This window comes from Paenibacillus sp. CFBP 13594, assembly GCF_014842675.1.
Lineage (GTDB): Bacteria > Bacillota > Bacilli > Paenibacillales > Paenibacillaceae > Paenibacillus > Paenibacillus amylolyticus_B.
Map to the genome: position 1 here is coordinate 288,358 of NZ_JACYVQ010000003.1, position 57,671 is coordinate 346,028.

Consider the following 57,671-nt stretch of genomic DNA (forward strand, 5'->3'; position numbering starts at 1 on the left):
ATGTTCGAATTAGATGTACGCAGCCGTAAGGCGATCTACGAGCAACTGGTGGACAAAGTCAAAGAAATGATCGTATACGGTATTCTAAAGCCCGACGAGCAGCTTCCTTCCGTTCGTGCGTTATCCACGCAGCTGACCGTGAATCCAAATACGATTCAGAAAGCGTATCGTGAGCTTGAACGTGAAGGTTACATTTATTCTTTGCAGGGAAAAGGGAGCTTCGTATCATCGTCAGTGGAACATCCGAATGAAGCCATGAGAGATGAGATCAGAGAGTCTCTGGTGAAGTTGATTGCAGAAGCTTCGTATTCCGGTTTGACAAAAGCGGATATGACGCTTTTGTTTGAGGAAGCGATGGCCCGTATAGAGAAGGAGGAGCCTCATGATTGAGCTGAATCAAGTCGTCAAAGCATTTGAACAGGAAAAGGCAGTGGATGGCGTAACGATGCACATACATAAGGGGTCGATCTATGGTTTGCTCGGTTCCAACGGGGCAGGCAAGACATCGCTGCTCAAAATGATGGCTGGCATTTACCGTCAGGACAGCGGAACAGTTCGTATCGAAGATAATGAGATTTATGAAAATATGGATCTCAAAGGCCGCACCATTTTTATGGCAGATTCGCCCTACTTTTTCCCGCAATCTTCAATAACTCAGATGGCTGCATTTTATCGTTCGGTATATCCGCGCTGGAATGAGGACCGGTTCAAGCAACTGGCTACCGTGTTCAAACTGGATGTAAAACGCAAGTTACATCGCATGTCCAAAGGCATGCGCCGTCAGGCAGCCGTATGGCTGGGACTTAGCTGTATGCCTGAAGTACTGCTGATGGATGAGCCGATTGATGGCCTTGACCCAGTCATGCGTCAGCAGATCAAAAACTTGCTGTTCCAGGAAGCAGCTGAGCGTCAGGTAACCATTGTCATCTCGTCCCACAACTTGCGTGAGATCGAAGATCTGTGTGACCATGTGGCGATTATGCACAAAGGCCGAATTATTGTAGAGAAGGATCTTGATGATCTGAAGGCCGATACGCATAAAATCCAGGTTGCTTTCCGCCACCCGGACCATGCCAAAGCCATGGATGAGCAGATTGATATCTTGCATGAAGAGAAACGGGGAAGCGTATCCCTGTACATTGTCAAAGGCAACCGACAACAGGTAACCGATCAATTCCGTATACATGATCCGTACCTGCTGGATGTACTGCCTCTGACGCTTGAAGAAATCTTTATCTACGAAATGGAGGACGCAGGGTATGATATTCAACCGATTGTTCTGTAACCGGGGCATCCTGATCCAAAATTTCAGACAGCATGGATGGATAGGCATTTTATTTCTCATCACATTGTTGTTCTCACTTCCGTTATATATCGCTACCGAGTACAGGGACGTGCCACAGCAGATTACAAGTTTGTTTCAGGCCAATGGTGAAGTGCAGATTTTGTTCGCTATTACACTGCCCGTAGCGGCTGGAATCTTTCTTTTTCGGTACATTCAATCTGGTGCACCTTCGGATCTGTTCCATAGTTTGCCGTTACGTCGTAAACATCTATTAACGATTAATCTGTTGACCGGATATGCCATGATCCTGATTCCAATCTGGATTACAACTGCGATTACCGGCTGGGTATGGGCGGTACTGGATCAACCTGCGTTTCTGTTCGATGGCAGTACAATCTGGATGTGGGGCTTGAGCATGAGTATCTACTCGCTGTTTATGTTCATGCTAACTGTGGCGGTCGGCATGTGTATAGGTCAATCTGTATTGCAGGGACTCACCGTGTACGCACTCGTCTTGTTACCTGTTGTCGTATGGTTCATTATGTCACTTCATCTCCAGCATTATTTGCTCGGATATGCTTTTGAAGAAGTGGGCTTTAATGCGGAGAAACTCTCACTTGTCCTGCGTGTGGGTTCGATCAGTATCCTCCCTGTAATCCGTCAGGAGTTAATTATCTATGCGATATTTGCAATCCTATTTATTCCTCTAACCTATGTACTTTATGCGAAGAGACAGGTTGAATCTGCTACTCAAGCAGTTACGTTTAAGCTTATAAAACCTATATTCCGCTTTGGATTGATGTTTACATTGGTTCTGATTGGCGGAGGTTACTTTACAATGATTGCTCCAAGAGGATCAGCTGGATGGGGAATATTCGGATATATCCTCGGCGGAATTGTAGGTTATATCGTTGCGGAGATGATTATTCGCAAAACATGGCTGATCTGGAGCAGCAGGCTGTTACCCAAGCTGATTCTATATGGTATCATCGCTGGTCTGATACTGTACGTACCTATTGCCGACTGGAATGGATACGCCGCTCGAGTGCCTGAAATGAGCAAGGTGAACAGCATCAAGCTTGGCGGGGAGAGTTATACCTACAGTAACGGTGTCAGTCAGAAAAAGGACGATGCTCACCTCTATTCTAATGATCCGGAATACATGGGGGCAGTTATCGCTCTTCATCAAAAAATTGTGGATTCCGATCTTCCTTTACTGGATGATCCAATTAATACAGGTATGCGTAATGATGAGTCTATATTAATTAACTACAAGCTGGATAACGGCAAGGTGATGAAACGTAAATACTACATCCCAGAAACGGAATTCCATCAGGAATTAATGGCTCTGAAACAGTCCCAGGATTACAAAAGAGTTGCCTTTGAAACGTATAAGCTGGAAGAAGAGGCATTAAGTTTTGGCATTCGCTCTGCCACTAGTTCATACCGAAAGGTGTATATTAGCAATCCGGAGCAAGTCCGTGAATTCAAGGAACTCTTGAGACAGGACATTTTGGATCAGACCTATGAAGAACAGCGCTCCCCGTGGCAGTCGTTTGCTTACGCAGAGATGAATCAGGATTCGTCTTCAAAAGATCCGTTTCAACCGAGGGAGATGTGGAATTTTGAGATCAAACCTAGCTATGATCGGGTATTGGCTTGGCTGAAGGAGAACAAATTATATGACCAGTTGCTTGTCCAGGCAGATGAGATTGTCTCCGCTCAGTTTGCGAAGCAGGAGATTAACAGTCCGGGTTCGCTTCAGTGGACTACTCCGGAGCCAGAATATATCGATGGAAATCTAAGTGGTAACAAACAGATAGCGACTAAAAACAAAGAAATCATTAGTGATTTGCTCAAACGTCAACGGTCTGGTTATCTAACAGAGAAAGATACCATTTATCAGATCAAGTTGAATGTAACTCGTGGCGAGAACATCTATATGATGCTGAAAGAAGAGGATCTGACCGAGGAAATGAAAGCTATTCTGGTCAATCAATAAGCTAAGCTATATCAGTTGTTATCGATAAGCGGGAAGGGTTCTCCCGTTGATTAAAGGGTTGATATTAGACCAGTCAAACTAGCACGACTTGACCAGATACAACGAATGGAATATATTAGAAAAAGGAAAGGTTCGAGCGACTCGTTCAATCGAATCTCATATGGAACGGCTTATGAGGGAAGCACCCGTAAGAGCAGGCTAATGCCTGACTTGCGGGTGCTTTTTTGTCGTTCGCTGATTTCGTTGGCTATTTTGCTACATATTTTAGAAGAAAGGGTGTAGAGACGCATGCAAACAGAAGCATGGAAGGAAACGATGAGTGAACAGGAGGCCATGTTAGCCATGGTATGTGGTCGTTCCCCATTGGAACGATCAAGCTCACATCACTTCATGGAACATCATGGCTTGGTAGAAGGAAAGAAGGGTCGACAGCATATCGAAGGTTTAGCTTTAGAAGATTTATCTCCAATGGAGACGAGTGAAAACCCTTGCTTTTCTCTAACAGAAGGAAGCCATAATCACATGATGAATCACAGTAAAGTCCAACGCTCTCAATGGTCATCATTCGCTCATCTTATTTTCGGATCACGCCTACTTATAGGGCTTGTGATTCTGTTCAGCGCAGGCACGATCTATTTTGCTTCTTCAGTGGAGGCTGCGGGCATAGATCTTGGCGTAACAGCGCAGAAAGCCTGGGATTCCGTTTTGAACAAAGCCGATGCACAAACCAAGTTAACGTTGAAGCAAGCGTACGAGAAAGTGGGGAACTGGAAGGCTCAAGAGCAGGCTTGGGAACAAAAGATAAAGACACTTCATGCCGCCAATACCGCAGAGTTGGAGCGATTACGTGTAGAAATAAGACAAACCGATGACGCGAAGGTCGCAGCTCTAGCTGAAAAGGTAAAGCAAACCCAAGCCCGATATGAGCCGCTATTCGCCCTCTATAGTTCAGTCAATAGACAGTTGAATGCAGCCAAAGCCATCAAAAATAAGGAATGGAGTGCAGCGATCCGTACTCAGGCAGAGACGTTGAAACCCGTTGTGAAACTTGCCAGAGAAGACATCCGGATCAAGAAAAAGGAACTTGCTGAAGCACGTAAACGGAAGAGCGCTGAAATAAAACGTTTACGAGCTATGCTAGCAGGGGCCGACTCGGCGAAAAAACAGATTCAAACGGCTAAAAAACAGGCAACTCTGGCAAAAGAACGATATTCCAATGCTCTACAACAGTTCAAACAGAATACAAAGCAAGGCCAAACGTCACGTGTACTCAGCTCATTGAACACATTGGCTTCTGCAGCAGAGAAGTGGACAGGCACAAAACAAAACATTCATACACTGGAGCAAAAAGTATCTACTACGTATGTGAAAGTCAGACAGGAAATCGCAAAGAGACTCAAATAAGAGGAAACCTGGTTCTCCCTGCTACGTACACCACTTTAGATGTAAAGACGTTTCGATGATGATGGAACGAGGTGGAACTATTGCAGTCCAAATTGGAAACGAAACGTACGGGGGCAAAAGGTTTTAAACGTAAACGGTACTGGATTCCCAGCGTTGTACTCATTTTGATCATAGGTTTTATTGGGATTGGTACACAATGGACACCAAAAATAACGGTATTTTTATTAAAATCATTAATTGAAACTGCTAATCCAGACATGAATAACAAGGACACTATGCTCTCGGATGGGATAACTCGTGTTGCGGATGTACTCTATGCAGACGAAGGGCGTAATGACAGTACGCTGGATATCTATTATCCTTCCGTAACTTCGGAACCTTTGCCTGTCGTGCTGTGGGTTCATGGCGGTGGATGGGTCTTAGGAGACAAAGCGGACATCGCAGAGTATGCCGTACAATTAGCCAAGCAGGGTTACGTTGTCGTCAGTATGAATTATGCGCTCGCACCAGATACGACATATCCCACTCCCGTGATCCAGACGAATCAGGCTTTGATGTATGTGAAGAACCATGTCAGCGAGTATCAGGGTGACCCGGATAACATATTTCTCGCAGGCAACTCGGCAGGTGCCCAGATTGCAAGTCAGACTGCGGCCGTGGTGACGAATCCATCCCTAGCCAAGCTGATGAATATAACACGAGTAGCCCAACCGGATGATTTGCGCGGGGTTCTTCTATTCTGTGGTCCTTACAATCTAAGTACAGTAGCGGAAACAGGGTTTCCACTCATACGTACATTTCTCTGGTCATATACCGGAGTCAAAACATTCGAAGACTACCCGAGACTGAATGAAATGTCGACTGTGCTTCAGGTTACTGCGGCGTACCCGCCTGCATTTATTACCTCAGGCAATGTTGACCCGTTGACCAGTCAATCGATTGAGCTGGCACAAGTCTTGAAGCGACTTGATGTTGATACGGAAACGTTATTTTTCTCGAACTCCTCAGAGAAGCTGGGACATGATTATCAATTTGATCTGGAGAGTGATGCTGGTCAACAGGCGATACATTCGGCAGTACGATTTATGCAACAGTATAGTCGATGAGCAGACAAGTCTGTGGTACACTCGAAGCAAATGAGGGCGCAGGAGGAGAAGTATGGCAGACAAAGAAGATTTGACCCGGTTCGGGGTGGCGTTTCCTACACCTCTGATTGAGCAGTTTGACCAGTATATTGAGGAACAGGGATACAAAAACCGATCTGAGGCTTTCCGTGATCTTGTTCGCAAAACATTACTGCAACCTTCTGCATTACAATCCGACCAGGATGTGGCAGGCACCATTGTGATGGTCTACGATCACCATATCAGCGATCTTCCCATTCGTTTGATGGAGCTGCAACATGAGGCGCATCATGACATCATTTCCAATATGCACGTGCACCTGAACCATGACCAATGCCTGGAGGTTATTGCCGTACGAGGGAATTTGGGGCGATTGCGTCATCTGCATCAGCAGATCCAGGTGCAAAAAGGTGTTTTGTATGCGGAGCTGTCTGTGACTTATGTAGATGAACTCAACAAACTGGCTCATGCTCAGAGTAGCGGTCAGGATGGCAATCCAATTCAAAGTCTGGATCATAATCACAGTGCGGGGCAGCATGGTCACAGCCATCATCATCATCATCGCTCTACGGAGTAAGACAAATACGAGTGTAATTTCTATGAAAATATAGCAAATCTTAAAAACAGACTATTGGTTAGATGCCAACCGTCTGTTTTTTTTTGTTTGTTATAATACCTGACTTTATGGAGCGCTACAAATGCTCGGTTATATAAGTTTTTATTTATTGATTCTGAAAAATGAAAAAATATGGATTGTGAAGTGAACTTTGTTGACATACGATTTATGTTTTGTGCTACAATTTCTCTAAAAAGTAACACGAAAAAAGGGAGTGCAGCACATATTTAGAGGGGGAACGACCAGAATGGGCAGATTTTCATGGAGATGGGGAAAACGAAAAGGTAGAACAGGATTAGGCATTTTGCTTGTATGTTCCATTGGTTTATCTGGTTGTGCACAGGGCACAGCGCCAACAGCTTCGTCATTAGAGAATGGACAGTCAGGAACAAACTCAACCAAAGACGAATTGGTGCTGGCCGTTGGCACCGAGCCGGAAGGCGGGTTTGATCCGACAACCGGATGGGGGCAGTATGGTTCACCACTTTTCCAGAGTACTTTGCTAAAGAGAGATGCCAAACTTCAACTGGTTAACGATCTGGCTACTGAATACTCCGTTAGTGAAGATGGGTTAACCTGGACAGTTACGCTTCGAGATGATGTGAAGTTCTCTGATGGAGAGTTTCTAACGGCTGAGGATGTAAAATTTACGTTTGAAACAGCTGCCAAGAGTGGGTCCGTGATTGATCTGACCAATATGGCTGATGTACAGGCACCTGATGATAGCACGGTCTCATTTACACTGAAGTCGCCGCAATCTACATTCATCAGCCTGCTGACGACACTTGGCATTGTGCCTGAACACGCCTATGGCGCTGATTATGCAGAGCATCCGGTTGGATCAGGACCGTACAAGCTGGTTCAGTGGGACAAAGGACAACAGGCCATCGTTGAAGCCAATGAAGAGTATTACGGTAACAAGTCTGCATTCCACAAACTCACCTTTCTCTATCTGGATGAAGATGCGGCCTATGCCGCTGCACAGGCAGGTACAGTGGATATCGCTGCGATCCCGGCAGCATTTAGCAAACAACAGGTGAATGGCATGACATTAGAGGTCGTAAAAACCGTAGATAACCGGGGCATCATGTTCCCCATGCAGCCTGCTGGTGCCAAGTCGGGCGATGGTCTTCCCGCAGGGAATGATGTGACATCCGATCTGGCAATTCGCCAAGCGGTGAATGTTGTGATTGATCGTAAGGCTTTGGTTGAGGGTGTACTGGAAGGGTATGGTCGTCCCGCTTATTCCGTCAGTGATGATCTGCCTTGGAGTAATGTGGAAGCTGTATTTACGGATGCCAATCTCGAAGAAGCGAAGCACATTCTGGCGGCTGGTGGCTGGGTGGATGTAGATAGTGATGGTATCGTCGAGAAAAACGGTGTTAAGGCCGAGTTCAATCTGCTTTATTTTGCAGGTGATTTAACAAGACAATCTCTGGCACTGGCTGCTGCGGATATGGTTGCCCAGGCTGGAATTAAAATCAATGTTGAAGGCAAAAGCCGTGAAGAGACGAAGAAGATGGCTTACTCCAACGCTGTATTATTTGGTTGGGGCAGTCATGATCCACTGGAAACCTATAACCTCTATAGCAGTACCCACAAGGGAGAAGGATATTACAATGTAGGACTGTACAGTAATCCTGTTGTGGATTCATGGATGGAGAAGGCCCTTCAGGCAACCAGTGAGGAAGAGGCATTGCCCTTCTGGCGAAAAGCGGAATGGGATGGCACAACAGGTTTCAGTTATCAGGGGGATGCACCTTGGGCGTGGCTTGTGAACATAGATCATCTGTATCTGGTTACGAATGGACTAGACATTGGCGAGCAGCAGATTCACCCCCATGGTCACGGCTGGCCAGTGACATCCAATCTGGAGGAATGGTCCTGGGATAACAGCGCGAAATAAGAAGCATAGCGGTAGCTTTAGCCTGAATTGGGGAGAGATTGGATGACGGGCAGGAATGGATGGGCCAGATTTGTTGGTAATAAAGTGTTGCGACTCGTATCTCTATTGATTGGAGTCAGTGTGGTGTCTTTTATATTAATGCAATTCTCTCCTGTGGACCCGATCGAAGCTTACATTGGTGGAGATATGATCAGGGTAAGTGCCGAACAGCGCAGTTTAATCGAAGAGCGTTGGGGGTTGAATGAATCTCCAATGGAACGATTGCTGACCTGGGGACAAGCACTTATTCAGGGAGATTTGGGAACATCAATGATCTACAGACAGCCTGTAGCGGATATTATCCAGGAACGATTCATGAATTCTGTCGCGCTTATGGCAGTAGCCTGGCTACTGTCTGGTATCTTCGGGTTCACTCTTGGTGTAGTTGCTGCCATGAGAAGGGATTCAAGGCTGGATCGCCTGATCTGCTGGTATTGTTACACGCTGGCCTCCACGCCGGTATTCTGGATTGCGCTGTTGCTGCTAATGGTATTTGGGGTGTGGCTCGGATGGCTTCCAGTTGGCCTTGGGGTACCCGCAGGGATGTCGGCTGATCAGGTGACCTGGGGAGATCGGGCTATTCATATGATTCTGCCAGCGTTGACTCTCAGTCTGACCGGAGTAGCTTCCATCGCTTTGCATACCCGGCAGAAGCTTACGGATGTGCTGGAGTCGGATTATATTCTGTTTGCGAGAGCGCGGGGTGAGCGTGGATTTCAGCTGTTCCGTCGACATGGGTTCAGACATGTTGTTTTGCCAGCCATCACGCTGCAGTTTGCTTCGTTCAGTGAACTGTTCGGTGGGGCTGTGCTTGCAGAACAGGTATTTTCATACCCAGGCCTTGGTCAGGCAACGGTTCAGGCGGGGTTGCGTGGAGATGTTCCACTGCTGCTTGGACTTGTGATGTGCAGTGCGATTTTTGTTTTCACAGGTAATATGGTTGCCGACATTCTGTATCGTATGATTGATCCACGGATGAAGGAGGAGCTGATGTCATGAAGCAGACGCTAGAACGCTCCTCCGAGCAGACGGCAGAAACAGCCGAAGTACAGAAAGTGAAAACTGCGAATCAAGAGGTACGGTACATGGCCGCCAGCAACCAACATTCCCGCAATCCTCGCCAAAGAGCGGTGATCTGGGGAAGCCTTGCGGTGATCTGGATTGCCGTTGTGTGGTTGACGGGCAGGCTGCTTCCGGCTGGTTCTACGCTGACTTCATTAATGGATCGGAATTTGGCTCCAACCTGGGCGCATCCATTTGGCACGGATTGGCTCGGAAGAGATATGTTCATGCGTACATTAAAAGGTTTGGCAACCAGCATTCAAGTGGGATTGCTTGCTGCTTGCGGTGGCGGATTGATCGCACTAGTGCTGGGTCTGGGGGCGGCTTCCAGCCGAGCTGCTGACCGGGTCATCTCCTGGATTATCGACCTGTTTCTCAGTGTGCCTCATCTGGTATCACTCGTTATGTTGGCCTTTGTATTTGGTGGAGGTTTGGCAGGAGTGGCGGCAGCAATTGCCCTGACGCACTGGCCAAATCTGGCCCGGATTGTACGAGCAGAGATGATTCAACTGAAATCCGCAGAATACATTCAGATCTCACACAAGTTGGGTCAATCGCGGTTACAGATTGCGGTGCAGCATATGCTGCCACATCTGGTCCCACAACTGTTTGTGGGCGTACTGTTAATTTTTCCCCATGCGATTCTGCATGAGGCAGCCATTACGTTTCTGGGGCTGGGGTTGTCCCCGCAGCAACCGGCAATTGGCATTATTTTGTCAGAGTCGATGAGATATTTATCTGCTGGCATGTGGTGGCTCGCCTTTTTCCCGGGACTGGCATTATTGCTGGTTGTTCGTGCGTTTGATGTGTTGGGCAACAGTCTGAAGACGTTGACGGGTACAGGTAGTTCAAGGGAGGTGAGGTAAATATGGCTCTTCTTGATATTGAGGGGGTATCGGTGTCATTTCGGCGCGCTCGTGGTTGGTTTGGACACGAACAGATTGATGTCATTCAGAATCTGGATCTTTCCATAAACGAGGGTGAGATCGTGGCTGTAGTAGGCGCAAGCGGATCAGGTAAAAGTGTACTTGCGCAGGCCATTATGGGCATTCTGCCTGCCAATGCCAAGTTGGAAGGTAGAATGAGCTATAATGGTGAGCCTTTGACTCCAGAGCGGCAGCTTCATCTGCGTGGTGATGAACTGATGTTAATCCCGCAATCCGTCAGTTATTTGGACCCGCTGATGAAGGTGGGGAGGCAAGTTCAGCCGATAACTCGAGATTTGGGAAGGAAGCGTAGATTCATGAATCAAACCCACTTGAAAAAGACGGAGCAGGAGCTGACGGATCGTTATCATCTTCCTCAAGGAACAGCCGGGAAATACCCGTTTGAGTTGTCCGGAGGTATGGCAAGACGGGTGTTGATGGCTACAGCGACATCAGGCCAGCCGAAGCTGATCATTGCCGATGAGCCCACACCGGGTATCCATCCCGAAGTGCTGGTCGAGACGATGAGGCAATTTCGTGAGCTTGCGAATCAAGGCGTAGGCATTCTATGGATTACCCATGATGTCACGACTGCCCTGACGGCTGCTGATCGCATAGCTGTATTTTATGCGGGTGCCAATGTAGAGACAGCGCAGGTGGATGATTTTACGGGGGATGGAGAACGACTGCGCCATCCGTATACGAAAGCCCTCTGGAATGCGTTGCCGCAAAATGGATTTCAGCCACTCCCAGGCTCCCAGCCGTTAGCGGGTCAAGAGATCATCACAGGATGTTCATTTGTTCCCCGATGTAGCTCAGCAACCGTTGCATGTACCCGCGAACGTCCTCCGCTTCGTCAGATACGAGGCGGAGAAGTGAGGTGTCTCCATGTCACTTGAAGCACAGGAAGTAAGTTATCGTCACGATCAGAAATCGTGGGTGTTTCAGCAGATGAACATGCAGGTGCAACAAGGCGAAGTCGTTGGGTTGTGGGGACCGAGTGGCTGTGGGAAAACAAGCCTTGGGCGCATCCTTGCAGGATATGCCGAACCCGTGGCAGGACAAGTATTACTGGATGGTGAACCACTCCCTCGTACAGGAGTATGTCCAGTTCAGCTGGTATTCCAGCACCCGGAGAAAGCTGTGAATCCACGCTGGCGGATGCGGCGTGTACTTCAGGAGGCGGCTGTGCAGGATGAGCAGTTGCTCGAAGATTTGGGGATTCAGCAAGCTTGGCTGGACCGCAGACCGGGTGAATTATCCGGTGGGGAACTGCAACGATTCTGTGTGGCGCGAGCACTCGGTACATCGACACGTTATGTGATTGCAGATGAAATGACCACGATGCTGGATGCGATCACTCAGGCACAGATCTGGCATACCGTGATGGGGGTGGCTCGCCAGCGTAATTTGGGGCTATTGATCATAAGCCATGATCGGGATTTGCTGAACAGGTTGTGCGACAGAATTACACCGATGCCGATGTCGCTGTTACTGTAATTTTAATTATGTTCGAATAAATAAAATCATTGAATACAAAAAGGGGTGCCCCCTGTGCAGTCATTAACCATGAATGTGAGTCATGGACTTGACTACGGGGCACCCCTTTTTCCATTTTACAGATATTCATCATTTATCGAACAGCATATGTTCTGTTCACAACGTGCATAGATGTAACTGTCAGCTTATTTGCCCGACACATTGCTTAACAACACAGATAATCTGCGCATCGCCTCTTCAACCGTAGAACGTGGACAGGCTACATTAATACGCATGAACCCTGTACCCTCCGTTCCAAAGAAGCTCCCGTCATTGAAAGCAAGCCCTGCTTCATGAAGAAGCATGTTGCATAGTTGTGCATGTGGGATATTCAGCTCCCGGAAATCCATCCATAACAGATAGGTCGCTTCGGGCAGATGCATTTTAATCTGAGGCATGTGTTCCGCGACATATTGCTGTACATACTCCATATTTCCACGGATATAGGCAAGGCACTCATCCAGCCATTCCTCAGCTCCGTTGTAAGCAGCTTCAGTTGCAACAGCACCCAGTGTGCTGATACTGGCAAGTCCCATCGTTTTTACACCCTGCGCGAACGATTCCCGTAACTTGGCATTGGGGATAATGATGTTGGATGTGCAGAGGCCAGGAATATTGAACGTTTTGCTTGGAGCCGTACAGATGATACTTAGATCAGAGACGGCGTCCGAGATCAGGGTCAATGGTGTATGAGTTCCCCGCTGATGAACAAGATCGGCATGAATTTCATCTGAAACCATCAGTACGTTGTATTGCAGACACAGTGACGTAAGCCCTTCAAGCTCCTCACGAGTCCATACCCGTCCAACCGGGTTATGAGGACTGCACAGAATCAGCATTTTGACCCGACCGGTCTGCAAGTTGGATTCCAGTTGTTCCAGATCCATCGTGTAATGACCGTTATTCTCTACCAGAGGATTGGTGATCAGTTCACGACCTTGACCACGTACTACTTCATAGAAGGGCGCATACACCGGAGTTTGGATGACTACAGCATCTCCCGGATCAGTGAATCGTTGTACAGCGATGCTGAGTGCGGGCACAATTCCTGGAGTGAACACAATCCAGTCATCGTTAATTTTCCAGTTATGGCGCCGTTCCATCCACCCTGCAACAGCGGCATGATACGCCTCAGTACGCACCGTATAACCAAAAATTCCATGCTCGATCCGTGTTTGCAGGGCCTGAATGACGGAAGGTGGAGCAGCAAAATCCATATCGGCCACCCACATCGGAAGCGCATCAGCAGCACCGAAGATATCCTCAAGCGCATCCCATTTTTCTGATCCGGTAGAGATCCGGTTAATAGACTGGTCAAATGTACTGTTATTGTTATTCATCGTATTTAATCCCCCTTGAGTTCCGTTCCTTCGACCACAAATCGACAAATAATTATCTAATACATTGGTTAATTTCGCAACTGTTGTGCATAAATGATTAGCTTCATATGTATGATCCGGATTTCGGGACTTTATTCATATAAGAACAAATTAACGAGCGAGAGAACAGCAGGCATACAACAAAGACTATTTTTGTACGCCCTTGGTCCTGTTTTATCCATTTATCGTTTACAACCTCTTGTCAGATGCTATTATATTGCTAACATTTGGTGGAACAACGGGCTGTTATCCGAATAAGCTCGTACCCATACATGATGAGATAACTACATGAGCCTTTTGCATAAATCGAGCGATCGTCTTGAATCGTATTTTGCATAAGGCTGACATTGGAACTCAGGAGGCGTTTAGGGATGAAAAGCAAAAAGTGGTTGATTGCTGCGGGTGTGTTTGGCATGGTGTTAACCGGATCGGCAGGTGTATTTGCAGGTACACAACTGGAGACGATCAAAGTTTATCTGAACCATGGGCTCGCCATCGAAGTGAACGGGCAGAAATTTACACCGACAGGTGACCAGGGCAAAAAGCTTGCGCCAATTACATATCAAGGCAGTACATATCTCCCCGTTCGTTCGATTGCCGATGCGTTGAAGACCGAAGTGAAGTATGATTCCCAAAACAATAAAGTAAGCATCGGCTCTTCAAGCTCTTCTGGTGGGTCCACATCCACAGGCAACAGTGGATCGACATCACCATCTACAGGCACGAACTCACAGGCGGCAGGCGTGAAGTCCAAGTATCTGCCAGCAGATTTCCCATTACCGAAGGATGCGAAGGCAACAAGTCTCATTGAGAACATATTGGATGGTGACAAAAAAGTAGTGCTCACGTACACAACCAAAGAAACGTTGCTAACCGTTGGAACATCCTACAAAGACTACTACCAGACCAAAAACTTGAGTCAGAACACTCAGGATATCCAGGCAGACGGCTTCAGCATCGTGGGTCGTGAAGATGGCAAATATGCCGTAACCATCACAGGTTCGGTGTCTGCAACCAACAAGGATCTGAATGAAATCACCGTAGTGTGGGGCGAAGAGTAAGCGACGAATATAATCACACGCCCTAATACTATCCTGCTTGAGTTGTTCAAAGTATAGTGATCCGGATCCTTCTATTATTCATAAGGTAACGCCAAAAGCCGCCCGTTGAAATCGTAACAGATTTCATTGGACGGCTTTTAGGGTTGAATCCATATCTGGTTCTATACTCTCTGAATTAATAGTCTAAATAGTAGTCCGTTACAGGTACTCGTTAAACCATCCGGCAATATGCTCCAAACGGCGTACCCTCAAGTGAGGGTGACCTCCACGGGACAACTCGTGGTTGGCGCCTGGGAAACGAACGAGCCTTGTTGTCTGCTTACGCCGTTTCAACGCAATGTATAATTGCTCGGCCTGTTCAATTGGACACCGCAGATCCTGTTCGCCATGTAAAATGAGCAGCGGAGTACTCACGTTGCCGACATAAGCGAGCGGGGAATGTTTCCACAGTTTTTCCGTGTCATCCCACGCGTTACCGCCAATCTGATCTTCCGTGAAGAAATAGCCAATGTCACTGACGCCATAGAAGGATAACCAGTTGGAGATGGAACGCTGGGTAACAGCGGCCTTAAAGCGGTCCGTGTGTCCAACAATCCAGTTGGTCATGAAGCCACCATAACTGCCCCCGGTTACGCCCAATCTGGATTCATCGATAAACTCATATTGGGATAGGGCATAATCCACGCTCTCCATAAGATCGCGATAATCGCCACCGCCATAATCTCCGCGACAGGCATCTACGAATTGCTGCCCGTATCCGAGCCCTCCGCGTGGATTGATATACACAATAGCGTAGCCTTGTGCAGCGAGAATCTGGAACTCGTGCATAAATGTAAAACCATACATCATGTGCGGTCCGCCATGAATCTCCAGAATGGTCGGGATTTTGACCCCGTCGACCATGCCATGAGGTTTCATGATCCAACCTTGCAGACGCAGGCCATCTGAGGAATTAAACCAGAAGGTTTCCGGTGTACTAAGGTGGATCTCATCCTCAAGCTGTGGATTGCTGCGGGTGAGTTGAATCGGTTCTACCCCGGGATCTTCCGGTTGTTCATACATATAGAGATCACCAGGATTTTGTGTATCGGCAACAGCAGCAACGATCTGCCCGTTTTCCAACTCGGCAAATTGATAAATCTCCCGTTCGTCAGGCCATATATAGTCGGCACTGCTGCCGTCTCGTGCGAATTTGGCGATGCGTACACTGCCATGAATGGTTGCGAGACAGAAGATGGATGAACCATCCCGACTGAATACAGGTCCCGTGGTTGTCAGATGTGATCGCATGTCACCAACAATGCTGTGATTTAACTGTACGTCCCAATCCGTGCTTAGACATACGGGTTCACCACCTGATATAGGAAGGGAATATAGCTTCACAAGCGTGGCATTTCCATAAGAACGGTCACTGGCGAGCAGTGCCAGGGATTGTCCATCGGGTGCAAATGTCAGTCGGCTGAACGTATATCCTTCCGGGGTCAATTGCTGCACATCCGACCCGTCTGCCTTCGCAAGGTACACATGATTGGTCAGGGTGTAATCGTTGTGTTCCTCGCCTGCTTGTGGCATCTGTGCAATCCATGCGATGGATGTTCCGTCCGGGGACCAAGCGTAGTCTCCAACGTCATAGTGACCCGTAGTTACAGGAATGGCTTCCGCATCAATGGGTGCAAGAGCAAAGAGATGGGATCGTTTTCCGTCCCACAATCCGCCCGCATCTGATTTCATGCGAATTCGGTCCACAACATGTTCTTGCGGCAGTTTATGGTTATCGTCGTTAGAATTGGTATGTTTTGATTCTTCTTCTTCCCCGCTCATATCCACGGATGATTTCACAAGTAAGGTATGGCCATCTGGTGACCAGAGCAAGGAGCTGACGCCATGTTTCAGATGACTGATTTGCTGTGCTTCTCCGCCATCTGATGCGATAATCCACACTTGGGATTTCCCATCAACCTCTCTTAAAAAGGCCAGCTGAGACCCATCGGGCGACCAGGCAGGGGAATGATCCTTCTCTCCAGAGGTAAAGGGCCTGTCCTTCTGACTCCCCAGATGCAGCAGTCTCAGGTGAGAACAATAACCGTCACGTGCTTCATTCGTTTTCCGGCTTACATATACCAGTTGTCCGCCTTGAGGAGACGGAGTCGGATCGTTAACCCATGTAATCTGATAAAGATCTTCCGATGTTATGCCGCGCTGACTCATCATTGTTTGTCCTCCCACCATGAATTAGAATCGGTTAATTTCCTAACCTTTCCATTTATATTAACGGAAAGCAAGGGACAGGACAATAAGTGTAATGAAGGAGGGGAGACTTTTATAACAGCGATCGGAAGGTTGTTCTGTCATCGGAGTGGCCATGTAAATATTCTTTGTTCAATTCATATAGGTGTGTTAAAGGAATTGCTCGAAAGATGACGAATCCTAATGTTGAATAACCGCAGAAATGACGGAAAATGGTCTTAATTCAATGTTTAACATTGGTGAATTTGGTTTAATGTACAATGCAATTCCTGTTCTACATTTAAGTATTTGGTTCATAGCCATTCGTTTATATAGAACTTGTATGATTCAGTCGCAATGGAGGAGGAACGTCACGTTGAGCACATCCTATGAGCAGCATGTAGAATATCCAAACCGGAAACGAATGGCGTGGCTTACGGCAGGGGCGGCACTTTTTGTGGCAGCCGGATTTTTTTTGATTTTTGATCGTTCTTCAGGTACGAATGATTCCATCCTTTCGGATGTGATTGGACTTCTATCCATTTTGTTTTTTGGGCTATGTTTCTGCTACAGTCTGGTAAAGATGATTAAGAAGGAACCTTCTTTTGTAATCGATGAGGATGGGTTTGTGGATGCATCTTCTTATACCGCAGGAGGAGCCGTGGCCTGGAGAGACGTTGAGAATATTTTTATGTATGAATTGATGGGACAGAAAATGATCGGGGTCAAGTTGCGGGACGAGAAAGCCTTTCTGGATCGCCAGAACGGGATGAAACGCAAATTGATGACGGTCAACAGCAATATGGTCGATGCGACCATCAGCGTTGCCCAAAGTAGCCTCACAGTGCCACTGGATCAATTGTATATCATGATGATGAACCACTGGAGACATGTGAGTGATAACATGATATATGATTCGTATAACCGTCGTTAGAGAGGTCAGAATGTCCATAAGTCTTCAGAATGGAGGAATATAGATGATGCATGGTAATCCAACACGCACGATTCTACTTCCGGATGGAACTGCCCTGCCTGCGATAGGGCAAGGCACATGGAACATGGGAGAGAAGCAATCCAGCCAGCAAGAAGAAATACGGGCACTGCGTTCCGGTATTGAACTGGGAATGACCGTGATTGATACGGCGGAGATGTATGCAGAAGGTGGGGCAGAAGTTGTTACGGGAAAGGCCATCTCGGGCCATCGTGACGAAGTTTTTCTCGTATCCAAAGTGTATCCCCATCATGCGGATCGTAAGCAGATGATTACGGCCTGTGAGCGCAGTCTTACGCGTCTTGGTACAGATCGTCTGGATTTGTATTTGCTCCACTGGCGAGGGGGAGTGCCACTCGAAGAAACGGTTCAGGCCTTGGAGCAGTTGAAGCAATCTGGTAAAATCCTTCGCTGGGGTGTATCGAATCTGGATACAAGGGATATGCAGGAGTTATGGAGTCTGCCGGAGGGGTCTCAGTGCATGGTGAATCAGGTGCTATACCATGCAGCTTCGCGTGGTATCGAACATGATCTGCTTCCCTGGATGCGCGAACGTAGCGTTCCTGTTATGGCGTATTGTCCACTGGCACAGGGCGGCAGACTTCGCAGTGAATTGTTGGAGCATCCCGTCATTCAGGAGATTGCGCAGGATCGAGGAGTTACGACTTCGCAGATCGCATTAGCCTGGGTGATCAGGGACGGAGATGTGCTGGCGATTCCCAAAGCGGTACAGCTGAATCATGTGGCAGACAATGCAGCAGCAGTGAATATCGTTTTGACACAAGAGGAACTCGCCCGTTTGAATGAGGCATTCCCTGCACCTAAAGGCAAAGTACCTCTAGATATCGTGTAGCTGGCTCTTTTTATGGGATAAGCATATGAATAAGATAACAATACGATTAATAATGTTATGCAGAGCAGATCTTCACGATCTGCTCTTTTTTTGTATGGATATCAATAGCGGAAGCTTGCCCTTCGATTAAGCGAATATATATTTTAACAAATGGGCTTTACAACACTATCTCACTAGTGTACTATGTAACTAACACACCAGTACAGAGAGGAGCGAGTGCTTTGTGACTATGGAATTTGATAACAACTTACCAATATATCTGCAGATTATGCAGTACATCAAGAGACAGATTGTAACCGGGACACTTCAGGCAGGTGACAAAATCCCTTCGGTTCGTGAACTGGCGGCTGAATTACAGATCAATCCCAATACAGTACAACGGACATTTCAGGAACTGGAGCGAGAAGAAGTGGTCGAAACCAAACGGGGCTTGGGCAGATATGTAACCAGTGAGGAGCGGAAGATTATGACGATCAAAAAAGAGATGGCCGGTGAATTGCTGGAACGCTTTCTGACCGGAATGCAGGAACTGGGGATTGAAGAGCAGGATATCTTATCAATCGTAGCCGATGCCGTTGCGGAAGGAAAGGGAGGAAAAACGCATGAGTAACATCCTTGAACTGAACCAGATTAACAAGACATATGGCAGTAAGAAAGCGCTCAGTAATATCACATTGGATATTGCTCCTGGCCGAATCGTAGGTTTGCTGGGTAGCAACGGCAGTGGTAAGAGCACGCTCATGAAACTGGTTGCAGGTTTGCTGCATCCGAGCAGTGGAACGATTCAAGTCACAGGTAAGCCTGTTGGGCTGGAGACGAAGTCACTGGTTTCATTTATGCCGGATCGTCCATTAACCGAGAAGTGGATGAGAGTGCGGGATGCAATTTCGTACTACCGCGATTTCTATGCTGATTTTGACGAGGAGAAGGCACGGGAGATGCTCGATTTCATGAACCTTGTCGAGAGTGATCGGGTGCGGCATCTATCCAAGGGTATGAATGAACGACTGCAACTAACACTGGCGCTATCCCGTAAGGCTCGTCTGTATCTACTGGATGAACCGATTGGCGGAGTAGATCCGGTTGCGCGTGGCAAGATTCTGGATGCGATCGTCAAATTCTATGATGAAGACAGCAGTCTGATCATTTCCACACATCTGGTGAATGATATCGAACGGATTTTTGATGAAGTGGTCTTCATTCGTGAAGGTCAGCTGGTGATGCGGGAAGAAGTGGAAACGCTCCGTCTGAAATATGGGAAAAGTGTGGATGAGATGTTCAAGGAGGTCTATGCGGAATGATGACATTATTGAAGTATGACTTTAGAAGGAACTGGAATACACTGCTGGCCGGGCTGGTTATTTTGATTATTGCGCAAGTGGCGCTTTCCCTTTTCATGTCTGAGGTCGCAGGGGTTGTGCTTGGCATTATGGGTTATGTTGGGGTAGGTGTGGCTGTTTATGTGAAAATGATCAAAACATACACGTCCAATATCCGCTCTTATAATCGCCGTCTTTTACCCGTAACGGGCCTATCCCATGTGTTGTCTCCTTTGATCTTTGGAGCTCTTTGCGGGTTGGGATTAGTTATTATATTTACGACTCATGCCTACATCTATATCTCAATGAAACTCCGAATGAACGTGGTTACCAATATTGATCTTTCGGGTCTGCATGTTTCGGATTATGTTAGTTTGTTACTGTTTATCGCTTGGGTTATCGTATTCATGACTGTCATCATCTTCCTTTCGATCTCGATTGCAGGCAGCTTCCGTTGGAGAACTGGACCATGGATCGGAATCGTTGCATTCTTAGTCCTCGTTAATCTGATTGGCTGGTTGGAGAATATAATTACGACAGGACGCTTCAGTCCAAATGAGATGTTCCGTTACACCGAAGAAAGTACAGGTATTGCAATCACAGCCAATGGCGTATTATGGTCGGACGGTATGTGGGGGAGTATTGTATTTGAAGTCATCGTAGCAGTTATCTTGGTGTGGGCTACCATTTATCTGAACAACAAAAAAGTTGAAGTCTGATGACAGGATAACTTGAACGTGATGCGGGCAACCAGGGTTGCTCGTTTTTTTTACATCCAGTGATGATCCGATTTTTGAATCCAACCCCATTAAACATACATAAATATAGATATATTGTGTGTACGATGCGAGACTAGGTTAAAGAGAACGAAAGGGGATATGTAAGGGAAAGGAGAACGTATTATGGAACTATATTTCAGGGATAATTTTTTTAACGCGGGTTACACCGAGATTATGAATCCGAATCAGGAACAGGCAGGACATCTGGATTTGAAAAGTGTTTTTGGCTCTTCGCTCGATGTATCCGATAACTCGGGATTGGTCTGTAGCGGCAAATTCCGCTTGTTAACCAATCGTTGGGATATCACTGCAGCCGATGGGAGACATCTGGGAGTATTGCGAGCGAGGTTTAGTTTCTTCAGTAAAAAGTATGAGTATGATGCAGGATCGCGCGGTACGTACGATGTGTCTGCTCCGGCATTCTCGCAGGAATATGATATCAGTGGAAGTGGTGGACGCATCGTGGCAAGTTTCCGTCGCACCAGCGGCTGGTTTAGTTCAGGGGCATTTGTATTGGATAACCAGTCGGACCAACTGGACACATATGAATTAATTGCAGTGGTCATGGGCGTGCATGCGATTAACAAGAGACGAAATTCAGCTGCCAGCAGTGGGGGGACCTAGTCAGGCTCATGCACAGCAAAAAGGTTTGGATGAGATCATCCAGACCTTTTTTTGTATATGGTTTGTTTTTGAGCAAAGGGCTAGGGTTAACCGACTTTTACGAAATCAATGACCATCGGCTTTTGCGAGCGGTTTTTCCTCGGGTTGGCGGTGCTGAACTTCATTGGAGTATTCGGCATGTTTATCAGGCTCTTTTTCCGCATAACGGGCCAATGCCTTGGCAGCTGTTTCGGACATTCGCTCCCGCATCACTGTGTGGTCAGCAATTCGAACCCGTTTACCGAGAAAACGCATTTTGGATAAGACGTAATCCATCTCATTCCGTGGAACGGTCAGCTCGATCCGATATGTCTGCTTGGTTTCCATGTACTCGACCTGTTTCTCGAAGCAGGAGAAGGCATAGAGGATTCGGGACAGCTCCTGATTGAACTCAGGCAATACTTCGATGGTGATGGTCGTTTTACGCTTCTCTGTTATCGCAGCAATTCGGGCACTGTAGCCTGAAGCGCTATCCGGCTCAACCGGTTGGGCTTCCACGGTAACGATGCTGTGCAGCTTGGTAGACATGAGTTTGTCGAAGCGAGGCGCGTACCAGAGCACGTACCATTCTTTTTTGACCATGGAATACTCCAGTTTATACGGGAAACCAAATTCATCCTGGCTTGTGCGTCCATTGCGGACGCGGCCTGTCATTCGAAATCCCTGATGATGCAGAATGATTAGTCGTAACTGTCTGAGGAGTGGATGAGAGACACTGTTTTCCTCACTTTTGGCTTTTTCGGTCAGGTAATCCTGAAGGTTCAGGTCCTGCTCACCATTCAGCATGTTGTGCATTTTATCCAACGTTACAGCGCTCAGGGCTTCTCTTGCGGCAGGGTGATTCAGCATCATGCGAAGCCAGGCCCGTTCCTGTGAGGTCCAGGTGAACAGTCCGGTTTCATTCAGTCGGGTCATCATCTGGTAATTGAACATCTTCTCGAACAGGTTCATAATATTCCGCAATCTCCTTCCATTCCTTAATCATCTCCTGACGTAGTCTCTGAGGTGCGATGATTTCGCAGCTTGAGCCAAAACTTCGTAACCACGGTTTGATCTCGGTGGTACCGTTGACCTGGATTTCGTAGAGAAAGGTATGATCCGTTTCGGGTATGATCTTGCCCCATTGACCTTGCAGACGAACCCGATCCAGAATGAAGTTGCGCTGACCACGCTCCGGGTGGAAAAAGCGAGCTTGAACTGTCACGGTACTCCCCGTATCTACCAGCCAACTGTAGCGACTGATGTCAGTCCACTGCTGCTTCAACTCGAGCATGTATTCCTCTTCTAAGGAATCCTCTTCCTCCAGTTGGGTTATGCCTTCCATGCGGAATTTCACGAAGCCGCGGCGACCCTGATATCCAATGACATACCAACGACCATACTGATGGTCATAAATCACTTCAAGGGGCACGATCCGGTTGGATCGTCCGCCTGCCTCCCGTTCAAAGCGTGGATTCGTATTCTGTGAACTGTAGCTGGATGGTTTTTTCGGTGAATAGTATAGGAACTGCACACGCTTGCGCTGACGAATCGCACTAAGCAGCGTGTAGAGATGAGCTTCGTCCAGGATACGAGAATAATAGTGATACTTATAGATATAGGGTTCGGTCGCTTCTTCTTGAGGAAAACTTGCCGTAATGGCTTTTTTTAAACTGTCCCGCAATAAGTACCCCTGTACGGAAGGCACCTGGGTGTTCGCCATCATATCCACAAAATCATACAACTCCAGCTGTTCCTCCACTGTTAATTCGGTAAGGACATCCTGTTGCAAGGCATATCGATACGGTCTGCCACCAGGCTCTTTTCGTATAACCCCAACCTCTTCCAAATACTTCAGGTCGGAGCGAATGGTTTTCTCGTCAGGTAACGCCAGATCTTCCGGCAGATCAGCACAGCAGGCGTCAAGTAATTCCATTGCGGTCAGGGCTGTATCCTGTAGGGTATGCAAAAGGACAGAAAGGCGCTGAACTTCAGTCTCTTTCATCGACTTGGCGCGGAAGAGGAAGAGCAGCATGGGCTCTGCAGATTCTCCGTACTGGAAACGAACGAGGTCAGCTATTTCCCGACTTGCTTCGGCACCTGAACGTTGATCAGCGACGGTCTGCATGATTTCTTTTAACCGACGATTGGTTTTATCAAAGGTATGTACGGATATGCCAAGCCGTTCGGCGTACTGTTTGCGGTTATACGCACCGCTTGTTAGGGATAACATGCGTAAGAACTGAATTTCTTTGTCAAAACTCTCTCTTGCCATGAACATTCACTCCTTGTTATCCCTTCATTGTAGCAGGAAGGGTGGCGGGTTTCATTTAAACTTGTGAAGATTGACTCAATTTCAGAAAATGATTCGTCGCCATACTTTCGCCATGTTCGCGTGCAGATGTGTGAGGCATAATGAGGATGTGAAGCGGGGCAGCAACAAGCACTGTGGATCAAGGTTCCGAGGCGCCAGGGAGGGTTACTTCGACTGTTAATCGACCAGGTCGTTGGTTCGAATCCAATCGCCGCCGTTCATGGCGGTGTAGCTCAGCGGTAGAGCGGGTATTATACCTTCCCACCTTTTTCCTCGGAACATTTTATTATGAAAGAACAGCAAATAGACTCACACCGGGAGGCCATGAGTGATGAGCAGAGCCAAACAATTATTTAATCAACCTCAGCCAACGACACGTAATCATGGGGGCTACGGAGCCTATGAGCGATTGGTGGAGGAACAATATATACAGATGTTGATGACCAATACACTGAACAATACGTTCTATGCAGATACCCAGCAACTGATGGACGATGCGATGGTCAGTCATCAGGAGATGGCTGAGGTCGATGCAGGATTTATGGCGCGGGCGCTGGTCTATGCTCGTAATAAAGGTTTGATGCGGTTACAGCCTCTATACGGGCTGGCATCTCTGTCCAAGGTGGACGCGGATCAGTTTGCAAAGGTGTTCTCCCAAGTCGTACAGACACCGGCTGATTTGGCCGATTTTCTGACCATTCTGAGAGGAATGGGTCGGGGGCAGGGCGGCCGAGCGGTGAAGCGTCAGGTGAGTCTCTTTTTGAACGGGATCAGTGAATACTGGGCGATCAAATACAACGGGCGCGGGCGTGGATACAGTTTGGGCGATATGATCGCTACTGGACACCCTAAGCCGATTGATACGAAGCAACAAGTCTTGTTTCGTTATTTGCGCGGGCATGAGGTGGATCTTACGGAACTTCCGCAGTTGCAGACGCTGGAAAAGCTGAAAGCTACCCCAAACCCGGCAAGTCGGATGCATCTAATCGAAAAAGGCAAACTGCCGTATTCGGTGGTCACATCGATCATGCAGCCGACACGTACGGTATGGGAGGCGTTGATGTCCCAGATGCCAACCTTTGCATTGTTGCGCCATCTGAATGCAATGGATCGAGCGGGAGTTTTTGAAAAATCGAAAAATATCGATTACGTAACAGGTCGTTTAACGGATGCAGAAGCCCTGCGTAAGTCGCGCATATTGCCATTCCGTTTCGCCAGTGCGTATGAAATGATTGCGAGGGAAGAGCTGCGGGATGCTTTGCGACAAGCGGTAGAGCTATCCATTGGCAACCTACCAACGCTGCCGGGAAGAACGGCTATTTTCCTGGATCGTTCCGGTTCCATGCAAGGGGATTATTTACGGATTGGTTCAGTGCTGGCACTGGCACTTTATAAACAAACAAGAGGTAACGCACTGTTCTGGTTATTCGACCATATGGTTGAGGATGCTCGTCCCAAGATGGATGAGAGCATCCTTTCCCAAGCTCACCGGATTCGCGCACAAGGTGGAACAGACACGGGGCGGCCTGTACGCGAGCTTCGGGATATCGGAGAGAAAGTGGATCAGATCATGATGATCACCGATGAACAGCAGAATGAAGGCAGCCCGTTATATGCCGAGCTTGAGCGATATCGCCGGATGATGAATCCGGAGTTGAAAGCATTTATTGTGGATATAGCACCTTATCGGCAGGCAATGGTACCGCCACGGGATGGCAAAACCTTTTACATCTACGGTTGGAGTGAAACGGTATTGACGTATATTGCCGAGACTGTGGCCGGATATGATACACTTGCGAACCGGGTGAGAGCGATGGAGATTTAATTGAGGGAATTTGGAGGCGGCTGACTATGACCTACGTTCATGAAGAAATGAGAGATACGATTAGACAACAACTGAAGCAGATTGAACAGGAGCAGCAGGTACGGATCATCTATGCGTGTGAATCGGGCAGTCGAGCATGGGGATTTCCTTCCCAGGACAGCGATTATGATGTGCGTTTTCTGTATGTAAGACCACTGGAATGGTACTTGTCGATTGAGGATAAGAGGGATGTGATCGAACGTCCAATCAGTGATCAGCTCGATATCAATGGTTGGGATCTGCGTAAGGCTTTGAAGCTGTTTCGCAAATCAAATCCACCGTTACTGGAGTGGCTGCAATCCCCCATTCAGTATGATGAACAGTATAACGTTGCACAGCATATCCGTGCACTGTCGCCATTGACCTTCTCACCCAAGTCCTGCATGTATCATTATCTGAATATGGCGAAGGGTAATTTCCGAGATTATTTACAAGGTGAGCAAGTGAGGATTAAAAAGTACTTCTATGTGTTACGCCCCTTACTCGCTTGTGGCTGGATCGAACGTTATGATGCGATGCCGCCAATGGCATTTGAAGAGCTGGTGCAAGAACTTGTCCCTGTGACTACACCGCTGTATACGGAGATTCATGAATTGCTGCGCCGGAAAAAGGCGGGCGAGGAACTGGATCTGGAGCCGCAGTTGCCAGCAATACAGGCTTTCTTAGCCGAGAAGATGGAGCATTTTGAACGACTGGCTGGCCAGATGGAGAATGAGCAGATTATTCAATTTGAAGAATTGGACCGGATTTTCCGTTTGGCATTGCAAGAGGTGTGGGGGAACAATTAGGGATTGATAACAACGGAAATCATAAAAGAGAATTAATTGAATAAAAGGAGGAGAACGGATGCATTTGATCTTGAAAGCAAGCGGCGCTGACGCGGGGATTGTATCCCATTTGTTAGCGAAGAACCCGCTGAATATATATGACCGCGTAGACAAAGGCGTACGTGTAAGAATGGTGTACACCACCGCTACAGAGAACGAAACGGAAGTGCTGATTCATGCCGAGCCAGATCCTGTGGATCTGGTCAGAGGCACACCTGATGGATATGACATTACGCAATATATCAATGATCGTGAGTTCGTGACCAGCAGCCTGTTCTGCTCCTACATACGTGGGGCGTTAGGAACGGCCCTGAATGGCAAGCCCAAGGAAGACTATGTGCAATGGGTAGGTCACTCTTTCGAATTGGAACTGACCTTTGGACCGGTGGCATCCGACCTGCCGGATCGGGTTGTGGAGGAATTATTCTCGCCATTGGGATATGCAGTTTCGATGGAACGTGGAGAGCTGTCTTATTCCTTTGATCTGAAAAATAAAAGCACAGTTCGCCATATCATCTTGCGTGGTCGTAACACGGTACAACATGCATTGCGTCAGCTTTTTCTGCTGATTCCAGTGCTGGATAATTACAAACACTATTTCATCAGTGAAGATGAGATCGATAAAATCAAACGTTACGGTGAAGGGTGGCTGGATGCTCATCCACTGAAAGAGCTCGTTGTGAAGCGTACGCTTCGTTTTGCCGAACTGATCCGGCAGTATGAGCGACAAGAGGGTGCCTTGTCTGCGTCTCTTGGACAGGAGAGAGAAACAGGTCACACCTCAGACACGGTTATTCAGGAGAATAACGTGGGACATCAGGAAGACAGAGAACAAGATCAACGTGAGTCCGAGTCCGTTAGCGATGGCGTACAATCAGAAACTCCTGTGCGGTTAAACGAGTTGCGTTATCGAGCGATTACGGATGTGGTGTCAGCGTTGCCAGTCAAACGAAGCATTGTGGATATGGGAGCGGGTGAGGGCAAGCTGTCCGCTCGTTTGGCGTACGTTCCCGGTGTGGAATCGATTCTGGCCGTTGAACCTTCCGGTCAGTCGCGGCTCCGGGCCATGGAGCGCTTCGCGAAGCTGGAGGGTCGTTCTGGAGTGGTGGCTATGCCGGAGCCGATCATCGGTTCACTTTTTTATTTTGACGAGCAGATGCAAAACCAGGACGTCATGATCCTGTGCGAAGTGATTGAGCATATTGAGGAATATCGTCTGAACAGAATTATGGATACAATCATGAACGAATATCAGCCAGAAGTGCTGCTAGTTACTACGCCAAACAAGGAATATAACGAAGTGTACGCAATGGAGCAGGAAAGCTTCCGTCACCATGACCACCGTTTTGAGTGGACCCGTGCGGAGCTGGCTATCCGGTGTGAGGAATGGACGCAACAGGGGAGCTATGGCTACGAGATTAAGGGTATTGGTGAGAATGCAGAAGGCTATGGACAACCTACCCAACTGGTCATTTTTGAGCGGAGAAAGGAGAGTCAATCATGAGGAGAAAAATGAGACCAAACGAAATCTCGGATGAAGGCAGAGAACGTCAGGATCGAAAAAGTGGGACGGAGGAAAGACAGCGTGAGATTCGTCTACCCCACGCAGGCATTGTCGTTCTCGTCGGCCCATCCAACAGTGGCAAAAGTACGTTGCTGGATCGCCTCGTTGAAGAAAGCGTCATTCGGCGCACGGAAGCCGTCTCGTCCGATCAATTCCGTATGCTGGTTGGAGATGATGAGTATGTGGATTGGAAACACCGTCCCCGCAGTGAAGCGGATGTGATCTATGCCGAGTATCAGCAAGTATCGGCCAAAGCCTTTGAAGCGATGGAGGCGATGCTCGCAACCCGCTGTCGTCTGAACAAGCTGACCTGGGTGGATGCGACACATCTGTATCCAGAGGATCGGGAGCGACTGATTCAGGTAGCAAGAAAGGCCCATGTGCCTGTGATTGCTGTTGTGCTGGATATTCCGGAAAAAGAACTGCTGGAACGTGATGCCCAGCGGGAGTATCCGCGTGGACGTCAACGGGTGAAACAACAGGTGCAGCAGTTCAAGCGCACATTACGCTCGATCCGTGAGGATGGCTTTGATGCCAGTTATGTGCTGAAGCAGCCGGATGAGATTACGTTTGTCCGCACATCCAATCCGCTGGTGACTGACATGGGTACAGGTATAGATATCATCGGAGATATTCACGGCTGTTACGAAGAAATGATGGAATTAATCGTGCGTCTCGGGTATGTGGACGAGGATGAAAGTGGCTTGTACCGTCATCCTGAAGGACGAAAATTGGTTTCAGTCGGTGACGTAACGAGCCGTGGGCCAGAATCATTAAAATGTCTGTTGTTCTGGCAACGTCATTGTGCCGCCGAGCTAGCCTACATGATTGACAGTAATCACGGCTGGAAGATTGCACGTTATCTGGATGGTCGTGATGTTACGCTGAATCATGGTGACGAACGGGTAGAGATGGAGTTGCAACAGCTTGAGCAGGAGCACGGTCAGGAGACGGCGAAGCGAGTACGTGCAGAGCTTAGGTCATTTCTGCTTGAAGCACCATCTCATCTGGTGTTTTCCCGGGACGGGGTAAGACAAGTCGTTGTTGCACACGCAGGGATTCGAGATCATTTTATCGGCAAACAGTCCAAACGCATTCAGGATTACTGCCGATATGGCGATGTGGATGGGATGGATGAGCAAGGTCGGCCGGTGCGCAAGGATTGGTACGTGGATCACAATTCGGGTGAATGCATTGTTTGGGGACATGATCCTCGTCCATATCCTACAATTGTGAATGATACAGTCAATATTGATCAAGGTGTCGTTTTTGGTGGCATGCTCACTGCTTGGCGAATGCCAGAACGTGAGGCAGTCAGTGTTCCGGCGAAGCAGGATTATGCGGGAGATCCGGATAGTCCATTAAAGCGCTGGGAACAGCGGCGTTTTGCTCCGCCTAACATACGTAAGTTCAAGGAGGGTTTCACGGTTCAGACAGCATCCAAACTGGATGTGTCTGTGCACGGTGAGGTGGCGAAGACGGCAATTGATACGTTTTCCCATTATACTGTACCGCTGGAAGAACTGCTCTACATCCCGCCTACGATGAGTCCGCCGCCGGGTGTATGTTCTGTGGAGGGATACCTGGAGCATCCACAGGATGCATTTCAGTATTATCGTTCTCAGGGAGTTACCCGTATGGTTGCCGAGAAGAAACACATGGGCAGCCGGGCCATTGTACTTCTTTTCCGTGATGAGCAAGCTGCGGTGCAACGAGTGGGTCGACCCATGCTGGGGAACATCGTGACAAGGACGGGACGATCCTTTTTTGATCCTTCGACAGAGCAGAGTGTGCTCTCGAAGTTACATGCGGACTTGACCGCAGATGGTTATTTTGATCGTCATCAGACGGAATTTGTACTGCTCGATGCCGAGATTGTTCCTTGGAATCTAAAAGCGCGTGAGCTGATTGCTTCACAATATGCACACGTTGCCGAAGCCTCCATGATGGATCGCTCTACGGTGCTGGACAAACTGCGTGAAGCTGAAGCAGCAGGTCGGAATGTAGATGAGTGGTTGCAGGAGACAGCAGGAAAACTTGCTAATGCCGAGACGTTCCGCGATGTATTCCAGAAATACTGCTGGGATGTGGAGGATATCGGGGACATTCGAATTGCACCGTTCCACACACTAGCACATAGCACGGGAGCATTTTTGGAGCAAACACATGAATGGCACATGGAACAAAACCGTGAGTTCGCTCGCATGTCGACCATGATGATGGAGACAGAATATCGCGTAATTGCAAATGAGGCGGATGAAGCGGATGTTATTCGTTGGTGGAATGAGATTACAGCGGAAGGACACGAAGGTATTGTCATCAAACCTGAAACGTTCCGCGCCTGGAATAACAACAAAATGATTCAGCCTGCGATTAAAGTACGAGGACGTGCATATTTGCACATCATCTATGGGATGGATTACCTGGCACCCGAGAATCTGTCTCGACTTCGTAAACGCAAAACGTCCAAAAAAGAACGTCACGCCTTAATGGAGAGTGCTTTGGGTATGGAGGGGATTGAGCGCTTTATACGCAGAGAGCCGGTGGAACGAATTCACGAATGCGTGCTGGCGACGTTATCGCTGGAGTCGGAGCGAGTAGACCCACGTTTGTAACTGTTAAAGCAAAAGAATAAGAAATAAAGATGAAGCGGGTTCGGAGTTAATCCAAACCGGCTTCATGTGCGTATAAACTTCGTTAAAGTGAAACCTCATCAGGCCATTTTACTTGGCGCTGCAACCTTTGACATGACCTGGATCAGTTGGTATGAGCAACGGCGCGAATCTCAATCAGTTGATGAGGGAAGGCGAGTCCGGATGTCCCAACCATCGTGACAGCCGGACGATGCGTACCGATGTACTCTTTGTACACGGCAACACATGGCTCAAGATGCTCCTGAGGATGAACCAAAAAAATCTCCAGTTCAGCAATGTTCGACTTGGTCACGTTAAATCCTGCGAGCACGCGATCCAGGTTATCCAGTGTCTGGCGAACCTGCGCTTCAATATCATCGACACCAATAAAGGCTCCCTGCATATCATGCGAAAATTGTCCTGCAATGTAGATTGTACCGTTAACACTGTATCCCTGAGCAACGCTAAATGCGTCTTCCCACGGGACACCGTGGCTATATATTTGAGCTGTAGACATATATTTCTCTCCTTTGGGAATTCAAGATAAGGTTAGTATAAACGGAGAAAAACGATTTGGGCAGTACGCACTTTCATGACAGTGACTATCCATAAGGATAGTGTGAACGCAGTGTTTGTAAGCCTAACGACTCATTCCAGAGAATCTTTATATCAGGATATTTAATTTAGGTATAACTAACTTAAGTCCTATATCCTTCCACTAGAATCTGGGTAATAATTATAGTAGGCAAGTGATTAATGGAATCTCATAACGTAACGATAGGGGGTAACCTGTATGGCATCTGTGATTCTGCTGGTGAAACAGACGGAGGACGATGAGAAGGTTATTTATCGCTTCGGACCGAATGAGCGAAAGATGGGGCTCATTGAGATGAATAAGATCAAGGAAAGTGTGAGGGAACTGGAACCTGTCCAGGTGGATGGGGTAAGTCCGAGTTTTTTCTTTAACCGAGCCGCGCAGCGACTGGTACGATGTTTATTCAGGGAAGGCGGCAAGTTCCCTGAACGAACGACATTTGAAACATAGTTTCAGCAACACAAAATAAGTCCACAACCCTGCTCATGGGTCATGGACTTATTTTTCATTTCAGAACGTTTTGGCAAAAGAGATCAGTGCTGTAATTGTAATAATGTTCAAGAGCGTAGAGATCAGCACTGTCTGGGCTGCAAAATCGGGTTCGTTATCGTATTCTTCCGCGAGAATGGATGCGTTGACACCGGTCGGCATACCCGAAGCGATAATGAGTGCCTGTGCAGCGATACCTTCCAACCCAAGCATTAGCACAATTGAAATCCCGATAGCCGGGCCAATCAGAAGTCGCAAAAATGTGCTAATATACACATCAAGACGGTATAGTTGAATTGGATATTTTACAATCTGTGCTCCGAGTGTCAGAAGCGCCACGGCAACCATACTTTGCTGCGCATAGGTCAGCGGCATGGACAGGAACGTAGGCAAGGGAACTTTCCACATGTGTAACAGAATCCCCAGCAAGAGCGCATATGGAACAGGCATTTTAAGAAAACCAATAATCACCGCACGGTAATTACCTTTGAGCTTCGCGCCCTGAATGGACAACACGCCATAGGTGAAAGTCAGTAATGCCTGCAAAGACATGACCAGTGCCTGAATGGAAGAGGCGAGTGGATCGCCGCGGAATACCAGTGCATTGATGGGCAGTCCATAGTTGCCTGCGTTATCCAGCATAATGCTGTTGTTGAAAGCAGCCTTCATGCCTTTATTCATCCGAAGCGAGCGCGCAAATACAGAACCTACAATATAGAGAATCAATACATATATCGCGTAAAAGAGTGTCACGGTCCCAAGCAGTTCGCCCGACATATCCGAGTGGTACATGCTCATAAAGACGGCTGCGGGGGTAATACAATAGAAATTGATTTTGGCGAGTGTGTACAAGTCCAGCTTGAACACCTTTTGCATCCAGGATCCGACGGCAATGAGGAGAAAGACGGGCAGGACGACTTCAAGCATGATGTCTGCAATCATTAGTTCAGCTTCCTTTTTCATGAAAATTTCATCCGATTTCGAAAATGCTTTGCTTATTATATCATTTTATACACAACCAGACGTGGAATAGGCTAAAAAAGATCAGGAGGTGTTGCATCATGATTCCAGATCATCTGGATGTTGGTTTATCGATATTGTTTATTGGCTTCAATCCTAGCATTACGTCTGGAGAGACGGGTCATCATTATGCGTACAAAGGAAACCGGTTCTGGCGCATTCTTGAACGATCGGGATTAACCCCGCGTTTATACGATGCACAGGAGGATGGAGAGTTGCTGAAGCTGGGATATGGATTCACGAATATTGTGGCCCGTCCCACCAGAGGTATGGAGGATATTACAAAGGAAGAGTACGCAGAAGGACGACAGATTTTACGGCAAAAGCTGGAGAAATACCGACCGGACATCGCTTGTTTTGTCGGAAAAGGTGTATACACCCAGTACAGCAAACGTGCCAAAGTGCAATGGGGATTCCAGGACGACCCGGTCGTCAAGGAAATTCAGGAGTTCGTCGCTCCGTCGTCCAGTGGGCTCGTGCGCATGTCGATGGATGAGATTGTGGCGATCTATTCACAGCTTGCTGATTTTGTTGAGGACAAGAGCAGGGAAAACTAAGAGGTAAGACAGCAGCAGTAATAGGCTACCACGAAACCTATAGAGAATGTGCAGCGACAATCACAGAATGTTGGTACGCAGAGTTCACCCTGTCGGCTTCGCCGATGAGGGCGAATTCTTTTTTTTGGATAAAGTGAGAGGTTTCGGGAACGGCTTCCGTCTATATAGTACAGAACCATGCATGGAAGCTGTAGAGAAGGGGGATTACATGACTCAACAGATACCGGAGGAGGAGCTTATTCAGCGCATTGTTGAAGGAGATAAGCAGTTGTTCTCCGTGCTTGTGGATCGATATAAAAATAAAGTCTACGGCATCATGCGCGGAATGGGCGCGAGTCATCCGGATGCACAGGATCTCGCTCAGGATACGTTTATTCGTATCTATCGTTATCTCCCGTCGCGGCGGGAGGGAAGCAGTTTCTCGTCGTGGGTGTACACCATTGCGGTGAATCGGATGCGGGATTTTATACGGGAAAAGAAACCCGTGATGATTGCGGTCGATCAGGGGATCGAAGCTGTCAGTAATGAAACACCGGAAAAACGTGTGCTGCATAAAGAGATGCAGCGTGAAATATACCGCCAGCTCGAACAATTACCTGAATCATATCGCCTGGTGTTATTACTAAAGTACACAAACGAGTTGAGCTATGAAGAGATTGCAGACATTACAGGCATGAGTTCAACCAAAGTGCGCAACGTCCTTTATCGCGGAAAAAAAACGCTGAGGAAGCAAATGGAACGCAAAGGAGGTTTAGCTACGTATGAAGCCTATTTCAAGGGATGAAGAGCGGTTGTGGGAAGAGCATCTGTATCGAGAGGAGCCGGATGCGGATTTTACGCTTAAGCTCATGCAGAAGCTGGATGGCGTGTCCATGGAAAGTGGCGAAGACGGAAGTCCATTCGTGAACAAATCCATGAGAGCGCATTGGATGCGCCGGACGGGGATCGCCGCAGCGGCAGTTGTGATGCTTGCCGGAGGGGCATGGTTTGCATTTGACCGTACTGCAGAGCCAGCGCAACCCGCAGTAAATGCTGTGGATCGTCTGCCATTGCCTAACATCCCTGTGCCTGAAGCATTGAAATATTCATATTTTGCAGATGATTACAAACGTCTTAAACCTCTTGGACTTGTCGTTAATCCGAACATCAATATTAATGACCAGGGCTATACGCTTAAAATTGAAGACGTGCTTGTAGACCGATCTCATATGGTAATGACCATGCAACAAACAACACCTGATGGATTAGGGTTATCACGGTTACTGTCTGAGATGGGGAGAATTCATGTTACGGATGAAGAGGGGCGACAGGTTGCTACTCTTGCAAGAGATACCAGAACTAAGGGTTCCGTAACTGAACGATTGTTATTCCAGTTTCATGATGAAATTCCGGATCAGGTGGTCGTGCGGGGTGAACTGCGTAATTTAAATGTGGGCAGATATTATGATTACGAGAAGAAATCCTACGAAGATAGAGATGTTACGGTGGATTGGAGCTTCCAATTCAATATCGATATGACCAAAGCCAAATCATTGGCTGTTGAAAATTCTATGGATAACACCTATACGACGCCAGAAGGACTAAAGCTTGATATGACACAGCTTGTACGCACGCCAAACGGAACCCGGCTTGACATGAATGTGAGTCTGGATGATAAGCTTCGTGCCAAAGTTAATGAGGATTGGGCGAACTATATGGGCATCATCTACCATCTTGAGATTCCTGAAACAAATGAATATCGAATTTTCAATGGAATAAGACCAGATGCCCGTCAAGCCAAGTTTCGACTCCAAGATCTGAGTGACTTAAGAAATGGTGGGCCGTTGAAGTTGTCGGAGACATGGGACCCTGCATTTGTTACGGTAGATGCGAAGAACATTCGCTTTGTTCTGGATGGTTACACCCTCCCGGTGAAGGAAGAGAAATCAGTGGAAGTTGATCTGGAGAAGAGGCGTAAGGACGCTAATTTTTATACTTTTGTACATTTTGAACAACTAGGAGATGAAATATTATTTTATGATTTTGATTACGAGCCACTGATGGAATCGTATGATCCTCCGAAGATTGATGTAAAGGAAGGGTATTCACTAGTTCTGAAGGGGAGTGGGACGTTCCGAAATGCTTTCATGGGTGATCGCTGGGTTGCAGTAGATTCGGATGGAAAAGAGTATCCTGTTGAAGTGAACGGTTATCCGGATCAACCTAATAATAACGGTGAATACGTTGAAGATGATCTGCAATTAAAAATTCGGGGGTTTAACGAAGAAAAGGGTACAAAATTCACTTTGAAAAGAACCGTAGTCAATAGAGAGTATCGCGATGTAAATTGGGAAGTGGATCTTCCGTCGTACAGTAGTCTGCCTTGGCTGAAATAACCACTAGTACAATTCTTAGACATGAAGTAAAAGAAGCTTCGAATGGATGATATAAGGATGGATGGATCAACAGATTTAAGTGTGAATGTAAAAGAAATATAAGGATATAAGCCTAATATACGAAAAGGCCCTGCATAATGGTATGCGGGGCCTCTTTCGTATGCACCAGATTTACCGGGAATGCGTGTACCTAACGAATTCATCTTCAGAAAAGAGCGGTTACCTTTTCCGAATTATGCCGATTCCCTTGGAATTAACGTAGTCGATAACATAACCGTTTCTTTCGGCGTTCCCGGGCGTTCGATCCGGCGTTGTAAAGCTTCAACGGCACGCTGTCCAAGCTCCTCTTTGCAGAGATTAACTGTGGTCAGGGGCGGGGAAGACGTAACGGCAGAATGTACATTGTCGATACCGATGACAAGGCAATCTTTAGGCGTGGAGATGCCCATCTCCTGTAGTTTGTGCATCCACTGCAAAGCAATATCATCATTAACACCGATCCAGGCATCGGGACGTTTGTCATCTGGCATGTTTTGAATGGTGGTAGCCAATTGGTTAACCCATTCGCCGTTCTCATACGGAATATTCCATTCTCTGAAGCTGGTCGTATGACTGGTGTCCACATGGAAATGATTCAAAGCCAACTCAATCCCGATCTTCCGCTGGGCGAAGCTGGCAGCACGACCATCATCTGTGATGAGACCGATCCGTCGGCAATTCATAGACATTAGATATCTAGCCACGGTGATGCCAGCTTCCAAATTATCATGGCTGATCGTATCACAATTCAGCAGGGGTTCCTGATGATCCACCAGAATAATAGGCCGACCCGTCTGAGAGAGGCGTTGCAGAACCGTATGAGGAAAAGCACCCATGACAATAATCCCGGCACATCGTTCCCAGTCCAAGTGAGGAGCAATAGCTTTTTCGGGAGAGGTGTTCTCGTCCATCACTCCGAGTGAGGGGGATACAATGGCATGATGCCAACCACGCTCATTACAGGCGGAGATCATACCTGACAGAACACGTTGCCAGTAGTGAGGTTCACCGCGGTTGAGCTGATTCATGCATATGAGAGCAAACGGTGGATCGGACGGGTCTGCATGGTTTGCAGTAGCAGGACTATTGCTAGCACCAGGAGTACTTTGGCGATATCCCAAAGCCCGAGCGAGTTCCAGTACCCGTGCGCGTGTCGCTTCACTGACACCCGTCTTGCCACTGAGTGCGCGGGAGACGGCATATTTGGATAATCCGAGCTGGTCAGCCAGCGTCTGAATGGATACTTTGCGTGACATATCATTACTCCTTCGTATGTAAGCGAACTGCATAAATCCATTGAGATGAACTCTAAGAATTGACGATCCTCTTCGGACACAGTACACTTACAAATAATAATGTTATTATAAATTATCATAACAAAAATAACAATAGAGTTAGCATCGCAGAGTCAATCTAAATCATTTCATATACTTCAATTCAAAGGAGACGAAATCCATGGAACAGTTCAGATTACCGAAAATCCCTATGCCGCATCTGGAATTGCCACAAGCTGTGCAGGATATTCTGACTGAGGCGGACGAGCGTTTGCAACATCGACCGAGATTGCTGAATCAGTTTCGCAATTGTTTTCCGAATACACTGGAAACGACCACGAAGCTGCTGGAGGATGGGACAACCTTTGTGATTACAGGGGATATTCCCGCCATGTGGTTAAGGGATTCCGTAGAGCAGGTCATGCATTATGTTCCGCTTGCGAAGGATGATGAGAAGTTGCAGCGTATTATCGGAGGCCTGATCAAACGGCATACGTTCTACGCTGATATGGATATCTATGCCAATGCGTTCAATGAAACGGCGAATGGTTGGCATTGGGATGCCAATGATGAGACGGAGATGTCACCGTGGGTGTGGGAACGGAAGTTTGAATTGGATTCCCTCTGTTTCTCCATGAAGCTGGCTTATACATATTGGCGGGAGACGGAACTTACGGATATATTCGATGAGCGCTTCAAGAAAGTGATGGAGAATATCGTACAACTATGGGAGACGGAGCAGCATCACGCAGAGCAATCACCTTACCGGTTCATGCGGCGCAATTGTCCTGCCCATGATACGCTGCGTAATGAAGGATTGGGTATGCCGGTGAATTATACGGGGATGATCTGGTCCGGATTTCGTCCGAGTGATGATGCCTGTGATTTTCATTATAATATTCCGGCGAACATGTTCGCTGCGGTAACCTTGCGCCAGATGGGGGAGATTGCGAAGTGGGTGTTCCGGGATGAGCAGCTGGTGAGTCAAATGGCTCGTTTGGAAGAAGAGATACGACACGGTATTTCTCTGTACGGTACTTACCGTCATCCAGAGTATGGACAGATATATGCCTATGAGACGGACGGTTACGGCAACTTTTGTCTGATGGATGATGCGGGCACACCTGGACTGATGTCCATCCCGTATATGGAGTATGCTTCGATTGAAGACAAGGTGTATCAGAACACACGTCGATTTATTCTGAGTAAGGAAAATCCGTTCTATTATGAAGGGAAGGTAGCCAAAGGAATAGGTAGCCCCCACACCCCTCCGGGATACATCTGGCACATGGCGTTATCCATGCAGGGCTTAACCGCAGACAATGACGAGGAGATTCTGGCGATGATTGAATTGCTGGAAAACACGGATGCGGGTACCGAATATATGCATGAGGGTTTCCACGCCGATGATCCAAACACGTTCACTAGACCATGGTTTGCTTGGTCCAATAGCCTCTTCTCACAACTGGTGTACAAGGCAATGAAAAAAGGAATTTTATAAAAGATACATTATAAAAAAAGAGTTCTTACTGCTCGAGAAGCAGCCGTTCCGGTTACGAATCGTTCTTTTGATCGCTGTTATCCCCGGATTTCCTGATCGACTTTTGTAAAGTCGAAATCCGGTGATAAAGGCGAACACTTCGTTTCTTCAGAATCGATTTCGTCCCCTACACTACTTCGTGTTTGTCAGAAACTTTTTTGTACCTTGTATAGGAGAGGGGAGTAGGTAAAAACAATAAAGCCCAAACTGCTGAACTTTGCAGTTTGGGCTTTGTTTAATTGAAAAACACAGGCGCTTTGTTATGTGTTTTTCAGTAGATCGGCGATGAAGACTTTCTGGCCTGTGCGGGCGCTTTCCAGGGAAGCGAGGACCATGGCCATGCTGAACTGGTTATCACTGCAATCCGTTTCAGGTAATCGGCCTGATTCCAGTGCAGCGAACATATCTTCGAGGCAGCCATGGTGACCTGTTTTGTCCATGACAGGCAGTTCCGCTTCAATTCGCTCACTTGGCTGGAAAAAGGATGGTTTGCCGTCAGCATCCAGGCTTTGCGCAGCAAGCACCTCAGCATAGATGTCATCATGACCATCCCAGATGGCGGTCCCTTTTTCACCGATTACGCGCCAGCTTGCTTCCCATGATGTGGGTACACCCTCCGCGCACCAGGAACCGCGATAGTTGAATACGGACCCGTCGGACATCTCAAATATACATAACGCCATCGCATTGCCCTGATACCAGGAACCTGGAGGATTGAACTCATGGCAATACACCGATAAAGGGTTGGCTCCGAGAATATATCGTGCCTGATCAAATGTATGTATAGCCATATCGAGCAGCAGCGGGCTATCCATCAGATCCCGGAATCCGCCAAAGTGTGGCCCGAGGAAGAAGTCAGCCCCTGCGTAACCTACCTGCCCTATAGCTCCGCCGGAAATGAGGTGCTGGTAGGCGCGGATACGCGGATCGAAACGGCGGTTCTGCATGACGGCTTGAATGTGTCCTGTACTGCGAGCGGTTTGCACAATATCTGTGCAGTCTGAGAAGGACTCTGCCAGTGGTTTTTCGCCAAATACATGACAACCTTCCTTCAGCGCTGTCATAGCAATGCCGTAATGACTCGACGGAATCGTGACATCGAATACGATATTCGCACCAGTCGCTTGAATGGCTTCACGGATATCGGTGAACGTAGGGCAGGTGAGCCCATGTCTTGTAGCAAAAGCAAGGGCTGTCTGTTCATACAGATCGACCAGTCCCACGATTTCTGTATCTGGCCTTTGCAAGGCATAATCCGCCCACGTGTTTGCCATGGCACCGCAGCCGGCGATAATTACCCGATAAGGATGAGTCATGTTCTCATCTCCTTCGCATGGATTGTGTTATACAGCTCGCATGGTTTCCTATACCGGATTGGGCACAAAATCGCCGCCGCGGCATTGTTTCAAATATCGCAATGCATGCACCTGTCCGGTCATTTCAAGTTCGTCTTTGTAGACGGGATCATGCCAGCCTTCAATATCAATCGTGCCCTGATAACCGTTCTGACGCAGAATGGTGATAATGTCTGCCCAGTTGTTATCCCCGAAGCCCGGGGTGCGGTGCCAGACAAATTCCCGTGGACCGTGTACGCCGTATTCCTTGACAATGTCCCAGGCAATCGTGGCATCTTTACCATGTACGTGGAAGACTTTGTGAGCCCATTTGCGCAGCTGTGGAATCGGATCGATCAGGCTGGACATTTGATGGCAAGGCTCCCACTCCAAACCAACATTTTCATCAGGGACAGCATCAAACATCATCTCCCAGGCCGTTGGGTTATGGGCAATGTTCCAGTCGCCTGTCTGCCAGGTTCCCCCCATATCACAGTTTTCAAAAGCAATCCGTACACCCCGGTCTGCTGCCCGGCGTGCCAGTTCACCAAATACTTCCTTGAACCGGGGGATGGACTCGTTAATGGGTTGGTCGGTTAATCGTCCGGTGAACCCGGAGACGATATCTGCACCAAAGAGCTGTGCATGATCGATCACTCGCTCCCAGCTCGCCAATGTATCGGCGTTGTCTCCGGCTCCGGTGAGCGGATTACCAAATACACTCACCGCGGAGATGACGATACCTTGTTCGTCCACGATTTCACGGACACGTTTGGCTGTCTCTGCCAGGTCCAGGTCGCCAGTTGTTTGCCAGAAGGTCAGGTTAAATGATTCGAAGCCGTGTTGCATGATCTGCGGGATAACGCGGACGGCGTCCTGCCCGCCTACAAGGGTACCGATGCGTAATGATTTATTCATGGTTGTATTTCACTCCAATATTGGCTTATAGTACTTCGTGACACATTCATTATAGCCGTGGATTAAAGGGATGGCTCTAAACAATCTTGTGTAATAATAGTCGGATCTTGTGAAGAGGGGGAAGAAGTCGTGCTGGATCTGAAAGCGCTTCACGAAAATACCCGAATTGACCATAAATCACATCCATTTCAGCTGTTCCAAAATCGGTGTTCAGATATGAAAGCGGAAGAATGTATTCTGTATCTGCATTGGCATGAACATTTTGAGCTGATTATTATGCGCAAGGGAAGTGCGCTTTTTCATATTGATAGCAAACCTTATGTGGTTCGAGCAGGTGAGGTCATTATCATTCCTGGAGGTACATTGCATGTCGGATATGCTCTGGATGACGAGGATGTGCATTATGATTCCGTTGTGGTCAACCGTGCACTGTTCCATGATTTCACTCATGATCCTGTGCATGAGCAATATGTCGCGCCGTATTTGGAAGGAAGGGTGAGGTTTCCGGTCAAACCGGCAGAGGAAAACAAAGCCTGCACAGGCTATTATTCTTTGCTGAATGAAGCTGTGGAGGAAATGGCGTTACAGCCCCCGGCTTATCAGCTGGTAGTGAAGTCCAAACTGCATGCTTTGTTCACCCTGCTTGCGCGAACCTTTATGCCACAGCAGTTGCCGGATCGATCAGTGGGATCGTATTTTCCCAATCGCGAACGTTTCAAACAGTTGATTGCACAGATTGAAGCGGACCCCACAGGTAAGATGTCTGTTACGGAAGCGGCAAGCCACGTGGGACTGAATGCGTATCACTTCTGCAAAATGTTCAAAAAGCTGACCGGACGTACCTTTGTTGAATACGTGAACGGGTGCAGAATGAGTGAGGCAGAGCAACTGCTGCAAGGCAGTAGTCTGACCATTACGGAGATCGCCGCCAGAGTCGGCTGTGACAACGCCAACTATTTTACGAAACTGTATAAGCAATACAAGGGGATGACTCCCTCCCAGTGGCGGTTGAAGAAAGAAGGTTGAGTCACAAAAATGCTCCGTTCATCGTCATGTATGCATCAAGCGGAAGGGATTGATATACATGATACAGAATCACAATAAGCCGATATGGGATGTTGTCATCGTGGGAGCAGGCATTGCCGGATTAACCGCCTCGATATATCTGGCACGGGCGGGCCAGACTGTACTGTTGCTCGACAAAGGAAAACATCCCGGAGGCCGGGCTATTTCGACTGAGATCGCAGCCGCACGCGTAAACTTGGGAGCCCATGCTCTCAGTAAGAGTGCGCTTCCCATTCTGAAAGAGGTAGGTGTAACACCTACCGGATCAGTACCAAAACCGCCAGGCACATTGGTGTTCGAAGGAACAAACAGCGGTTATAGGGCGATTCCTCTAGCACAGCTCTTGCTCGGATCGTTTTTGAAATGGGGGGAGAAGTGCCAGCTTCTCCGGTTCTACAGTTCTCTCCGAAAGGTAGATACATCCGTTTTGCATAACGTTAGTTTGCAGACTTACCTGGAAACCCTGGTTTCCAGTCCACGTGTACGTAGTGTCGTATTTGGGCTCGTACGTTTGAGCACCTATTGCGATGCTCCTGATCAGGTAAGTGCTGGCGCCGTCATTGAACAACTCAAACAGGACCAAGTGTTGTATATAGATGGAGGCTGGCAATTCCTCGTTAGTCGGCTGACAGAACAAGCTCAGCAGGCGGGTGTATCCATCCGCACAAGCTCGGTCGTACGAGAAATTGTCGGAGGTTATCCCCAAATGATGGTTTCCTTAAAAGATGGTTCACAGTTGACGACTCGCCACGTGATATCCACTGCCGGTCCAATGGATACGCTAGCTCTCCTCAATCCCGCTCTTACACCCATGGAAGTGGAAGCCTATAAAAAGTTAACTCCTGTTCGTGCCGCGTGTCTGGATCTTGTCGTAACGGGGATGCCTCAACCAAAGACGAAATTTGTTTTAGGCGCCGATTACCCGTTGTACTACTCCAACCATTCCGCCGCGGCTTCCTTATCAGAGAACCCGGCAAACGAGGTTGTGCATGTCATGAAGTATTTGTCGGCTTCAATCCATTCGGACCCCACGCAGGATGAACACGAGCTTAAGGGCTTTCTTGATTTCATTCAGCCGGCGTGGCGCGAGCACGTCGTTCAGCAGCGTTTCCTTCCGCGAATGCTTGTCTCGCATGGCATCGTTGCAGCGAATGGCGGCCTCCCGGGCAGGCCTGGACCTGCGGTCAAAGGAAGACCCGGACTCTATGTTGCTGGCGATTGGGTAGGAGCTGAGGGGATGTTGATTAACGCATCTTTAGCGAGCGCGAAAGAGGCTGCTCAAATGATAATAGCAGGTAGAGAAAAAGATAAGGAAGGGATGTATCATGGAGCTTGATGTGGTATACAGAACGTACAGACCTCTTCTTCTTTCCATCGCATATCGTATGTTAGGATCTGTCACTCATGCTGAGGATTTGGTGCAGGATGCATTTGTAACGGTACAACAGCAGGATATCCATAAGGAGGGTGGCCCTGTTCGTAACCTAAAAGCGTACTTATGCAAAATGGTTACGAACCGTTGTCTGGATTACTTGAAATCAACACGTAAAAAAAGAGAGGTATATATCGGGCCATGGCTGCCCGAACCTCTAGTGCAAGACTACATGGTTGCTCCAGGATCGGCTTCAGCAGCGGGGCAGGATCCACTCCAAACGATTGAACTGGAAGATACGATCTCGTACGCCTTTCTTGTCATGCTTGATCGGCTAACTCCGATTGAGCGCGCGGTATTTGTTCTACGAGAAGCCTTCGAATTTGATTATTGCGATATTGCAAACTTCGTGAACAAGACGGAGCTGGGATGCCGCAAGATTTACAGTCGTCTCAAACGTAAAATCCAAGACGAGCCGGAAGTCAAGTTGACCCCCAGCGCACAGTCCGAGCAGCTTGCACTTCGTTTCCTCCAGGCCACCTCTACTGGAGATATGGAAGAGCTCTTCAGAATGCTTTCGGACGATATCGTGCTGTATAGTGATGGTGGCGGTAAAGTCATGGCAGCAATTAAACCCGTTACATCAAGCCAGCGAGTTCTTGCGTTCATTCAAGGGCTTGTATCCAAAAGTGACAGCATGGGGGCTGTGCGGCTCGTCAAGATCAACGGACAACTTGGATTTGTATTAAGCAGCCCCTCCGAGGCATTCCCAACTGTTGTCAGTCTTGCGTTCAGAAACGACCGCGTTCAACGGATTTATCTCATGCGTAATCCAGATAAGCTGCGGCATTTGAATTTAGGGTAAGGTTTATTTGGGAGAGATGGCATTAGACAAACAAAACCCGGAGGATCGCCAATCTTTGGCGATCATCCGGGTTATTTTATTGGAGTGAGTTTGCAACATGCTTATTTCATAAATCTGGAGAACAATCTATTCGCCTTTTTGGAGAGATCGTCCATTTTGACATTGGCATGATCAAGCTGATTGTACCCCCATTTGATCGTCTGCAGCATGCGCGGAGATATGGGCGTTCCTTTAATCCGCGGATAGATGTTGTGATAAGCCCAGACGAGATGCTCCCAGCGATTGTCATTGCCGTCCTGAATATACTCGGATACGTCAATCACTTTCCCGCGTCCGTTCTGGAGAATTACATTTTTCAGATGAATGTCGCGAGGGTTTAGCCCACGGCTGCGAACGGCTTCTCGCGCTGCGTCCACATCGAGCATCACCTGCTCGGGGACGGGGATTCCCTTTTCCAAACATTCCAGCAACGTATCCCCGGGTTCGAAACTGATCACAAGCACATTCCGGCCGCTGCCATAATAGGTAGGGAAGTATGGGAGACCTTTGAGCTGCTCGTATACCTGTTTTTCATTTTCGAGTTTGTCCAAGGCATGATCCGAGTACATCTTGAAGGCATACTGCGGCAAGCCGTCATACGTAAATACAGCCGCATCCGTACCGGTGCCAATGCAATTCAATCCTTCTACATCGCCGATGATGTTCACGAGCTCATTCCGGTCGCTTCCGATGACTTGGATCTGTTGTAATGCTTCTTCCGCCTGGAACCAATCCGGTCGATTCATGGGTGGTGCCTCCTTTTAGGATATGCCTGTACAATTTTTTTTCATATAATCTTTTTCTAATTAGCTTGTCTGGGGTTCGTTAGATTCCGTAAAACCTCGTGATCCATGTGATAAGGTGTGTGAGATTCGTTTGCGCTGGGCCCGCACTGGCCCCGGGCTATACCCGTACTAGCATCCAGGTCCCGGATTCGCTGCCCTCTATAAAGTATATTAAGCGTTCTGCTCCGCAATTTCATCTTTTGGTGATGTTACTATATAAACGATACGGATCGAATCGGAAACGGTTGCGTCTAAAGAAAATAACGGAAGCGCGCTTGCGGCAATGTTTCCCTGGCTTTATACTGTGAGCATTAAGGGATCTCATGCAGGTCCGGCATACAGAAAGGCAGATTACTTATGGCACAATACCCGCAGTGGTCTTATTCGCAGTCGCGGGCGAGTATGTTCGATGAGTGCCTGCGAAAATATTATTATCATTATTACGGTGCCCATAACGGCTGGAAGACAGACTCTGCTGATGAGATGCAGGTTCGTCTGTACCGTTTGAAGCAGCTCAGCAATCTGTACCTTGTCTTCGGGGACCTCGCGCATCGGATGTGTGAGTCGGCGGTACGCAGCAGGGAAGAGGGCAAAGATAAACCGCGTGAACATTTCCTGGAACAGACGATACGCAAGCTGCTGAATCAGGCGTATGTGGAATCCATGGACGCGGATCAGTGGCGGCTTAACCCCAAGAATCGCACGATGCTGTCCGAGATCTATTACGGCGATGATACGTTGAATGACCGAGTCGCCACGATTAAGGAACGGGCTTCGGCCTGTGTCAGTAACCTGTACCAGACGCTTACATGGGAGGACTTGTCCCGGGCAAGTACGGACATTCTGGAGGTTGAGAAATGGGATACCATGATGCTGCACGATACGCGCGTTTATGTGAAGATGGACTTATTGTATCGGCGTAGTAACGGCAATATTGTCATTGTGGACTGGAAGACAGGCAAGGAAGATGACTTCTCGGATCAGCTAATGCTGTACGCATCCTATGTGAGAGAGCACTACCGGGTTCCTTTGGAGCAGATTGAGCTGCGAGTGGAGTACCTGTTAACCGGGAAGCACCGAGAGTTTACCGCAACGGAAGAGGATATACAGAAGGTAGAAGAGAACGTAGGGCGTTACATCGAGGAGATGCGATCCTGCGTGGAGGATGAGTATTATAACCGCCCCAAGGACGTCACCTACTTCACAGCGATGCCATCGCACCGGTCCTGCCGGGATTGTAACTTCCGCGAAGTATGCAGTGAGCGAGCAGTCTGAAGCGCCAAAACCGGAGGAACCTAAAGGCCTTATACCAACCAACAAGCTATTCTATATGTGAAAAAAATCAAGAAGCGCGAGCCGGGTACATCATCTGCCCGACTCGCGCTTCTATTGCGTTCCACAGGCCTGGCGACTATGCGCCGGGTGGAACGATCAGTTCAAGATTACTGGACGGCGGCGGCATTCTCCAGCGCCTGACCCGCAGGAACATAGGCATGCCCGAGATCCCGGGCAACCGCCTCATACGTGATGTGTCCATTCAGCGCATTGACCGCGCTGCGAATGGACGAACTGCCGCGAATCGCGGCGGCTGCACCGTGGTTGGCCAGCTGCAGCGCATAAGGCATGGTGGCGTTGGTCAGCGCCACCGTAGATGTACGCGGCACAGCGCCTGGCATGTTCGCCACCGCGTAATGCACGACACCATGTTTCACATAGGTCGGTTCATCATGGGTTGTGATATGATCAATGGTCTCAACGATCCCACCTTGATCAATCGCCACATCCACAATGACCGAGCCCGGTGCCATCGTCTTAACCACTTGCTCGCTGACAAGTGTTGGCGCCTTGGCGCCCGGAATCAGCACCGCACAAATCAACAGATCTGCCGCCGCAACAGCTGTTGCAATGTTGGACGGGCTGGATACCAGCGTGTGGATCTGATTGCCAAAGATATCATCCAACTGGCGCAGACGATTCAGATTCAGATCAAGGATGGTTACATCCGCTCCAAGGCCAATGGCAATTTTGGCTGCATTTGTTCCCACCGTTCCACCACCGATAATGACCACTTTCCCCCGACTGACACCGGGTACACCGGACAACAGAATACCCTTCCCACCTTCGGTCTTCTCCAGTAACTGTGCTCCGATCTGGGAGGCCATGCGGCCTGCAACTTCACTCATAGGGGTTAGCAGGGGGAGGGCGCTGTTGACCTCCAACGTCTCATACGCAATAGCCGTTACCCGACTTTTAATAAGGGCTTTGGCAAGCTCCGGTTCCGCTGCGAGGTGTAGGTAGGTGAACAGAATCAGTCCCGGACGAAAATATCCATATTCACTGGCAAGTGGTTCTTTCACCTTGATGATCATATCGGCTTCGGTCCACACGGACTTGGCATCAATCCGAATCTCGGCGCCCGCAGTTTGATATTCATGATCCGTGAATCCACTGCCGATCCCGGCGCCTTGTTCAATCAGTACCTGGTGACCGGCTCTGATGAAATCAGCAGCCCCGGCTGGAGTCATTGCTACACGATTCTCATTATTCTTGATTTCTTTGGGAATTCCGATTCTCATCACCATGCACCTCGTCCATTTATTGGTTGTTAGCTTATACTACAAGTTTATGACTTGAATAATCGTTTTGCACCTTACTTGATGTCTAATTTTTAGGAATTGAACTCAACATATTGTCGAAAAAGACTGTTCAGGACATTTGTCCATGGACTATAATGTAAGAAAAAATAACACGAAGAGGGATAGCCATTGCGAAATGACCGTGTGTTTACGATCAAAGATATCCTTGCACGTCCGGTATTTGGCCGAGCACGACTAGCGGCAGGGAAGGATGGAGTGAACCGTCAGGTTGGCTGGGTTCATGTATTGGAGATTACGAATGTATCTCCATTCGTAAGCCCCCATGATCTTATTTTATCCACTGGACTGTGGCTTCAATCGGAAGAAGGGCGTGAAGAGTATCTGCTCCAGCTCATTGGCAGTGAGGCAGCGGGGTTATGTGTGGAGTTTGGTACCAGCATATACGGGATCCCGGAAGAACTGATTGAACTGGCGGACAGACACCAGTTTCCGCTGATCGTATTTGAGCAACCGGTCCGTTTTGTCGAGATTACACAGGATATTCACTCTCTGCTCATTAATCATCAACATCAACTGCTGAAAAGTCTCGAAGCATACTCCCGTCAGCTTCAGCAACGAACATTACAGAGTACGGATATGTCTGCTGTGCTGAACCTGCTACATGAGTATGCCGCCAAACCGGTGGTGTACATTTCGTCCATGGAGCCGGGCAGTTTTGTGCCCGAACTTCTTCCGGAGATGGAACAGGCCATCTATACCTGGTATGAGCAGGAGGTAGAACATCTGGATTTGAATGATTCAGATACCGAATTATGGTTCCACATAGACGAAGAGAAGGCTCTGTTGTGTCATCCGGTCGTCTGTTTTGGCCAGGTATTTTCGGCTGTAGGCATGATTGTACATCCCGCAGCTCCAGTAGAATATCTCAAGCTGTTGCTCGATTATACGGCGAAGGCGGCGGCAGCGCTCACGCTTCGTTCCCAGTTTCTTGAGGAGAAGATGGTCCGCAATCAGAATGAACTGATCCAGGATCTGATGAATGGCAACATCCATCAGGAGGAACAGGCTCAGACTCGAATGGGGCTTCGTTTGCTGGTGAAGGGGCAGTACTGGTTTGCAGGAGGGGTCATCGAGATTGAGCATCGATTGAAGGGTACAGGCCGGGAGCGAATGGAAGCGAATCATCAGGATGTTCTTGTCCTGCTGCGTTCCCTGCTCAAGAAGAATAATCTGCCTAGCTTGATTATGCTGAAGAACAACCTGGTATATCTGTGCTGTGCGAAGGAAGCGGTAACGGCCGCTGCACGTCATCAACTGCTGCGATTACTGGAAGGGATTGCCCAGGATGTAAAACGGTTTGCCAATCGTAACTTGAAACAGGTTATGATTCATGTGGGATTTGGCAAGTTACGCAACCGTTTGACCAGCCTGCCGGAGAGCCTTCAGGAGGCCTACCAGGTGATCGAAGTTTCGAGATCGGTAGATTCGATGGAACATGTTCACTTTTACGAACGTATGGGTATATATCAAATGTTAAAGGCGTTACCCCAATCCTTCCTGCAACCCTTTGTCCAGGATCACCTGGGTATGTTGATTGAACATGACAAAACGCATCACCTGCGATTGGTAGAGACGTTAGATGCTTACCTGCAGAACTTTGGTTCCAAGCGGGATGCGGCCGCCCAGTTATTTATTCATCGGCAAACGTTGTACAACAGACTGGAGAAGCTGGAAGAACTGATGGGTCCAGGTTACATGGATCAAGGGAGAAGAATCTGTCTGGAGATGGCGCTGCTGGCGCACGCGATGATTGAGAATGGACAGTGGCAATCCTCTTGATGAGGTGAAAGGGATGCAGGACAGACTGTGCATCGATCTTACACTACCTTGAGCACAGTCTAGCAGTTTTTACTAATTCGCCGGGTATGTCGTAATGAAGCAGGCAGGCGTTGCAGAGTGGAAGTGGAGCGTCGGCCCCGAAAAAGCTTCGTTTGACCGGAGGAAGGTGCCAGTGATAATGAAGAAGGAGCAGCCAGCCGATACGGGGGTGACGACCGGTCGGGACGTCCTTCCTGTTCTGCTTCATTGTCCTCCATTGAAATGCCACTTTGGTGCAGCCATTCATTAAGTCGTTTGGGATTGATTCCAAGTTGTCCGCTCAGATTACAGATATCGAGGTTTATTCTCACACAAATCCGCCTTTCCTGGAATATCGGGCTGGTAGTAGGGAATGAAAGGGAAGCATGAATTCGAGATCAGTAAATGCTCATATGCATGTTGGCTGTGTTTGATCGGCGGAATGATTCATTACGTTGAGAAGAAGCGTGGAGGCGTCTATATACCGTGTTAAACGTTTCCATGTCCGCTGTTTTGAATATTTCCTATAAATTGGCTTTTAACAAGATTCTATCACTTCACATGCAATTGCGCGTCTCAATATAGTCTCAATTTTGTGAGAAAAAAAAGTATATTAAAAGTACCAGTATCTAGTACGGAGGACATATATGGGAAACAGTACTGAGGCTCAATACGACAAATATGTTGAGGATGGCAAACGTTTCATTGGTCGAACCAAGGAACTGACGACACTGGAGCGGTGGTTCAATCATCCGGAAGCCCCATTAACCATATTTTCAATTACGGGCATGGGAGGCATTGGTAAATCTTCCTTGCTTTCAGAGATGTTATCTGTCTCTCGGGATCGAGGTGCGACGGCAATCTGGATGGATGGTCGATCATGTGGGGCGACTCCTTCCGTTTTTATGGATTATTTGTCCTCTACATTAGGCTTGGAAACAATGGATAGTGAAGGATACCCGCGACCACTCAGCTTGCTGAAAGACACTTCGGTCGATAAACGATTGGTTCTGGCCGTGGATAATTATGAAGAACTCGCACTGCTGGAAAGTTGGTTCATGGAAGTCTTTATATCCAAACTTCCGTTAAGAGGCATACTTGTCATTCTTGCATCACGCCCGGAACTGGCATCCACCTGGCGGACACATCCCCGATTACATCAGAGGTTTATACAGATGCGGCTTCAACATTTCACAATTGATGAGATTACGGAATATATCACGGTGGCAGGCTTTCTGAATCAGGGGATGGCAGGTACCATTACGAGAATGACCGATGGACATCCGCTGGGACTGGCCCTTGCTGTAGAAGCTGCGGATCAGAGGAGGAATCTTCCACAGTCCGAATGGGCTGAACTGTCGCATATGATCAGTGCTCGATTATTATTGGAGCTTACGACGCCCCGTCTGCATCCCGTAGTGGAGGTACTGACACTGCTTGAGACAGCCAATCAGGAATTATTATCATCCGTATTGGATATGACCGTGACAAAAGAAGAGTATCATATGTTGAGACAGATGTCGTTTATCCGTTCCGGCCCGGATGGTCTTGCCCTGCATGATATGGCCAGGGTGCATCTGTTGCGGGATTTCCGTCAACGTGAGCCACATCGGTTGCAGAGCATGCGTATCAAAATTGCGAAGTTACTGAAACAGCTGCATGAACAGGCAGGGTGCCATGAGCGTCGGCAAATAGCCCGTAAAATGCTGTTGCTCTGTCAGGAATCGATGCTTCAACACCGTAAATACGCGGATGTGTCTCGTGATTCCTTGTTCTCGCCTCTTGAACCGATGAGAAGCGAGGACCTGCCAGTTTTACAGAGTTTGTTACAGCAATGGTGCGATTACAGCGTGGAACCATGGCAGGCATTATCCTATGGCCCCTTCCTGGATGAACTGGCACAACGTTATCCCGAAGGGATCGTATTGATGCGTGACAAGCTCGGCGAGACGATCGCCATGTTTATCACAGTACTTGTACATAGGGATAGCAGTGAGCTGCTCCTGAAATATTTTCCAAATGAGATACATGAATGCTTCACACCACAGGAGCTTGAGAGTGATCCGGATCAGAGTGATACGCACTTTGCTTTGCTGGCTGCGGCAAGAGATGACGTGCCGGGTTATACACGAGAAGAACTGGTAGGATACATGGCACTAGACCGACTGTCTCTGCTGGGTGATGGTGCGCGAGCCATGCTCGTTGCAACGAACCCTCACCTAAAACTATTTTTGCAAAGTATTGGATTCCGGATGCGAAGAACCCGCACTCGTGTCTGTGACAGATATGAAGACCAAGCGGACGTACTTGATTTGGATTTGCGTAGTGGACAATTCGGAGAGTGGGTCATGTCTCTGCTTGATCCGGAATCAACAGAGCATCGGATACAGCCGGAAACAACGGAATTGGATGGTGTAATCTGGACTGAACAGGATGTTCGCAAGATGTTGGGGGATCTTCGTTCCCCGGGAGAATTGCATGAATATGCTGGCAGGGTTAGAGGAGTAAAGGATGGAATCCAGTTACAGCTGTATGTCATGGATCTGTTGGAAGGCAGAGTACATGGCCTTTCTCCACAGGATCAGATGCTGTTATACGCGGCCTACTGGACGCATGCTGGCAATCCAACTGCCGCAGCCCAGACGTGTTCCATGAGTCGGGCGACATTCTATCGCCATATCAGAACAGCGCTGACTCGCTTGGCGCGGATTTTGTAGGGTTCTATTCATTCATATACTTATAATAAAGACAAGAAGAGGCTGGTCATAGACCAAGCCTCTTCATGCGATTATAGAGCGTTGCCCTGGAGATGCCAAGTTGCTTGGCGAGTGTTCGTTTGTTGCCACCTGCTGCTTTCAGATATTGAATTAGAAGTTGGGCCTCATGGGTGTCCAATTTTTGCTGGTAGGTAACACCGGAGACAAGTTCGGAATCATCGGAGTGATCTAATTCGTCCACATTTGCAACCGCTCGAGGTTCTTTTTCTGCTCTTGCTCCCACCGAATCCTGACGTTGCTGATTTTCGCTCTTGGCATGTGAATGAAATCCAGATGTCAGTTGAACTTCGGACTGTTCTTGCATCGTGAGGGAAGTGAGGGTATCAGGCAGATATTCCTGCTTCACCTCACCATCTGTCGTCAGAATGGTCAGGCGTTCGATCACATTTCGTAATTCACGTACATTGCCTGGCCAATCATATTGGAACAGCAACTTGAACACTTCAGGTGGAACCAACTCAATATGACGGTTATAGAGCAATGAGAATTCTTGAAGGAACGTCTGGGTTAATTCATATATATCTTCCTTGCGCATACGCAGAGGAGGGATGACAAGGTTAATGACATTCAGTCGATAGTAGAGATCTTCTCGGAATTGATTGCGGGCAATCATACGCAGTAGATTCTGGTTGGTCGCAGCGATAATCCGGCAGTCGGCCTGTTTCACTCGTGTTCCCCCCACAGGAAAGTAACTCTTCTCCTGTAACACCCGAAGCAGCTTCACTTGCAATTCCAATGGCATCTCACCGATCTCATCCAGAAAAAGAGTACCCCCTTCGGCAAGCTCAATCTTGCCCTTTTTCCCTTTGGGATCCGCTCCGGAAAATGCACCTTTCTCGTAGCCGAATAATTCACTTTCAAACAATGATGCAGGGATTGCCCCGCAGTTAATAGCGATGAACGGTGCAGTCTGCAATTCACGGAGATCATGAATGGCTTTGGCGAATAACTCCTTGCCTGTGCCGCTCTCCCCGAGAATAAGTACGGTTGCTGAGGTGGTACTGATCTTGCGAATGGTCTCCATGCACTGCTTGATGACCGGGCTGCTGCCCTTGATTCTGGCAAATGGATCTAATTCGGGACGTAGCCGAGCAACGGCTTTCTCCAGATGCTGGACTTTGGAGGTCATATGTAATAGTTCCTGATGTAGTCGGATTTCAGTTGTTATATCCACTTCGGCAGCAACTGCACCCACAATATGTCCATCCAGTTGGACCGGACGAGCATTAATCAGGGCGAAGAGGTCGGGCCGTGGCTGATGCTGTTTGCGATAGACCGTTTCGCCGGTATACAACGTCTTGAGAGATTGTAACCGATCTGGAGGGAAAAAGTCCGCTGCGGGTTGTCCAATGATGTCTTTTTTGCTGATCGAAAAAACATGCTCCGCGCCAGTTGTCCAGTAGGCCACTTTGGCATCTTCATTAATTAATGTCAGAGCTGAACCCGCTGTCTCCAGTGTGGTCTCAAAATAAGCTTCTATCAGGCGATGCGCATGCATCATGGCATGCAAAACATCGGATACGGCGATATATCCCAATAGGGGTCCATCATCCTGAATGAATAAATAAGAAGATGTGTCGAATAAGCAGAAGGCATCTATCAACGATGTTGAGGACGGTATGGTAAGTGTGGAGAGGTCTGTATCCAGAACATCCATATCCGTACGCAGTAAAGACATTAAATCTGGAAGTAAATGTTTCATCGATATCACCTCAGTTAGGGCATAACTTTCAGAACTGTACCTATTACAAGGAACTCTTATGATCTGAGTAGATGGAAATATTTGAGTGAGATAGTTATCCATATTATAGCTTTCAAAGTGAAGTGTGTATAGATTTTTTGACATGAATCATACATAAGACAATCGGAAATAGTGGTTAATTTTGTTTTTGTAATGCTGAACTACGCGGTGTTTTTCATCGTGGCAGGTGTACAGGCGAACCAATTCACCCTTTATCAAAACGGAGCCCATTCATTACGGAATCATTCACTGCATCGGCAGTTGATCTGCAGACCCTAGCAGGCGGAATACAGATCAATGCGAATGCCTCTATCCTAATGCTACAATTAGGTTAACTTTTGAATAATAAATGGGTGTGTCCAGAAAATTAGACATTTAAAATTGTGGTTCTCTCTCTTTTAATTAGTGGTTGACAGTCTTCGGACGTAAATCATGGGAAGTTCTTAACTTTTCCTTATCTCATGTATGACTTGGTTACAGCCTTGGTTTAAATGTATCTTGATGCTCTCTCAGGAATGCATCGAGCGAGCGCGGCACTCTGCCAAGCAAGCGTTGAACGGTATCCGTCGGCTTCTCTGGCACAACTGTAGACATCGTCTGAATTTCCACAACGTGGTCTGCAAGCCAAGGAGGCATCTGTCCATGTTCGATCAGATCCGTTCGAAGCTCCTCGGGTTTGAGGTTGAGGAATCCGATCGGTCGATTGAACAGGGTGGACATTTTATCTGCAATCTGTGCATAAGTGAATGCTTCGGAACCCGTCAGCGTATAGATGCGGTTCGCTGGTTTGGCTCTAGTCAGCACTTCTGTGGCAATATCTGCGATGTCTCGGCAATCAATGAAGTTGCATGGGGAATCTCCAATGCAGCCGAAGAATACATCTTGGGTTGTAATGGTTGGTGCGAGTCGGAGCAGATTTTGCATAAAAGCATAGGGCCGCAGCATCGTATATGTCATCCCGGATTTCACTAGAGCTTGCTCGATTTGTTCATGCCAGCCTGCTACAGCTACTGGTGAACGTTCGTCATATGCTGGGCTGGATATTTTGACGACATGCTCCACTCCTTCTTGCACAGCCATCTGAATAATGGATGTCTCTAGTTCCACTTGTTTAGGGTCGTTGGATAATGCTAGAAATAGTTGACTGGTACCCGCCAAAGCTCTGCGCATCGATTCGGAATCATTTGCATCGGCAGCACAGGTTTCAATCCCGGACAATGCCAAGTCCGCCATTTGTTGACGAAGCTTATCCGGCTTTCTACTTACTGCCCGTACGGGAATACCTCTTTCCAGCAAACGTCTCAAAAGTGCATTTCCAATCATGCCTGTTGCTCCAATAATAGTAATCATGTTTCAATCTCTCCTTATAATGAACTTGTTTATTTGGTAATGTAAGTTCGCCAGCGCCATGACATGATCGTACAAGCTATTGCACCGGACAATGGAAAATCGAACCCAATATGATCCAACCAAGCCCATGAAGAACTCGGGTTTACGATCTGCAATACATTAGAAATCCCCCATGCCGCCACAAAGCCAAACCCCGCGCCTGCAAGTGCCAAGCAACCCACCACAATGACTCGGGGTGCTTTCGTCACCCACCGTGTGCGGTTCTCACGGTTGCGAAGCCAGAGTCCGGCCCATAGAGCCATAAGCAGAGACGCCCCTCCAATCGTTGTTAAAGCTCGTAACTGAAGGACTTTATCAGCGGTAACGATTCCCCCGATGCTTGCCATGATGGCAGGAGACAAGTAGGCCGGGATTAATTCACGCCACAGCACAAAAGGTTTTTGGGGAGGATTAGCGGCTTGGTTTGGATAAGCTTCCTCGGAATGAACGGGGTCATTAAGGTTAACCATATCACTACTCCTTTTTTTGTATAGAAATCACTAATTTGCTTTCATCTATATATAATTAGGTACCTAACTATATGGGGTGAAAATGGGCTAGTTGAACTAGCCCGGTTCCCTTTCTTCGTTATGCTCCTAGGATTTTGGTTCGAAGAAGTCACGTGACTCATCTGTAAGTGCAGCAATACCTTGTGTAACACGCCCCAGCAGGTTGAGAAACACACTCCTTTCCTCGATCGTAAGTAATCCGACCATCGCTTCCAGTCTGGCAAAATGTTCCGCAGCCATATCCGTTAGCTTCTTTGCACCTTTGGCGGTCAAAATGACTGACTTCTGACGACCATCAACGGAACTCGTCCGACGAGCAACCAGTCCGTCTCGTTCTAAAATCTCGATTAGACCAGTTACAGTAGCACGGGTTACACCCAGATTTTCCGCCAGTTGGGAGGGCAGTTCTTCCCCTTCGTGATCTTCAAGATCTGCCAACAGACGATATCGACCTGTAGATAAACCGAATCTGGAGAAATGGATTTCCGCAGCATGCCCAAGTTTGGCTCCTGCTACCATCAGTCTGGATGCGACAAGCACGGCTTGTGCATCCACGTCTAATTGATAGCGATCAACCTGACGCTTCGTTTGTACTAACGAAGGGATGAGGTACATATCAGTTGTTGATTTGTTTTGATTGTCCATAAATATAGTATGGTACCTAACTATATAGTTGTCAACTTTTGTTTAGACCATTCTATCCAGAAGCCAGGGATATATGAAGAAGCTTTATTTTGTTGATTTGGTCGATTTTCAGAATTTGGAGCCATTTTATGACGGAATAACGTTACTGAGGTTCCTAGGTTGGATGCTCTGGTAAAGTGTTCTTACTGAAAAAACCATGTGCCCAGAAAAAAAGAGGCAACATGGTTTTCTTTTGTCTTTTTTCATATATTGATCCAGATGGAGAATAATTATCGGAACATATTCTTAACGACCATCCAGAGATTAGCCGGTTTTTCGGCCAAACGGCGGGTATAGTACGGATACCACATGGTGCCATAAGGTACGTAACAGCGAATGCGATAACCTTCTTTGGCGAGACGTTCCTGTTCGCTCATGCGCAGACCATATAACATCTGGAATTCAAAGGCATCCGGCGAGATTCCCCGATCCTTGGCGTATTGTTTCGTCCAGTTAATGATGTGATCATCATGCGAGGCAACCGCAGTGTATACACCCTGATCGAGGTGATTACGAATCATCGTTTTGAATTGATGAATGACTTCAGAAGTATTCTGATAGGCGACTGATCCGGGTTCTTTGTAAGCACCTTTAACCAGTCGAAGCCGGATGCCTTCCCGAATCATATCGCGTGTATCTTCTTCGGTGCGATGCAGGTAGGCTTGCAATACTGTGCCCGTATTGTGCAGTCCTTCCGAGTGCAGTCTTCGAACAATATCCAGCGTTGCTTGAGTAAATGGACTATCCTCCATATCAATTCGGACAAATAGATCATGCAATTTGGCTTGTGCGGCAACGGCCCGGATATTTCGATAGCCCTCTTCCGGGTCCAGTGCGAGGCCCATCTGGGTTGGTTTCAGTGAGACGTTGGAGTCTACACCTTCACGTGCGATGCCTTCTACCAGTCGTACATACTCATCCCTGTACAATGCCGCTTCGCTCAGGCGGGTGATGCCTTCGCCAAGATGATCGAGCGTAGCCATAATGCCTTTATTATTGAGTATGCGGATCTCTTCGAGAGCTTCTTCCAAGGTGTTTCCTGCAATAAATTTGCCTGCCAGCTTCTTACCATATCTAATGGACAGGTTCTCTACAGCTTTGTTGCCTGCCACGGTTAATAAGGTTTTGCGATATATTTCCGTTCCCACACTCATTTTCGTCTCCTCCTTCAGCATTGTGCATCCTTAATTCAAGCAAGAAACGTGCCAGATTTGGCGATGGTCTACTATTTTTCATGGAGATTTTAACTTTATAAAAAGGAATCAAAAAATCTGGGGATAACAGCGATTGGAAGGTTGTTCTGTCATCGGAGTGGGCAGTGTGAACTTTCTTTAGTTAAATTTAATAAGAAAAATATTTCAGTTCCAACCGGAGTTGGCACGGATTTTGCTACATATATTTGGTGATGAGTACCATGCAAAATAATTCAGGCGAGCAGCCAGCGAATCCCACATCCTGAAGGAGGAATCATTGATGAATATCCCTTTTGTTAACG

51 protein-coding genes (1 of these 51 running past the window's edge) are annotated in these 57,671 nt (G+C 47.8%); 34 read left to right on the forward strand and 17 right to left on the reverse strand.

Going from position 1 to position 57,671, the window contains the following annotated elements; all coding sequences use genetic code 11:
- The 11 genes from IFU39_RS12115 to IFU39_RS12165 all read left to right on the forward strand — a co-directional run bounded on the left by IFU39_RS12115 (window position 1) and on the right by IFU39_RS12165 (window position 11,864).
- Window positions 1-390: a GntR family transcriptional regulator gene (locus IFU39_RS12115; protein WP_036606399.1), complete on the forward strand. Its 390-nt coding sequence runs from the start codon at window positions 1-3 to the stop codon at window positions 388-390.
- Entirely contained in the window at window positions 383-1,285 is a 903-nt protein-coding gene (locus tag IFU39_RS12120) for an ABC transporter ATP-binding protein (RefSeq protein ID WP_192132862.1), read from the forward strand. The genes IFU39_RS12115 and IFU39_RS12120 overlap by 8 nt, the downstream gene beginning before the upstream one ends.
- A complete protein-coding gene (locus IFU39_RS12125; RefSeq protein WP_192132864.1) occupies window positions 1,260-3,287 on the forward strand; it encodes a hypothetical protein in 2,028 nt (675 codons plus the stop codon). Before IFU39_RS12120 ends, IFU39_RS12125 begins: the two co-directional genes overlap by 26 nt.
- A gap of 288 nt (window positions 3,288-3,575) precedes the next feature.
- Window positions 3,576-4,691 carry a hypothetical protein gene (locus IFU39_RS12130; protein WP_192132866.1) on the forward strand — a complete coding sequence of 372 codons (1,116 nt, stop codon included), beginning with the start codon at window positions 3,576-3,578 and terminating at the stop codon, window positions 4,689-4,691.
- 92 nt (window positions 4,692-4,783) lie between these two features.
- Window positions 4,784-5,797 (forward strand): alpha/beta hydrolase, encoded by a 1,014-nt coding sequence (locus IFU39_RS12135; RefSeq protein WP_192132868.1) that lies wholly within the window; start codon window positions 4,784-4,786, stop codon window positions 5,795-5,797.
- 52 nt (window positions 5,798-5,849) lie between these two features.
- Complete coding sequence (gene nikR, locus IFU39_RS12140; protein ID WP_192132870.1) at window positions 5,850-6,392, forward strand: nickel-responsive transcriptional regulator NikR; 543 nt, start codon at window positions 5,850-5,852, stop codon at window positions 6,390-6,392.
- Between the two features lie 286 nt (window positions 6,393-6,678).
- Entirely contained in the window at window positions 6,679-8,337 is a 1,659-nt protein-coding gene (locus IFU39_RS12145) for an ABC transporter substrate-binding protein (protein ID WP_192132872.1), read from the forward strand.
- A gap of 42 nt (window positions 8,338-8,379) precedes the next feature.
- The gene (locus tag IFU39_RS12150; protein WP_192132874.1) at window positions 8,380-9,375 is read left to right on the forward strand and encodes an ABC transporter permease; all 996 of its coding nucleotides are present in this window, start codon (window positions 8,380-8,382) and stop codon (window positions 9,373-9,375) included.
- Window positions 9,372-10,304, forward strand: coding sequence for an ABC transporter permease (locus IFU39_RS12155; protein ID WP_192132876.1), 933 nt, complete (start codon window positions 9,372-9,374; stop codon window positions 10,302-10,304). Before IFU39_RS12150 ends, IFU39_RS12155 begins: the two co-directional genes overlap by 4 nt.
- Before the next feature lie 2 nt (window positions 10,305-10,306).
- Window positions 10,307-11,263, forward strand: coding sequence for an oligopeptide/dipeptide ABC transporter ATP-binding protein (locus IFU39_RS12160; protein WP_192132878.1), 957 nt, complete (start codon window positions 10,307-10,309; stop codon window positions 11,261-11,263).
- Window positions 11,253-11,864: an ABC transporter ATP-binding protein gene (locus IFU39_RS12165; RefSeq protein WP_192132880.1), complete on the forward strand. Its 612-nt coding sequence runs from the start codon at window positions 11,253-11,255 to the stop codon at window positions 11,862-11,864. Before IFU39_RS12160 ends, IFU39_RS12165 begins: the two co-directional genes overlap by 11 nt.
- A gap of 185 nt (window positions 11,865-12,049) precedes the next feature.
- Here the strand turns inward: IFU39_RS12165 and IFU39_RS12170 are convergent, their stop codons facing one another.
- On the reverse strand, window positions 12,050-13,243 hold the full coding sequence (locus IFU39_RS12170; protein WP_192132882.1) for a MalY/PatB family protein: 1,194 nt from the start codon (window positions 13,241-13,243) through the stop codon (window positions 12,050-12,052).
- Window positions 13,244-13,653: 410 nt separating this feature from the next.
- On the opposite strand from IFU39_RS12170, the gene IFU39_RS12175 reads away from it, so the two are divergent.
- The gene (locus tag IFU39_RS12175) at window positions 13,654-14,343 is read left to right on the forward strand and encodes a stalk domain-containing protein (RefSeq protein WP_192132884.1); all 690 of its coding nucleotides are present in this window, start codon (window positions 13,654-13,656) and stop codon (window positions 14,341-14,343) included.
- 198 nt (window positions 14,344-14,541) lie between these two features.
- On the opposite strand, the gene IFU39_RS12180 is transcribed toward IFU39_RS12175, so the two are convergent.
- Window positions 14,542-16,554, reverse strand: a complete 2,013-nt coding sequence (locus IFU39_RS12180; protein WP_192132886.1) for a S9 family peptidase — start codon at window positions 16,552-16,554, stop codon at window positions 14,542-14,544.
- Between the two features lie 391 nt (window positions 16,555-16,945).
- Here IFU39_RS12180 and IFU39_RS12185 point away from each other — a divergent pair, with 391 nt between their 5' ends.
- The 6 genes from IFU39_RS12185 to IFU39_RS12210 all read left to right on the forward strand — a co-directional run bounded on the left by IFU39_RS12185 (window position 16,946) and on the right by IFU39_RS12210 (window position 21,135).
- Window positions 16,946-17,503 (forward strand): STM3941 family protein, encoded by a 558-nt coding sequence (locus tag IFU39_RS12185; RefSeq protein WP_105600857.1) that lies wholly within the window; start codon window positions 16,946-16,948, stop codon window positions 17,501-17,503.
- Window positions 17,504-17,546: 43 nt separating this feature from the next.
- Window positions 17,547-18,413, forward strand: coding sequence for an aldo/keto reductase (locus tag IFU39_RS12190; RefSeq protein WP_192132888.1), 867 nt, complete (start codon window positions 17,547-17,549; stop codon window positions 18,411-18,413).
- 223 nt (window positions 18,414-18,636) lie between these two features.
- Window positions 18,637-19,023 (forward strand): GntR family transcriptional regulator, encoded by a 387-nt coding sequence (locus IFU39_RS12195; protein WP_091015665.1) that lies wholly within the window; start codon window positions 18,637-18,639, stop codon window positions 19,021-19,023.
- The gene (locus IFU39_RS12200; RefSeq protein ID WP_091015664.1) at window positions 19,016-19,714 is read left to right on the forward strand and encodes an ABC transporter ATP-binding protein; all 699 of its coding nucleotides are present in this window, start codon (window positions 19,016-19,018) and stop codon (window positions 19,712-19,714) included. Before IFU39_RS12195 ends, IFU39_RS12200 begins: the two co-directional genes overlap by 8 nt.
- The gene (locus IFU39_RS12205) at window positions 19,711-20,451 is read left to right on the forward strand and encodes a hypothetical protein (RefSeq protein WP_192132891.1); all 741 of its coding nucleotides are present in this window, start codon (window positions 19,711-19,713) and stop codon (window positions 20,449-20,451) included. The genes IFU39_RS12200 and IFU39_RS12205 overlap by 4 nt, the downstream gene beginning before the upstream one ends.
- A gap of 183 nt (window positions 20,452-20,634) precedes the next feature.
- Complete coding sequence (locus IFU39_RS12210) at window positions 20,635-21,135, forward strand: hypothetical protein (RefSeq protein ID WP_192132893.1); 501 nt, start codon at window positions 20,635-20,637, stop codon at window positions 21,133-21,135.
- A gap of 105 nt (window positions 21,136-21,240) precedes the next feature.
- On the opposite strand, the gene IFU39_RS12215 is transcribed toward IFU39_RS12210, so the two are convergent.
- On the reverse strand, window positions 21,241-22,125 hold the full coding sequence (locus tag IFU39_RS12215) for a WYL domain-containing protein (protein ID WP_192132895.1): 885 nt from the start codon (window positions 22,123-22,125) through the stop codon (window positions 21,241-21,243).
- Window positions 22,073-23,428 carry a helix-turn-helix transcriptional regulator gene (locus IFU39_RS12220; RefSeq protein WP_192132897.1) on the reverse strand — a complete coding sequence of 452 codons (1,356 nt, stop codon included), beginning with the start codon at window positions 23,426-23,428 and terminating at the stop codon, window positions 22,073-22,075. The genes IFU39_RS12215 and IFU39_RS12220 overlap by 53 nt, the downstream gene beginning before the upstream one ends.
- A gap of 370 nt (window positions 23,429-23,798) precedes the next feature.
- Between IFU39_RS12220 and IFU39_RS12225 the strand changes: the two genes are divergently transcribed.
- Genes IFU39_RS12225 through IFU39_RS12240 form a run of 4 tightly spaced genes read left to right on the forward strand, consistent with a single transcriptional unit; the run spans window position 23,799 to window position 30,337 of the window.
- Window positions 23,799-25,292: a TROVE domain-containing protein gene (locus tag IFU39_RS12225; RefSeq protein WP_192132899.1), complete on the forward strand. Its 1,494-nt coding sequence runs from the start codon at window positions 23,799-23,801 to the stop codon at window positions 25,290-25,292.
- A gap of 26 nt (window positions 25,293-25,318) precedes the next feature.
- Window positions 25,319-26,119, forward strand: coding sequence for a nucleotidyltransferase domain-containing protein (locus IFU39_RS12230; RefSeq protein WP_192132901.1), 801 nt, complete (start codon window positions 25,319-25,321; stop codon window positions 26,117-26,119).
- 58 nt (window positions 26,120-26,177) lie between these two features.
- Window positions 26,178-27,662, forward strand: coding sequence for a 3' terminal RNA ribose 2'-O-methyltransferase Hen1 (locus tag IFU39_RS12235; protein WP_192132903.1), 1,485 nt, complete (start codon window positions 26,178-26,180; stop codon window positions 27,660-27,662).
- Window positions 27,659-30,337, forward strand: a complete 2,679-nt coding sequence (locus IFU39_RS12240; protein ID WP_244660961.1) for a polynucleotide kinase-phosphatase — start codon at window positions 27,659-27,661, stop codon at window positions 30,335-30,337. Before IFU39_RS12235 ends, IFU39_RS12240 begins: the two co-directional genes overlap by 4 nt.
- A gap of 142 nt (window positions 30,338-30,479) precedes the next feature.
- Here the strand turns inward: IFU39_RS12240 and IFU39_RS12245 are convergent, their stop codons facing one another.
- Window positions 30,480-30,872 carry a RidA family protein gene (locus tag IFU39_RS12245; protein WP_192132905.1) on the reverse strand — a complete coding sequence of 131 codons (393 nt, stop codon included), beginning with the start codon at window positions 30,870-30,872 and terminating at the stop codon, window positions 30,480-30,482.
- A gap of 276 nt (window positions 30,873-31,148) precedes the next feature.
- Here IFU39_RS12245 and IFU39_RS12250 point away from each other — a divergent pair, with 276 nt between their 5' ends.
- Window positions 31,149-31,400 (forward strand): hypothetical protein, encoded by a 252-nt coding sequence (locus IFU39_RS12250; protein WP_091015650.1) that lies wholly within the window; start codon window positions 31,149-31,151, stop codon window positions 31,398-31,400.
- Between the two features lie 60 nt (window positions 31,401-31,460).
- On the opposite strand, the gene IFU39_RS12255 is transcribed toward IFU39_RS12250, so the two are convergent.
- Window positions 31,461-32,381 (reverse strand): AEC family transporter, encoded by a 921-nt coding sequence (locus IFU39_RS12255; protein WP_192133213.1) that lies wholly within the window; start codon window positions 32,379-32,381, stop codon window positions 31,461-31,463.
- A gap of 119 nt (window positions 32,382-32,500) precedes the next feature.
- Here IFU39_RS12255 and IFU39_RS12260 point away from each other — a divergent pair, with 119 nt between their 5' ends.
- From IFU39_RS12260 to IFU39_RS12270, 3 genes are all read left to right on the forward strand, one after another.
- The gene (locus IFU39_RS12260) at window positions 32,501-33,016 is read left to right on the forward strand and encodes a mismatch-specific DNA-glycosylase (protein ID WP_192132907.1); all 516 of its coding nucleotides are present in this window, start codon (window positions 32,501-32,503) and stop codon (window positions 33,014-33,016) included.
- Between the two features lie 67 nt (window positions 33,017-33,083).
- Window positions 33,084-33,800, forward strand: a complete 717-nt coding sequence (locus IFU39_RS12265) for an RNA polymerase sigma factor (RefSeq protein ID WP_244660962.1) — start codon at window positions 33,084-33,086, stop codon at window positions 33,798-33,800.
- On the forward strand, window positions 33,778-35,391 hold the full coding sequence (locus IFU39_RS12270; protein WP_192132911.1) for a DUF4179 domain-containing protein: 1,614 nt from the start codon (window positions 33,778-33,780) through the stop codon (window positions 35,389-35,391). The genes IFU39_RS12265 and IFU39_RS12270 overlap by 23 nt, the downstream gene beginning before the upstream one ends.
- 233 nt (window positions 35,392-35,624) lie before the next feature.
- Here IFU39_RS12270 and IFU39_RS12275 read toward each other — a convergent pair whose 3' ends face one another.
- Entirely contained in the window at window positions 35,625-36,686 is a 1,062-nt protein-coding gene (locus IFU39_RS12275) for a LacI family DNA-binding transcriptional regulator (RefSeq protein WP_192132913.1), read from the reverse strand.
- A gap of 199 nt (window positions 36,687-36,885) precedes the next feature.
- On the opposite strand from IFU39_RS12275, the gene IFU39_RS12280 reads away from it, so the two are divergent.
- On the forward strand, window positions 36,886-38,205 hold the full coding sequence (locus IFU39_RS12280) for a glycoside hydrolase family 125 protein (RefSeq protein WP_192132915.1): 1,320 nt from the start codon (window positions 36,886-36,888) through the stop codon (window positions 38,203-38,205).
- A gap of 299 nt (window positions 38,206-38,504) precedes the next feature.
- Here the strand turns inward: IFU39_RS12280 and IFU39_RS12285 are convergent, their stop codons facing one another.
- Entirely contained in the window at window positions 38,505-39,560 is a 1,056-nt protein-coding gene (locus IFU39_RS12285) for a Gfo/Idh/MocA family protein (protein ID WP_091015637.1), read from the reverse strand.
- A 48-nt stretch (window positions 39,561-39,608) separates the two neighbouring features.
- The gene (locus IFU39_RS12290; RefSeq protein WP_076214488.1) at window positions 39,609-40,496 is read right to left on the reverse strand and encodes a sugar phosphate isomerase/epimerase family protein; all 888 of its coding nucleotides are present in this window, start codon (window positions 40,494-40,496) and stop codon (window positions 39,609-39,611) included.
- Between the two features lie 129 nt (window positions 40,497-40,625).
- On the opposite strand from IFU39_RS12290, the gene IFU39_RS12295 reads away from it, so the two are divergent.
- The 3 genes from IFU39_RS12295 to sigJ are packed head-to-tail and all read left to right on the forward strand — an operon-like array spanning window position 40,626 to window position 43,798.
- Window positions 40,626-41,522, forward strand: a complete 897-nt coding sequence (locus tag IFU39_RS12295; protein ID WP_192132917.1) for an AraC family transcriptional regulator — start codon at window positions 40,626-40,628, stop codon at window positions 41,520-41,522.
- A 58-nt stretch (window positions 41,523-41,580) separates the two neighbouring features.
- The gene (locus IFU39_RS12300) at window positions 41,581-42,897 is read left to right on the forward strand and encodes a phytoene desaturase family protein (RefSeq protein ID WP_192132919.1); all 1,317 of its coding nucleotides are present in this window, start codon (window positions 41,581-41,583) and stop codon (window positions 42,895-42,897) included.
- A complete protein-coding gene (gene sigJ, locus IFU39_RS12305) occupies window positions 42,887-43,798 on the forward strand; it encodes an RNA polymerase sigma factor SigJ (RefSeq protein ID WP_192132921.1) in 912 nt (303 codons plus the stop codon). The genes IFU39_RS12300 and sigJ overlap by 11 nt, the downstream gene beginning before the upstream one ends.
- A 101-nt stretch (window positions 43,799-43,899) precedes the next feature.
- Here sigJ and IFU39_RS12310 read toward each other — a convergent pair whose 3' ends face one another.
- Complete coding sequence (locus tag IFU39_RS12310) at window positions 43,900-44,583, reverse strand: serine/threonine protein kinase (RefSeq protein WP_192132923.1); 684 nt, start codon at window positions 44,581-44,583, stop codon at window positions 43,900-43,902.
- 396 nt (window positions 44,584-44,979) lie between these two features.
- On the opposite strand from IFU39_RS12310, the gene IFU39_RS12315 reads away from it, so the two are divergent.
- Window positions 44,980-45,897, forward strand: coding sequence for a PD-(D/E)XK nuclease family protein (locus IFU39_RS12315; protein WP_192132925.1), 918 nt, complete (start codon window positions 44,980-44,982; stop codon window positions 45,895-45,897).
- Window positions 45,898-46,064: 167 nt separating this feature from the next.
- Here the strand turns inward: IFU39_RS12315 and ald are convergent, their stop codons facing one another.
- Window positions 46,065-47,198 carry an alanine dehydrogenase gene (gene ald / locus IFU39_RS12320; RefSeq protein WP_091015628.1) on the reverse strand — a complete coding sequence of 378 codons (1,134 nt, stop codon included), beginning with the start codon at window positions 47,196-47,198 and terminating at the stop codon, window positions 46,065-46,067.
- Between the two features lie 189 nt (window positions 47,199-47,387).
- Between ald and IFU39_RS12325 the strand changes: the two genes are divergently transcribed.
- Window positions 47,388-49,058: a PucR family transcriptional regulator gene (locus tag IFU39_RS12325; RefSeq protein ID WP_192132927.1), complete on the forward strand. Its 1,671-nt coding sequence runs from the start codon at window positions 47,388-47,390 to the stop codon at window positions 49,056-49,058.
- A gap of 59 nt (window positions 49,059-49,117) precedes the next feature.
- On the opposite strand, the gene IFU39_RS12330 is transcribed toward IFU39_RS12325, so the two are convergent.
- Window positions 49,118-49,408: a hypothetical protein gene (locus IFU39_RS12330; protein ID WP_143786504.1), complete on the reverse strand. Its 291-nt coding sequence runs from the start codon at window positions 49,406-49,408 to the stop codon at window positions 49,118-49,120.
- A 315-nt stretch (window positions 49,409-49,723) separates the two neighbouring features.
- Here IFU39_RS12330 and IFU39_RS12335 point away from each other — a divergent pair, with 315 nt between their 5' ends.
- Window positions 49,724-51,793, forward strand: coding sequence for an nSTAND1 domain-containing NTPase (locus IFU39_RS12335; protein WP_192132929.1), 2,070 nt, complete (start codon window positions 49,724-49,726; stop codon window positions 51,791-51,793).
- A 46-nt stretch (window positions 51,794-51,839) separates the two neighbouring features.
- Here IFU39_RS12335 and IFU39_RS12340 read toward each other — a convergent pair whose 3' ends face one another.
- The 5 genes from IFU39_RS12340 to IFU39_RS12360 form a co-directional block, all read right to left on the reverse strand.
- The gene (locus IFU39_RS12340) at window positions 51,840-53,555 is read right to left on the reverse strand and encodes a sigma-54 interaction domain-containing protein (RefSeq protein ID WP_105600828.1); all 1,716 of its coding nucleotides are present in this window, start codon (window positions 53,553-53,555) and stop codon (window positions 51,840-51,842) included.
- 513 nt (window positions 53,556-54,068) lie between these two features.
- Window positions 54,069-54,944 (reverse strand): SDR family oxidoreductase, encoded by an 876-nt coding sequence (locus tag IFU39_RS12345; protein ID WP_091015619.1) that lies wholly within the window; start codon window positions 54,942-54,944, stop codon window positions 54,069-54,071.
- A gap of 29 nt (window positions 54,945-54,973) precedes the next feature.
- Window positions 54,974-55,453: a hypothetical protein gene (locus IFU39_RS12350; protein WP_105600826.1), complete on the reverse strand. Its 480-nt coding sequence runs from the start codon at window positions 55,451-55,453 to the stop codon at window positions 54,974-54,976.
- A gap of 126 nt (window positions 55,454-55,579) precedes the next feature.
- Window positions 55,580-56,137, reverse strand: coding sequence for a MarR family winged helix-turn-helix transcriptional regulator (locus IFU39_RS12355; protein ID WP_091015616.1), 558 nt, complete (start codon window positions 56,135-56,137; stop codon window positions 55,580-55,582).
- A gap of 269 nt (window positions 56,138-56,406) precedes the next feature.
- Entirely contained in the window at window positions 56,407-57,330 is a 924-nt protein-coding gene (locus tag IFU39_RS12360; RefSeq protein WP_091015614.1) for a proline dehydrogenase family protein, read from the reverse strand.
- 319 nt (window positions 57,331-57,649) lie between these two features.
- Between IFU39_RS12360 and pruA the strand changes: the two genes are divergently transcribed.
- Window positions 57,650-57,671 carry the beginning of an L-glutamate gamma-semialdehyde dehydrogenase gene (gene pruA / locus IFU39_RS12365; protein WP_192132932.1) on the forward strand. It continues 1,526 nt past the right edge of the window, so 22 of the gene's 1,548 nt are visible here — the first part of the coding sequence; its start codon is at window positions 57,650-57,652; its stop codon lies beyond the right edge, outside the window.

What these genes read in the sequence shown, in the direction of transcription:
- IFU39_RS12115 (WP_036606399.1), top strand. Translation starts at nt 1, where the DNA reads ATGTTCGAATTAGATGTACGCAGCCGTAAGGCGATCTACGAGCAACTG.
- IFU39_RS12120 (WP_192132862.1), top strand. Translation starts at nt 383, where the DNA reads ATGATTGAGCTGAATCAAGTCGTCAAAGCATTTGAACAGGAAAAGGCA.
- IFU39_RS12125 (WP_192132864.1), top strand. Translation starts at nt 1,260, where the DNA reads ATGATATTCAACCGATTGTTCTGTAACCGGGGCATCCTGATCCAAAAT.
- IFU39_RS12130 (WP_192132866.1), top strand. Translation starts at nt 3,576, where the DNA reads ATGCAAACAGAAGCATGGAAGGAAACGATGAGTGAACAGGAGGCCATG.
- nikR (WP_192132870.1), top strand. Translation starts at nt 5,850, where the DNA reads ATGGCAGACAAAGAAGATTTGACCCGGTTCGGGGTGGCGTTTCCTACA.
- IFU39_RS12145 (WP_192132872.1), top strand. Translation starts at nt 6,679, where the DNA reads ATGGGCAGATTTTCATGGAGATGGGGAAAACGAAAAGGTAGAACAGGA.
- IFU39_RS12150 (WP_192132874.1), top strand. Translation starts at nt 8,380, where the DNA reads ATGACGGGCAGGAATGGATGGGCCAGATTTGTTGGTAATAAAGTGTTG.
- IFU39_RS12155 (WP_192132876.1), top strand. Translation starts at nt 9,372, where the DNA reads ATGAAGCAGACGCTAGAACGCTCCTCCGAGCAGACGGCAGAAACAGCC.
- IFU39_RS12160 (WP_192132878.1), top strand. Translation starts at nt 10,307, where the DNA reads ATGGCTCTTCTTGATATTGAGGGGGTATCGGTGTCATTTCGGCGCGCT.
- IFU39_RS12165 (WP_192132880.1), top strand. Translation starts at nt 11,253, where the DNA reads ATGTCACTTGAAGCACAGGAAGTAAGTTATCGTCACGATCAGAAATCG.
- IFU39_RS12170 (WP_192132882.1), bottom strand. Translation starts at nt 13,243, where the DNA reads ATGAATAACAATAACAGTACATTTGACCAGTCTATTAACCGGATCTCT.
- IFU39_RS12175 (WP_192132884.1), top strand. Translation starts at nt 13,654, where the DNA reads ATGAAAAGCAAAAAGTGGTTGATTGCTGCGGGTGTGTTTGGCATGGTG.
- IFU39_RS12180 (WP_192132886.1), bottom strand. Translation starts at nt 16,554, where the DNA reads ATGATGAGTCAGCGCGGCATAACATCGGAAGATCTTTATCAGATTACA.
- IFU39_RS12190 (WP_192132888.1), top strand. Translation starts at nt 17,547, where the DNA reads ATGATGCATGGTAATCCAACACGCACGATTCTACTTCCGGATGGAACT.
- IFU39_RS12200 (WP_091015664.1), top strand. Translation starts at nt 19,016, where the DNA reads ATGAGTAACATCCTTGAACTGAACCAGATTAACAAGACATATGGCAGT.
- IFU39_RS12205 (WP_192132891.1), top strand. Translation starts at nt 19,711, where the DNA reads ATGATGACATTATTGAAGTATGACTTTAGAAGGAACTGGAATACACTG.
- IFU39_RS12210 (WP_192132893.1), top strand. Translation starts at nt 20,635, where the DNA reads ATGGAACTATATTTCAGGGATAATTTTTTTAACGCGGGTTACACCGAG.
- IFU39_RS12215 (WP_192132895.1), bottom strand. Translation starts at nt 22,125, where the DNA reads ATGAACCTGTTCGAGAAGATGTTCAATTACCAGATGATGACCCGACTG.
- IFU39_RS12220 (WP_192132897.1), bottom strand. Translation starts at nt 23,428, where the DNA reads ATGGCAAGAGAGAGTTTTGACAAAGAAATTCAGTTCTTACGCATGTTA.
- IFU39_RS12225 (WP_192132899.1), top strand. Translation starts at nt 23,799, where the DNA reads ATGAGCAGAGCCAAACAATTATTTAATCAACCTCAGCCAACGACACGT.
- IFU39_RS12230 (WP_192132901.1), top strand. Translation starts at nt 25,319, where the DNA reads ATGACCTACGTTCATGAAGAAATGAGAGATACGATTAGACAACAACTG.
- IFU39_RS12235 (WP_192132903.1), top strand. Translation starts at nt 26,178, where the DNA reads ATGCATTTGATCTTGAAAGCAAGCGGCGCTGACGCGGGGATTGTATCC.
- IFU39_RS12240 (WP_244660961.1), top strand. Translation starts at nt 27,659, where the DNA reads ATGAGGAGAAAAATGAGACCAAACGAAATCTCGGATGAAGGCAGAGAA.
- IFU39_RS12245 (WP_192132905.1), bottom strand. Translation starts at nt 30,872, where the DNA reads ATGTCTACAGCTCAAATATATAGCCACGGTGTCCCGTGGGAAGACGCA.
- IFU39_RS12250 (WP_091015650.1), top strand. Translation starts at nt 31,149, where the DNA reads ATGGCATCTGTGATTCTGCTGGTGAAACAGACGGAGGACGATGAGAAG.
- IFU39_RS12255 (WP_192133213.1), bottom strand. Translation starts at nt 32,381, where the DNA reads ATGATTGCAGACATCATGCTTGAAGTCGTCCTGCCCGTCTTTCTCCTC.
- IFU39_RS12260 (WP_192132907.1), top strand. Translation starts at nt 32,501, where the DNA reads ATGATTCCAGATCATCTGGATGTTGGTTTATCGATATTGTTTATTGGC.
- IFU39_RS12265 (WP_244660962.1), top strand. Translation starts at nt 33,084, where the DNA reads ATGTTGGTACGCAGAGTTCACCCTGTCGGCTTCGCCGATGAGGGCGAA.
- IFU39_RS12270 (WP_192132911.1), top strand. Translation starts at nt 33,778, where the DNA reads ATGAAGCCTATTTCAAGGGATGAAGAGCGGTTGTGGGAAGAGCATCTG.
- IFU39_RS12275 (WP_192132913.1), bottom strand. Translation starts at nt 36,686, where the DNA reads ATGTCACGCAAAGTATCCATTCAGACGCTGGCTGACCAGCTCGGATTA.
- IFU39_RS12280 (WP_192132915.1), top strand. Translation starts at nt 36,886, where the DNA reads ATGGAACAGTTCAGATTACCGAAAATCCCTATGCCGCATCTGGAATTG.
- IFU39_RS12285 (WP_091015637.1), bottom strand. Translation starts at nt 39,560, where the DNA reads ATGACTCATCCTTATCGGGTAATTATCGCCGGCTGCGGTGCCATGGCA.
- IFU39_RS12290 (WP_076214488.1), bottom strand. Translation starts at nt 40,496, where the DNA reads ATGAATAAATCATTACGCATCGGTACCCTTGTAGGCGGGCAGGACGCC.
- IFU39_RS12300 (WP_192132919.1), top strand. Translation starts at nt 41,581, where the DNA reads ATGATACAGAATCACAATAAGCCGATATGGGATGTTGTCATCGTGGGA.
- sigJ (WP_192132921.1), top strand. Translation starts at nt 42,887, where the DNA reads ATGGAGCTTGATGTGGTATACAGAACGTACAGACCTCTTCTTCTTTCC.
- IFU39_RS12310 (WP_192132923.1), bottom strand. Translation starts at nt 44,583, where the DNA reads ATGAATCGACCGGATTGGTTCCAGGCGGAAGAAGCATTACAACAGATC.
- IFU39_RS12315 (WP_192132925.1), top strand. Translation starts at nt 44,980, where the DNA reads ATGGCACAATACCCGCAGTGGTCTTATTCGCAGTCGCGGGCGAGTATG.
- ald (WP_091015628.1), bottom strand. Translation starts at nt 47,198, where the DNA reads ATGAGAATCGGAATTCCCAAAGAAATCAAGAATAATGAGAATCGTGTA.
- IFU39_RS12335 (WP_192132929.1), top strand. Translation starts at nt 49,724, where the DNA reads ATGGGAAACAGTACTGAGGCTCAATACGACAAATATGTTGAGGATGGC.
- IFU39_RS12340 (WP_105600828.1), bottom strand. Translation starts at nt 53,555, where the DNA reads ATGAAACATTTACTTCCAGATTTAATGTCTTTACTGCGTACGGATATG.
- IFU39_RS12345 (WP_091015619.1), bottom strand. Translation starts at nt 54,944, where the DNA reads ATGATTACTATTATTGGAGCAACAGGCATGATTGGAAATGCACTTTTG.
- IFU39_RS12350 (WP_105600826.1), bottom strand. Translation starts at nt 55,453, where the DNA reads ATGGTTAACCTTAATGACCCCGTTCATTCCGAGGAAGCTTATCCAAAC.
- IFU39_RS12355 (WP_091015616.1), bottom strand. Translation starts at nt 56,137, where the DNA reads ATGGACAATCAAAACAAATCAACAACTGATATGTACCTCATCCCTTCG.
- IFU39_RS12360 (WP_091015614.1), bottom strand. Translation starts at nt 57,330, where the DNA reads ATGAGTGTGGGAACGGAAATATATCGCAAAACCTTATTAACCGTGGCA.